The organism is Sphingobium sp. FW306-1B-F04DB (genome assembly GCF_058781925.1).
In genome coordinates, this window is the sequence record NZ_JBYSXE010000011.1 from 1 (window position 1) to 53,719 (window position 53,719).

Below are 53,719 nucleotides of genomic sequence, written 5' to 3' on the forward strand. Positions count from 1 at the left end.
GACCCGCCATCATGAATGCCCCTGCCTATCCAACAACGGCATATACAATGATACTTACTTCAGTTCCAGATGACTAGGCATATCGCAATTATCCGCTAGTTTCTCGCCAAATTTAGCGGGTTGGGGAGGATGCATGGCGGACGCTACGGAAAGCTTGGGGTGGCGTGGTCATCTTCCGGAAGGTCTGCGCGCCTATACCGAGGCGGCACCGATCGCGGCCTTCTTCCTGGGTGTTTCTTCCGGCTTTCCCTTCGCGATGATCGGCGCGACGCTGACGACTCGGCTGGCGCAGGACGGGATCGACAAGAAGGCGGTGACCGCGTTCACGCTCGCCTTCCTTGCCTACAATCTCAAATGGCTCTGGGCGTGGGTGGTCGACGGCGTCCGCATCCCGGTGCTCGGACGGCTGGGGCAGCGGGTGTCGTGGTTGATCCTCGCGGGCCTGTTCGTCTTCGCGGCGGTGGCGAACCTCGCGCTGGTCGATCCGCAGACCAGCCTGCTGCAGACGGCCTATGCGGCGATCCTCGTCGGCGTGGCGGGCGCGACCTTCGATATCGTGATCGACGGCTATCGGATTGAACTGCTCAAGCCCAACCAACTCGGCGCGGGTTCGGGCATGTCGCAATATGGCTGGCGGATCGGATCGGCAGGCGCGGGCGCGATCGCGCTGGTGATCGCGGCGCGCATGGGGTGGGAAGCCGCCTATCTGGCGTGCGCCGCGCTTGCGCTCCCCGCGATGCTGACGGGCCTGGTCATGGGCGAGCCCGAACGCCACCGCGAGGCGGCGCAGCGCAAAGGCCTTGCCGAGCTTGGAAACTCGATTGCGGGGCCATTCGTCGAGTTCTTCAAGCGGCAGGGTGCGCTGCTCGTGCTGCTCTTCATCCTGCTCCACAAGATTGGCGACACACTCGCCAACCTGACCTTCCGCCTGTTGTTCAACGATCTCGGCTTCACCAATGACGAGATCGCCTTCTACGACGTCGGGCTGGGCTTCATCGCCTATCTGGTCGGCATCTTCGTGGGCGGCTTCCTCTATGCGCAGCTGGGGATGAAGCGATCGGTGCTGCTGAGCCTGATCCTGATGGCGGTGTCCAACTTCAGCTTCGCGCTGCTTGCGGCAGCGGGGCACAGCAACGAGGGCATGGCGGCCGCGATCGGCTTCGAGAATTTCGCAAGCGGCATCGGCGGCGTAACGGTCGTCGCCTATTTTTCGGCGCTGACCGATCTGCGCTTCACCGCCTCGCAATATGCGCTGATCTCGGCGGCGGCGAGCATCGTCGGCCGCTTCCTGACAGGCACTTCTGCAGGGGCGCTGATCGAGGCGACGGGCTATGTGAACTTCTATCTGCTCACCACGCTCGCGGCGGTACCCGGGATCGTGCTGTTCTGGCTGATGATGCGCGCCGGTCTCATCGACGCCTCGATCGGCAGCGCGGGCAAGGTGGGCGAGGGTGATGCACGCCGCGATGGTGAGGCTGCACCGAAGGCGACCGCCTGATGGCGTGGCTGGCGCTTTCGATCTTCGTCCAGATCGCGTGCGCGATCCATGTGATCCGCAACGGCTGCAACGGCTTAGGCCCCGCTTGAGCTTCAGAGGTGTGCGCTCAATCTGATCCATATCGGTGCTCCGGGCTTGACCCGGAGCCCATGCTGGTCGCCCGGGCAGATGGGCTCCTGCTTTCGCAGGAGCACTGAACCCGATTTTCGGTGCGATACTTTAGTCGCAGCCGGGGCTGCCAGGAAATAGCGCGAGCGGCTTGCCGAGGTCGGCGAAGGCCTGGGCGACCGCCTGCGCGGTGGTGAGCGCGCCGAGGCAATCGGGCGTGCCCATCAGGTCGCCGAGCAGGGCATGGGCGCGACGCGGAGCGTCGGCGGCCTGTTCGACGGTCTTGAGCAATGCCGCTTCATCCGCGGTCATGCGCAGGCAGCAGCAGGGGGCAACCTTGACGGTCTGCTGCGACGCGCGCGCGATCTCTGCCATCATCGCGCGAATGAGGACGAGCGGGCGGCGATAGCTCATGCCGAAATGCGTGAAGATCGCGTGCGCCGCATGCGCATCGTCGAGCCCGGCGACGGCTATGCGGCGGATCGCGAACAGCAGCAGGCGCGCGGTACGCAGATCGGGAAGGGGCGGGGCTTCGGCATAGTTGAGATCAGCGGGCTGGGCCATGGGACATCCTCATATTGTCTCGCAGGCGATGTTTGCCGATCGGCTATTGCAAGTCAATATCAATAATCGATGGTGCTTCGGGTGAGGATCGACAGGGTGTTGCGAAAGCGCGCCGACCGCAGCTTTTCAAAGCCGGGCGCGAGGCGCAGATGAGCGTGGCTGCGCATGCGCAGCACCTTCAGGACGAATCGCTTGCCCACCTATCGCCTCGACATCCGCATGAACCCGACGGACCCCGATGAATCGGTGGCGCTCGATGCTGCCGGCGAGGTTGAAGCCGCCAGCGCCGCACGCGCCGCGATTGCCGAGGCGTTTGGCCGGCCGCATGAGCTCGTGCTGCTCGACGCGCAGACGGGGCGTTTCACGATCGGTGCGGGGCTATGGTCACGGCGTGGCGAATATCGGCTAAAGGCGACCGAGGACGTTGCGGGCCTGCCGCGATTCTGACGCGAAGACGGATTTGCGTTCGCCGGGGCTGGCCTATTCGGGTGACTGGTCGTTGAGGCGCAGCACGTCGCCCGCGAGATAGAGCGAGCCGAGGATAAGCACGACCCCGGGCTTGGCCGGATCGAGCGTTTTGCCCAGCATGGCGAGCGCCGCGGGCACGTCGGGTGCAGCGGCGCCGCGTGCGCCGATCCGCTCAGCCATTGCGGCGAGCGCGTCGGGTGCATGATGGTCGTGATCGGGGACGGGAACCGCGTGGATGCTCGTCGCCAGCCCCGCGAAATGCGCCAGCAGCCCCATCGGATCCTTGTTGTCGAGCATGCCGAGGACGATGTGAAGCTGGCGGCCCTTCAGATGGCTGCGGAACCAGCCCGCGATCATCTCGCCCGCAGCCGGGTTGTGGCCGCCGTCGAGCCAGAGTTCGGCGGCTTCGGGCAGGTCGGCGGTGAGCGGGCCTTGCTCGAGATGCTGGAGTCGCGCGGGCCACTGCGCCCAGCCGGTTGCCGCCTTGAGCGCTGTCTCGGGGATCGCGATCGCAGACTGGTGGCGCAGCATCGCAAAGGCGAGCGCGGCGTTCATCACCTGGTGATCGCCGGGAAGGCGGGGGCGGGGCGCGTCGAACTTGCCCTTGTCGTCGCGATAATGGAGCCGGTCGTTATAGAGCGTCGCTTCCCAGGTCGTCCCCTTGGCCAGCACTGGAGCACCTGCAGCCTCCGCGACCTGGGCGATACGGCGGCTGAGCGCGGGCGCATACTTCATCGTAACAAGCGGGACGAAGCGCTTGGCAATGCCTGCCTTTTCCCCTGCGATCTCGACCTCGGTCTCGCCCAGAAACGCCTGATGATCGATGCCGAGCTGGGCGATGCCGCAGATCGCGGGCGCGGGGATGATGTTGGTGGCGTCGAGCCGGCCCCCAAGCCCCACCTCGATGATGCATGCCTCGGCATCATGCCGCGTGAAGGCGAGGAAGGCTGCGGCGGTCGTTGCCTCGAAGAAGCTGGGATGGATGTCCTCCGAACAGTCGAGCACCTCGGCGAGCAGCGGCGCGAGTTCGGCATCGTCGATCAGCTTGCCCGCGATGCGGATGCGCTCGTTGAAGCGGACGAGATGCGGCGAGGAATAGACATGCGCACGCATTCCCGCCGCCTCGATCGCCGCGCGCAGGAAGGCGCAGGTCGATCCCTTGCCGTTGGTGCCCGCGACATGGAAGACGGGGGGCAGCTCATCCTGCGGGTTGCCGAGGCGTGCGAGCAAGGCAGAGATGCGCTCGAGCCCGAGCACGTCGCGCCCGGGCGAGAGCATCGTCAGTCGGTCGAGCTGGCGCTGGACCGCGGGGTCGTTGGAACGGGCGGAGTCCACTAAAGCCCCTCCCTTTCAAGGGAGGGGTGGGGGTGGGTGCGAGCGAAGCGAGCCTTTCGGTCTCGACATTCCCCCACCCCAACCCAGTATCGGGTGAACAGCGCCCCGCGCTGTTCAAGCCATGCTGGGGGCATGGCCTACCCGATGCTCCTGAAGGGGAGGGGCTTGCTCACGCTACCGCCGCCTTCTCCTCGCACAGATAGCCAATGAGCTGGCCAAGCGTTTCGCGCAGATCCTTGCGCTGGACGACCATGTCGAGCATGCCGTGGTCGAGCAGATATTCGGCGCGCTGGAAGCCTTCGGGAAGCTTTTCGCGGATCGTGTTCTCGATCACGCGCTGGCCGGCAAAGCCGATGAGCGCGCCCGGTTCGGAGATCTGGACGTCACCGAGCATCGCATAGGAGGCGGTGACGCCGCCCGTGGTCGGATCGGTCAGCACGACGATATAGGGCAGGCCCGCTTCCTTGAGCTCGGCGATCGCGACGGTCGATTTGGGCATCTGCATGAGCGAGAGGATTCCCTCCTGCATGCGCGCACCACCCGCGGCCGTGAAGATGATATAGGGAGCGCGTTCGGCGATCGCCTTGCGCGCACCCTCGACGAAAGCGGCGCCGACGCCGAGGCCCATCGAGCCGCCCATGAAGGCGAAGTCCTGCACGCCGACCACCGCCTTGTGGCCCATGATCCGGCCGCTGGCGTTGAGCAGCGCGTCCTGCTCGCCCGTCGAGGCACGTGCCGCCTTGATCCGGTCGGTATATTTCTTGGAGTCGCGGAATTTGAGCGGATCGTCGGCAACCTGGGGTGACGCGAACTGATACCAGCTGCCTTGGTCGAAAAGTTGCTCGAAGCGGGCCTTGGCGCCGATACGCCCGTGATGCCCGCATTTGGGGCAGACCGACAGATTCTCCTGATACTCCTTGATGAAGATCATCTGCGCGCAGCCCGGGCATTTGTGCCAGAGCGTGTCCTGCGTCTCGCGCTTGGCGATGAAGGGGATCGAGTTGCGGACGCGGTCGAGCCAGCTCATGCGGCCATTTCCTTTCGTGCGGTTGCGATCGCTGCGGAGAGCGATGCGACATAATCGATGATGGGACCGGCGGCATTGGCGCCGTGCGCGGCGACGAGATCGACGATCGCCGAACCGACGACGACACCATCGGCGACGCGCGCGATCGCGCCCGCCTGTTCGGGGGTGCGGACGCCGAAGCCGACCGCGACGGGCAGGGTGGTGCCCGCCTTGAGCCGGGCGACGGCGGCCTCGATCGTATCCTGTGCGGCCTGTTGCAGCCCGGTGATGCCCGCGACCGAGACATAATAGAGGAAGCCGCCCGCGCCTTCGAGCACCGCGGGAAGGCGTGCTGCGTCGGTGGTGGGCGTGGCAAGGCGGATCAGGTGGACGCTCGCATCGCGCAGCGCGGGACCGAGCGCATCGTCTTCCTCGCTTGGGATATCCACGCAGATCACGCCGTCGACGCCCGCGTCCCGCGCGGCCGCGGCGAACCATTCGGGGCCGCGACGGACCATTGGATTGGCATATCCCATCAGCACCAGCGGGGTTTCGGGATGGCGTGCGCGAAAGGCCCTGGCGATATCGAGGATATCAGCGGTGGTGGTGCCGGCACCCAGCGCGCGCAGATTGGCGCGCTGGATTGCGGGGCCGTCGGCCATCGGATCGGTGAAGGGCATGCCGAGCTCGATCACATCGGCACCGCCCGCGACGAGCGCGTCGATCACAGCCGCGGTATCGGCAGGCGTGGGATCACCGCCGGTGACGAAGGTGATGAGCGCGGCGCGGTTTTCGGATGCGGCGCGGGCGAAGGCACTGGCGAGACGATCGCTCACAGCTCCACCCCCAGCGCGTCGGCAACGGTGAAGATGTCCTTGTCGCCGCGGCCCGACAGGTTGACGATCACGATCTTGTCCTTGGCCATCGTGGGGACGATCCGTTCGGCCGCGGCGAGCGCGTGCGCGGATTCGAGCGCCGGGATGATACCTTCCAGCTTGCACAGCCGCTGGAAGCTGGCCAGCGCCTCTTCGTCCGTGACGGGCTCGTAGCGGACGCGGCCGATATCGTGGAGCCAGGCGTGCTCGGGCCCAATGCCGGGATAGTCCAGACCCGCCGAGATCGAATGCGCCTCGGTGATCTGGCCATCCTCGTCCTGCAGCAGATAGGTTTTGTTGCCGTGGAGAATGCCCGGCGAGCCGCCCGCTAGGCTGGCGGCGTGCTTCTTGTCGAGCCCTTCGCCTGCCGCCTCGACACCGACGATCTCCACGCCCGCGTCGTCAAGGAAGGGGTGGAAGAGCCCGATCGCATTGGATCCGCCACCTACCGGCGCGATCAGCATGTCGGGAAGCCGGCCCTCGGCCTCGAGGATCTGTTCGCGCGCCTCATTGCCGATCACCGACTGGAAGTCGCGGACGAGCTCGGGATAGGGGTGCGGACCCGCGACAGTGCCGATGATGTAGAAGGTGTCGTGGACGTTGGCGACCCAGTCGCGCAGCGCCTCGTTCATCGCGTCCTTGAGCGTCTGTGCGCCCGATTCCACCGCACGGACCTCGGCGCCGAGCAGCTTCATGCGGAACACATTGGGCTGCTGGCGCGCGACGTCGACCGCGCCCATGAAGATCGTGCAGGGGAGGCCGAAGAGTGCCGCGACCGTGGCGGTCGCGACGCCGTGCTGGCCCGCGCCCGTCTCCGCGATGATGCGCGTCTTGCCCATCCGCTTCGCCAGCAGGATCTGGCCGATGCAGTTGTTGATCTTGTGTGCGCCGGTGTGGTTGAGCTCCTCGCGCTTCAGATAGACCTTCGCGCCGCCGAGTTCCTCGGTCAGCCGCTCGGCGAAGTAGAGTGGGCTGGGGCGGCCGACATATTGCTTGAGCAGATAATCGAACTCGGCCTTGAACGCGGGATCCTGCTTCGCTGCGCGATATTCGCGCTCGAGATCGAGGATCAGCGGCATCAGCGTCTCGGCGACATAGCGGCCGCCGAACTGGCCGAAATGCCCGCGCTCGTCGGGCTGGGTGCGAAGCGAGTTGATGATGCTCATAGCTGGGCCGTCGCTTTAAGGAATGCGGTGATCTTGTCCACATCCTTGATACCCGGCGCGCTTTCGACGCCAGATGACACATCTACCAGCCGCGCGCCGGTGATGCCAATCGCCTCGGCGAGACTGGCGGCATCGAGCCCGCCCGACAGTGCCCAGGGAAGCGGGTGCGCGAAACCCTGCAGCAGCCGCCAGTCGAAGCGCAGCCCCATACCCCCCGGCAGCTGCGACCCTTCGGGTGTCTTGGCGTCATAGAGCAGCCGATCGGCGGCATCGCGAAAGCCGCCAGCACCCGCGAGATCGGCGCTGGTGCGGATGGGAAGCGCTTTCCAGACCTCGCGCCGCGTGCGCGACTTCACTGCGGCCGCGCGCTCGGCCGTCTCCTTGCCATGAAGCTGGATGACATCGAGCCCTCCTGCGGCGATCGCGGTGTCGAGCAGCGCATCGTCGGGATCGACGAATACGCCAGCCTTGAGCACATGGTCGGGCACGCGCTGCGCGAGTGCTGCCACCTGATCGAAGGTTACGTTGCGCGGGCTCTTCGGAAAGAAGACGAAGCCGACATGGCTCGCGCCGCCCGCCACCGCAGCATCGAGCGTTTCCGGCGTCGAAAGGCCGCAGATCTTGGCGCTGATTCGAGGCATGGCCTTGCCTTTAGTCCCATTCACCCTTCGGTGTCATTCCTGCGAAGGCGGGAATCCATCGGGTGTTGGTCATGGTCTGAGGGATGTCGGCATCGTCTGGATCCCCGCTTTCGCGGGGATGACAATTTGAAAATCAGAGCGTGGCGGCGATGTCGCGCGCTGCCTGATCGGGGTCTTCGGCCTGCGTGATCGGCCGGCCAATGACGAGGATCGAGGCGCCCGCATCGAGTGCCTTGCGCGGAGTCATCATCCGCTTCTGATCACCGGTTGCGGCGCCGGTCGGGCGGACGCCGGGAACGACGAAGAAGCCGTCGTGCCAGATCTTGCGCGCGGCGGCGACCTCGTGGCCCGAGCAGACCACGCCATCGACGCCCGACTTTTTCGCAAGCTCGGTCAGCCGGACGACCTGTTCATGCGTGTCGTCCTTGAGTCCGATCGCATTGAGGTCGTTGCCGTCGAGGCTGGTGAGCATCGTCACCGCCACGACCTTGGTGCCGTTGGGCGCGGCCGCCTTGGCATCTTCCATCATCGCCTGTCCACCCGCGGCGTGGACCGTCAGGATTGCGGGCTCGAGCGGGCGCAGCGCCTGGACCGCCTTGGCGACGGTGTTGGGGATGTCGTGGAACTTGAGATCCAGAAAGATCGGCAGGTCGAGCGCCGCCATCTCTTTCACGCCGGCGCGACCATTGGCCGAAAAGAATTCGAGGCCAAGCTTTATCCCGCCGACATGATTGCGGACCTTTGTGGCGATCGCCATTGCCCGTTCGAGGTCGGGCGTGTCGATCGCGACATAGACGGGGCTGCTCATGATACCCCCGGCGGGACGGCTGTGGGCACATAGGCCGGCGTCGCCTCGGGCTCGGCGGCGGTCGGCGTCGTCGCCGTGGCGGCGTAACCGCGGGCATCGGCGAGCGCGCGCTCGGTAGAATCGAGCTTGCGCTTCAGGCTCCAGCGCGTCGCTCGGTGCAGGATCAGCGTGGGCACGAGCCCGATCAGGAAGGCGCCAAACAGCAGCACGGGCAGCTTGGAATCGACCTGGACGTCACCCCACAGGTTGATAGTGACCGGGGTCCAGTTGCCGACCGCGAAGATCACCGCCGTGACGGCGAGTATCACCCAGAAGATCGTTCTCAGGAATTGCATGCGGTGACCCTGTTTTGTTGCGCGCGTACAACACTAAGCCTTATGGGCGGCTTTTGCCAAGGGATCGACCCCAATCTCCTGCCTGAGTTTCCGAAAGAGTTCGGGGATCGCGCCGAGGCGCGGCTCTTCCTCGTCGAGAATGGCGACGAAGGCGGCGTGCTTGATCTCCGCGACCTTGCCGGGGCCAAGCGTTTTTCCCGCGGGCAGGCTCGAGAGCAGGATGTCTATCAACCGGTCGGCGCCGTGGAGGCGGCCCCAGAGATAGTCGTTCTCGCGATAGGCGCGGCTGAAAAAGGCCCCGAAACTGTTGAACTGGACGCCCTTGAGCGTCGCTTCGGCGCCCCCCGCGCGGATCGTCGTCGCATCGTCGGGGGAAATCCGGTCGACCTTCACCGGATCGAATTCATCGAGCCCTTCGCCCTGCAGCAGCGGCAGTGTCGCGATGTCGTAATAGGGGAAGCCGAGATAGGTGAGCAGCATGACGCGGCGGCCGGCCTTGGGCAGTTCAGCCAGCGCCTCGGCGATGCGCTCATCGGTCACTTCGTCGATCGCGCGCAGGTTGCGTGCGGCGGCGAGCGCGTCCATCGCGGCCTGCGGCGCCTCGGCGGTTTCGGTCGCGATCTCGCGCAGCGCCAGGCTGTAGGAATCGGCTATCTCGCGATCGAGATAGAGCGCAAGGCACTCATAGACCGCCCGAGCCATCGCATCGAACGCGGCAACCGGCGCGCCATCGACCTCGGACAGTTGGGTAAGGCGGCGCGCGAGAAAACGCAGGCGGCGGATCCGAAAGCCCAGATCGTGCGCGCGAAAAAAGTCGATGACGGGCTCGGTCGCACCACTGCCGCGCCCGGTGATGCGATCAAGGCCCCTGGCACGCGCGGCGTCCCAGACCGCGCGCCGGGCGGCCTCACGCGCGGCGCTGCCGGTGCGCGGGGAGAGCGCGAACAGCATCGATGCGACCTCCTCGACGACACCCGAGAGCTTGAGATGACCATAAGCGGGGTAGGCGTGCCCCGCCGAACGCGCCGCCTTGTCCTGTGCCTTGGCGCGCCACGCCGCGAGCCGCGACGCGGTAGGGCGATCGAGGAAGAGCGTGATACCGAAGAGCGATTCGATCGATTCCTCGACCTCCGGCCGCAGCGCCTCGACGATGGTGCGCATCCGGCGGATCCGCGAGGATCGGCGCTCGATCGCCTCGAGATTGTCGCGGATCGGCTGGGTGCGCGGCAGGTCCGAAAGCGCGCCGAAAATCGTACCGAAAAAGCCGGGAAGCGAGCTCTCCCCGTTCCCCGTTCGCGTAATCTGAATGCTGCGCACGCCCGGCTTGGGATCGATATAGACGAAGCGGCGATCGACCTCGCGCCGCGCCGGGCGGTTCTTGAGCGCGCCGATCGCGGGCGTGAAGGGGGCGTTGGCGAGCACCGATCCGTCGATCAGCGCGGTGCTTTCGACGACCCCCGCCGCGCTTTGACGGGGCAGTGCGCGCCACAGGAAAGCATCGCGGCCGGGCCAGGCATGCGCGCGCTCGTCGAGCACTGCATCGAGTTCGCCCACGGTAAAGGGCGGAAAGGCGCCGGGGAAGCTCGCGGTGGCGCGCGCGGCGAACACGAGCTCGGCGGTGTCGCCGATTCCCGGAACGCCCGGCGCACGCGACGAAAAGCCGATGACGAGCCGGTGCTCGGTTTCGATAACCTCGGGCGGGCTGTTGAGCTTCAGGCGCTCGGGGTGGCCGCGGAAATCGGTCACCGTGACGAATAGGTCGAGCGGCTGGCCCGCGGGCAGCAGCACCGGTCCCGTTTCGCTGCGTGCCATCGCGTCGAAGGCATCGAGCAGAAGTCGCGTGAAGCCTGGGCCGCCAAAGGGCGGTTCGAACCAGCGCGCGCGGATGAAGCTCGACAGCTTGGCGCGCACTTCATCGCGCGTGCCGGGCTCTACGGTGCGTTCCACCGTGTCGCTCTTGCCGGCCGCGACCCATACAAGCGGCTGCGCCCAGAATTTGGAAAAGCGCGACAGCGGGCGCGCATCGGGATCGAGCAGCTGATCGACATCGGCGCATTCGAGCCAGAGATCCGTCAGCGGATCGAGTGACTGGCCGGTGGCGATCGCGTGCGCCAGGAAAATACCATTGATGCCGCCCGCTGAAGCACCCGCGATGATATCGGCGAGCACGCGCATCCTGGTGCCCGTCTCGGCCTCGATCGTCGCGAGCAAGCCGTGATAGACGCCCTGGCTGCCGGATGCGGGGGCATGCCCGTCATGGAAATACCGGCTGGCGCGCGCGAGGCGCCAGATTTCCTTCGTGATTCCATGCATGTAAACCGCAAGGCTGATGCCGCCATAGCAGACCAGCGCTAGCCGCAATTCTTTCTCCCGCATGTGCCGAGACTGGCAGCGGGGAGGGGCATTGTCGAGCAGAGAGCAATTGACGCTATAAATTGTCTCGCCGCGGCGGGGGCGTCCACCGTCGGGGCAAGGCAGAGGACCCAAAGCATCAACGAGGAGAAAGGCGATGCCCGAAGAGCAGCCGACCCGCGATCGCGTTCTTGTCGAAATGACGATCGCCGCACCCCCCGATGCGGTGTGGGATGCGATCCGTGATCCCGTGAAGATCTATAACTGGTTCGGCTGGGACGCGGAGACACTGAAGGAAGAGATCGACTTCATCTTCGCGAAACACGTCCGCGCCGACGACGCCGCGCGTGTTCTGTATTTCGGGGGCGTGCCCGATCGCTTCGAGGTCGAGCCGCGCGGCGACGGCTGCATTCTCCGTGTCGTACGCGCGATACCCGCCGATGCCGTCTGGGATGATGTCTATGAGGACATTGTCGAGGGATGGATCAGTTTCGTCCAGCAATTGCGGCTCGCGATCGAGCAGCACGGGCTTGGCGCTCGGCGGACGGTCTACCTCGAGGGCTCTGCGGTCCCCGGCGGACGGGCGCCGATCGCGGCGCTGGGCCTCGATTGTGTCGTGGATACGCGCCCCGGCGAAGCCGTGCATGTGACGCTGGCGGCCGGAGATGTCGTCGACGGCATTGCGTGGCACCGCACGTCATTCCAGTTCGGGCTGACCGTCCCGCAATGGGGCAATGGCCTGCTCATCGTTACCGACAAGTCGGCGACCGAAACATCGCCCGACGGGCGCGGCATGGTGGTCGTGACGACCTATGGGCTTTCGGGCGAGGCTTTCGATGCGCTGACATCGCGCTGGAAAACATGGTGGGACGAACACTTTGCGATGTCTTCCGAACCTGCGTGCGGCTGAACCAATAATCGGTTGAGCGCGTTGGGGCGATCGTAAACTCTGTGCGCGGACATTGCGGGCAGCTTGAGTACGCACAGTCCCGGTGCCAGCACATTCGTTCATGACCGCAACGATCGGGAGGATGACAATGGATATGGGCCGGGAGCTTCTGAACCAGAGCGACAATATCGACATGGGAGCGCTGGCGAGCCGCTTCGGTATTTCCGAGGAGGCGGCGGGGGCCGCGGTATCGGCGCTGCTTCCGGCTGTTCTCGGCGGGGTGAAGAAGACCGAGCAGGCGGGTGGGCTTGACCAGCTCGGCGCGCTTGCCGGCAATATCGGCGCACCCGCGCTCGATACCGAAGGCGGCAATGCGGTGCTCGGCCAGATCTTCGGCTCCAAGGATGTCAGCCGCGCAGTGGCGACCAATGCCTCGGCGCAGACGGGGATCAGCGACACGATCCTGAGGGCGATGCTGCCCGTGGTCGCGGGACTGGTCGCGCAACAGGTGGCGAAGCGGATGGGGGGCGGCATGCTGGGCGGGCTTGCTGGGGGTGTTCTGGGATCGCTGCTCGGCGGCAGTGCGACACAGGCTTCGGCGTCGAGCGCGGATGGCGGACTGGGCGGGCTGCTCGGTGGCATGTTGGGCGGCGCGGGCGGTCAGGCCCACGGGCTCGGCAATCTCGGCGGGCTTGCCTCGATGCTCGATGCCGATGGTGACGGCAATCCGCTCGACGATATCCTGGGCCAGATGTCGGGTCAGAGGCAGTAGCCGTTATCAGGCGCGCCTGAGGCGCGCCCAGACGGGCAGGTGATCCGAAGCATGCCGAGCGGTGGCGCTATGATGCGTTCCCGCCTCCGCGACGCGCAACTGATTCGAGACCATGATCCGGTCGAGCGTCGCGATCGGGCGGCGGGCATGGAAGCTCTTGCCGCAATGCGCAAAGCTGTAGTGATGCGCAAAATCGTGCAGGCAACCGTTCATCCGGCTCCATTCGTTGAGGTCACCCATCAGCACCGTCGGCAGCTTGTTCTCGCACGCGTCGAGATGCGCGATCACCGCGTGGGCCTGGCGTCGGCGCCACAGCCCCGAGAGGTCGAGATGCATGCCGACGACGCGCATCGTATGGCCGTTGAGTCTGATATCCGCCATCACCGCGCCACGCGGTTCCAGCGAAGGAAGGTGGATCACCTCGCGATGCAGGATCTCAGCCTGTTTGCGAACAAGGATCGCATTGCCGTGCCAGCCCATGCTGTGTGCGCGCACGTCGAAGGGTACCGCCTTATAGTCGCTATGTTCGTCCAGCAGGTGGGTCGGGATGACGCCCGCGCGCGTGCCGAAGCGCCGGTCGGCCTCCTGCAGCGCGATCACATCGGCATCGATCTCGCGGAGCACTTCAAGCGTACGTTCGGGGCGGCGGCGGCGGTCCGAGCCTATGGCTTTTCGGATATTGTAGCTGGCGACGACCGTCATCCCGTCTCCGGTGTGGGTGTTGAAGGAGTTTAACGCGTTATGGTGTGGCTTCTCTCCGGTTCAATGCTAATTGTCGCGCCATGGCGAAACCCCAGAAGCGTTTTGTGTGCCAGGCGTGCGGCTCGGTCGCCTCCAAATGGCAAGGCCAGTGCGTCGATTGCGGCGAATGGAACACGCTGGTCGAAGAGGTGGGCGCGGTCGTCACCCCCTTCGCTGCCAGGCATAATCTCCAGTCTGGGGGGCGCGCCTTCGAGCTGGTCGGCCTCGATGCCGATGTGAAACTGCCCGAGCGCGCTGCGACGGGGATCAAGGAACTCGATCGCGCGCTAGGTGGCGGCTTCGTTGAAGGATCGGCGACGCTGATCGGCGGCGATCCGGGCATCGGCAAGTCGACGCTGCTGCTGCAGGCCGCGGCAAAGCTGGCAGCGCGCGGCGTCAATGTAGCCTATGTCTCGGGCGAGGAGGCCGCCGACCAGGTGCGGCTGCGCGCGCGGCGGCTGGGACTGGGGCAGGCGCCGGTACAACTCGCCGCCGCGACTTCGGTGCGCGATATACTGACGACGCTCGGGCAGGGAACGCCCCCCGCACTGCTCGTCATCGATTCGATCCAGACGATGCACAGCGACCTGATCGAGGGTGCGCCGGGCACGGTCAGCCAGGTCCGCGCCTCGGCGCAGGAACTGATTCGCTTTGCCAAGGAACGCGGCACCGCGCTGGTGCTGGTCGGCCATGTCACCAAGGACGGGACGATCGCGGGACCGCGCGTACTAGAGCACATGGTCGATACGGTGCTCAGCTTCGAGGGGGAGCGGAGCCACCAGTACCGTATCCTGCGCGCGATCAAGAACCGCTTCGGCGGCACCGACGAGATCGGCGTCTTCTCAATGCAGGAGGCAGGTCTTGATGAGATTTCAAACCCTTCTGCGCTATTCCTGACACATCGTGACGAGACTGTGACGGGTTCGACGGTGTTTCCCGCGCTCGAGGGCACACGCCCGGTGCTCGTCGAGATCCAGGCGCTGACGGTGCGGCTTGCGAGCGGGGCGACGCCGCGGCGCGCGGTCGTCGGCTGGGATGCCGGGCGGCTCGCGATGATCCTCGCGGTGCTCGAGGCGCGCTGCGGGCTGAGCTTTTCGACGTGCGAGGTCTATCTGAACGTCGCCGGCGGCTATCGCCTGTCCGATCCCGCCGCCGATCTGGCGGTGGCGGCGGCGCTGATCTCGGCGCTGAGCGAGCAGCCCGTGCCCGCCGACGCGGTGGCCTTTGGCGAAGTTTCCCTGTCGGGCGAAATCCGGCCGGTGGCGCATGGCGCGCTCAGGCTCAAGGAATCGGCGAAGCTGGGCTTTGGCCGCGCGCTCGTGCCCGCGGCGGTGGCGAGCGAGAAGAGCGCACTTTCGCTCTCGGGATTTCGCACGCTGCGTCAATTCGTTGACCACGTGCTCAGGCGCGACTAGCTGGACGCAATGTCTGCCTTCACCGCGCTCGATATCGTCGTCCTGCTCCTCGTCGGCGGTGCCGCAATTCTCGGTTTCCTGAGGGGGTTCACGACCGAGATATTGTCGTTGCTCGCCTGGGTCGCGGCCGTGTTCGCCCTGAAGTTCCTTCACGCTCCCGCCGCGGCGGTGCTTACAGGCTGGGTCGGCACCGAAGGGGGCGCGACGGTGCTTGCGTTCGCGCTGGTCTTCGGCCTCACCTTCCTGGTCGGGCGGATCGCGGCGCGCGCGCTTGGGCAACGCACGCGCCAGTCGGTGCTCGGCGGGTTCGACCGGTTGCTGGGTGTCGGCTTCGGGGCTTTGAAGGGGCTGATCATCGCGACGGTGCTCTATCTCGCCGCCTCGCTGGTCTATGACGTGATCTATGGCGCAAAGGCCGAACGGCCCGACTGGATGCGTGAATCGCGCACCTATCCGCTGCTTCATGCGTCGGGCCGTGCGCTCGTCGACTTCGTCGAATATCAGCGCGGGGATGATGATGCTGACGGACGCGCACAGAACGCTATAAGCGGGACATGAACGCGCCGCTCTACAACAGCACGATCCTGCGGCTCGCCGCATCGATACCGTACCACCAGCGGCTCGAGCATCCTCAAGCGAGCGTTGAGAAGCGATCGCCCGTCTGTGGCAGTCGCGTGACCGTCGACGTCACGCTCGACGATGCCGACCGCATCGCCGAATTGGGGCAGGAGGTTCGCGCGTGCGCGCTCGGTCAGGCGTCGGCTTCATTGATGGCCGCCGCGGCCGTTGGCCGTGACGCCCAAGAGCTCGAAGCCGCGCGCGATGCGCTGACCGCGTTCCTCGCGGGCGAACGCGACAATCCGGGCGACTGGCCGGGTCTCGATATCTTCATTCCTGCCCTGCCGCACACCGCACGCCACGCCTCGATCCGGCTGGCATTCGAGGCGGTGGCCGAAGCCGCCCGGCGCGCGGCGGAGACATCGCGATGACGGAAGAGGTCGAAGGCGCCAAGCTGTTGCTGACCGAAGGGGTGGTGTTGCTCGGCGCCGCGCTCGCCTCGGTGATGTTGTTCCGGCGGCTGGGGCTGGGCGCGGTGCTCGGCTATCTCGTCGCGGGTGTCGTCATTGGACCGCATGTCCTCGGGCTGGTCGGCGGAGGCCAGTCCAAGCTCGATATCGCCGAGATCGGCATCGTGCTCCTGCTCTTCCTCGTCGGGCTCGAGCTCAATCTGGCGCGACTCTGGCGGCTGCGGCGCGAGATCTTCGGGCTGGGCCTGGCGCAGGTGGTGTTGTGCGGCCTTGCGATTGCCGCGATGATCTTCGTGGTGACAGGGTTCACGCTCGGTGCGGCGATCGCGCTTGGCTTGCCACTCGCATTGTCCTCGACCGCGCAGGTCCTGCCGTCGCTCAAGTCCTCGGGCCGGATCAACACGGCGTTTGGCGAGCGCGCCTTTTCGATCCTGTTGTTCCAGGACCTGTCGATCATCCCGCTGATCACGATCATCGCCGCGCTCTCGCGCGCGCCCGTCGACCCCGCCGCGCCGCCGGGCTGGCTGCTCGCGATCTACACCGTGGCGGCGATTGCGGGGCTGGTGCTGGCGGGGCGGTTCATCCTGAACCCGCTGCTCAAGCTCGTAGGACGGCTCGGCGAGCGCGAATTGTTCGTCGTGGTCGGACTGTTCACGGTGCTCGCCAGCGCGGCGCTGATGGAGGCGCTGCACCTTTCTGCGGCGCTCGGGGCGTTCGTCGCCGGCGTCATGCTGGCCGATTCGCCCTATCGCCACGAGATAGAGGCCGATGTCGAACCGTTCCGCTCCATCCTGCTCGGGCTGTTTTTTCTCGCTGTCGGGCTGGTGCTCGATGTGCCCGAGGTGCTCAGGCATCCGCTGTTCGTCATCGGGATGGCGGCGGCGCTGGTGGCGCTCAAGACGGGGGTGATCTTCCTGATCGCGCGGGTCTTCGGCTTCGGCACGCGGCAGGCGTTCAGTCTTGGCCTGTTGCTGAGCCAGGGCGGCGAATTCGGCTTCGTGCTGTTCGCGCAGGCGCAGGAGGCGTTGCTGATCGAGAAGGAGGCGGCGAGCCTGTTCAGCGCGATCGTCACGCTCTCGATGGCGACCACGCCCTTCCTGCTCGCGATCGCGCGCCGCTTCGAGCGTGCCAAGGACGAAGCGGCGGTCGAAGGGCTCGAGGGTCCCGAGGCGGCGGCGCAGGCGCGCGCGCTGATCATCGGCTATGGGCGGTTCGGGCAGACGGTTGCGCAGATGCTGATGGCGCGCAACGTCTCGGTGACGCTGATCGATCGCAAGCCGAGCCAGATCGAGCTTTCGAGTACCTTCGGGCTGAAGGTCTATTATGGCGACGGGCGGCGGATCGACCTGCTGCGCCGCGCCGGCGCCGAACAGGCGCAATTGATCATCTTCTGTCTCGACGATCGCACGCTTGATGGTGCGCACCTGCGTACCATCGTCCAAGCCTTTCCGCAGGCGCGCTTCCTGATGCGTGCCTATGACCGTCGACAGATGATTGAATATGCCAAGGTCGATGTCGCCGGAACGGTGCGCGAGATCTATGAATCGGCGGTGTTGATGGGGGTAAACGCGCTGCAGGAGCTTGGGGTGCCGGCGCACGAGATCACTGAGGTGGAGCAGGAATACCGCCGACGAGATCTCGCGCGGCTGGAAAAACAGGCCGAGGCGGGGGACCTCTACGCCGCCAAGGACATGATGTTCCGGCCCGGAACCCCGATGAAAAGCGGGGAGTGCGGTTGATGCTGACGGTGCTGATCGCGCTTTCGGGGGCGCTGGCGGTGGGTGCGGGCGCCTTCGCGGCGCATGGTGCGTCCGAACAGGCGGCCGAATGGCTCAAGACCGGGGCGTTCTACCAGCTGATCCACGCAGTTGCGGCGCTCGCCATTGTCGAGCGCATCGGTGCCAGGGGACCGGTGATGCTGTTCATCGCGGGCGGTGCGATCTTCGCGCTGATGCTCTACCTGATGGCCTTCGGCGCGCCGCGCTGGCTGGGCGCGGTGACCCCCATCGGCGGGACGTTGATGATCCTCGGCTGGCTCTGGCTGGCCTGGATCGCGTTTCGCGCCTGAACTCAGCGTTCCTCGTCGTCCAGAAAAGCGGCGACCTCGGCGAGCGCCACCGACTTGTCGACAAAGGACTGTCCGATCCCGCGCGAGAGAATGAAGGGCAGCGTGCCGCCCGCCATCTTCTTGTCGTGGAGCATGTGCGCGACAAGTGTTTCGCCACTCGCGGAGACACCTGCCGCCTTCAAGCCGTCAGGCAGGCCCGATGCCGCAAGGTGCGCCGCAGCGCGCACCGCATCCTGCGAGGGGCAGAGCCCGCGTGCGGCGGAGAAGCGGAAGGCGAGCGCCATGCCCGCAGCGACGGCCTCACCGTGGAGCAACCGGTCGGAGAAACCCGTTTCGGCTTCGAGCGCATGGCCGAAGGTGTGGCCGAGGTTGAGCAGCGCTCGCAGGTCGGCGGTCTCGCGCTCGTCCGCCGCGACGATGGCGGCCTTGGCCGCGACGCTGGTGGCGATGGCATATGTGCGCGCGGTGTTGTCTCCCGCGAGCAGCGCGGCGCCATTGGCCTCGCACCATTCGAAAAACGCGAAATCGTTGATGAGGCCGTATTTGGCGACCTCGGCATAGCCGGCGCGCTGTTCGCGCGGCGGCAGCGTGTCGAGCACGCTGGGATCGATCAGCACGAAGCTCGGCTGATGGAAGGCGCCGATCAGGTTCTTGCCCGCGCGCGCGTTGATCGCGGTCTTGCCGCCGACCGAGCTGTCGACCTGCGCGAGAAGCGTCGTCGGGATCTGGATGAAGCCGCAGCCGCGCTTCAGGATCGCCGCTGCGAAGCCGACGAGATCGCCGATCACGCCGCCGCCGAGCGCGAGCACATGATCGCCACGTTCGACCTCGAGAGCGAGCAGCCGGTCGGTCAGTGCCTCGAGCTGCGCCCAGCTCTTGGTGGCTTCGCCGGGGGCAAGCGTGATGACATGTTGTTCGACACCTGAAAGCGCGGTCTGGAGCCGCGGCAGCTGCCTCTCGGCGACGTTTGTGTCGGTCACGATCACGGCGCGGCCGCGCTTCAGCCAGGGCGCGAGCAGCGTCCCCGCGCGATCGAGCGCGCCATTCTCGATGTGGACGTCATAGCTGCGCGAACCGAGCGCAACGGGCACGATGGTCACTGGATAAGGGCCCTTTCGCGCAAGGCTGTAAGGATGCGTTCGACGGTGATGTCATGTGGCGAAGGCTGGCTGCGCACATGGATCGGCGCGAGCGCATAGATGGGGTTACGCACCGCCGCGAGCTCGCCGAGCACGGCCTCGGGGTCCTTGCCCCGGAGCAGCGGGCGCGTGTCGCGCCGCCCCACGCGCTGGGCCAGCACCGGAATGTCGGCATCGAGCCAGATGGCGAGTGCGCGGTCGAGGATGAGCCGGCGTGTCTCCTCCTGCATGAACGCGCCGCCGCCCGTGGCGATCACCTTGGGCGATCCGTCGATGAGCCGCGCGATGACGCGGCGTTCGCCATCGCGGAAATGCGCTTCGCCATAGCGTTCGAAGATTTCGCTGATCGTCAGGTCTGCCGCAACCTCGATCTCGTGATCGGCGTCGACGAACGGGATGTCGAGCCGGCTGGCAAGCCGCTTGCCAACCGTCGACTTGCCAACGCCCATCAGCCCGACGAGGACGATCGGCGGCAGGGGATCGGCAAGTAGACGGACGGGCTCGGCATGCATGGCCGCGGGGCTATACACACACCATCGCGATGGGGCAAAAGCGCACGAAATATCGCTACGCTCTTGCCGCCCGGACCCAGCCACAGCATAGGAAAGCCATGTCGCGTCTTATCCGGAACCTGATCATCCTGCTCGTCATCATCGGTGGCGCGCTCTATTTCCTCTCCACGCTCGCCAGCGAAAAGCCGCAGACGCGCGTCGAAAAGCCGGTCGCGAATGAAGTTCTGGGACAATAAGGTTTCGCGGATCGCGCTCGCACTCGCGGGCGCCGGATTGCTCGCTGCGATTCCCGCGATTGGACAGGAAGCGCCCGAATCGCTGCTGCCCGAAGGCTTTGGCGAGCCGGTGACGGCACCGCCGCCGCCGAGCCAGCGTCCTGCCGAAGCGCCGCGACCGGCGGAACCAGGGCTCAACACCACGATGCCCGTCGAAGAGGGCGAGGCGGACGAGGAAGACGCCGAGGATTCGGGAGACGCGCTGGCGAACGTCACGCTTTCTTCGGCGCCGCTGCGCTCGATCGATCATGTTGGCCCGCTGTACGATGTCGATGGCGGGCTGGGCGAGAGTGCCTTCGGCGAGGCCGATGGCGCCATTCTCTCGCAGATGATGCGGCGCCTGAGCGCGCCGCTGCCCTCGCGCTGGGCGTCGATCCTGCTCAGGCGCACGCTGCTGTCCAATGTGCCGACGCCGCGCGGCGTCTCGGCACCCGACTGGGTCGCCGAGCGTGCCTGGCTGCTACTGCGCATGGGCGAGGCCGATTCGGCGCGCCTGCTGGTGCAGAGCGTCGATGTCAGCCAATACTCGCCCAAGCTCTTCGACGTCGCGATGCAGACCTCGCTTGCGCTCGGCGATCCGGCGGGATTGTGTCCGCTGGTCGAACCCGCCTCCGCCGCCAGTCGCGACACCGGATGGATCCTCGCGCGCGGCATGTGCGCGGCGCTGGCGGGCGAACCCGGCACGGCGAGCGCAGCGCTCGAACACGCGCGGCGCACCAAGATGGCGGGGCGGCGCACGATCGATCTGCTGCTCGCCGAAAAGGTCGCAGGTGCAGGTGCCCATGGCCGGCGTTCGGTGACGATCGAGTGGGACGGCGTCGAACAGCTCACCGCGTGGCGCTATGGTCTGGCGACCGCGACCAATGTGGATATTCCTGCACGGCTTTTCCGCAGCGCAGGACCGCAGGTGCTTGGCTGGCGCGCGCGCGCCTCGATGCTGCCCGATGGTGACCGGATTGCCGTGGGCCGGCGCGCAGCTGTGCTGGGCGTGTTGTCCAGCGCGGCGCTCGTCGACCTCTATGGTGGCGTGCTTGACCGCATGGATCCGTCCGATACCGCGGGGACGCCGCCATTGGCGCTGCGCGAGGCCTATGCCGGCGAGGATGTCGATGCCCGGCTCAGCGCCCTGCGCGATATCTGGGGTGAAAGCGACGACGCGGCCGAGCGCTATGCCAATCTGATCCTGACCGCGCGCGCCGCGGCGCGTGTCCCCGTCGATCCCGACTATGTCACCGACACGCCGAGCCTACTGGGGGCCATGTTCACCGCGGGCTTCGACCGGGGGGCCCAGCGCTGGTCGTCCGCCGTCGAGGACGCGGAGGAGGGTGACGCCTGGGCGTTACTCGCGGTGGGATCGGAAACCCCGCGTGTCACGATCAATGCGTCGCGCGCGGGCAGCTATGCGGGCGATGTCGATGCGCTCAAGGGGCAGTTCCTGGTAGCCGGGCTCGCGGGGCTGGGCCGGCTCAGCGCCGGGGATGCGACCGGGCTGGCGGGTGACCTCGAATTCGACCTGATGAAGCGCAGCAAGTGGGGTGACCTGCTCGATCGCGCGGTCGAGGCGCGGCAGCCGGGCACCGTCGCGCTGCTGGCGGCGATCGGCATGCAGACCGTCGACTGGCGCTATGTGCCGCCCGCGCACCTCTATCGCATCATCTCGGCATTGCGGCGCGTGGGGCTCGAGCCCGAAGCGCGCATGATCGCCGCGGAAGCGCTGACGCGGGTCTGACCGTGGCGAGGGGACAGGATCCGGCGCTGATCGACCGCTTCCTGGAAATGCTCGCGGCTGAAGCCGGTGCGGCGCGCAACACGCTGATGGCCTATGCGACCGACCTGAAAGCCGCCTCGATGTTCCTTCACGGCGGATTGGGCGATGCCAATCCCGATGCGCTGGGCAGACTCGCCGAAAGCTGGATGCCGCTGGCGCCATCGACCGCCGCACGCAAGGCGGCGGCGCTGCGCCGCTTTTACGGCTTTCTGGCCGATGAGGGGCTGCGCCGGGACGATCCCTCGGGTGCGCTGCCGCGGCCAGCGACGCAGCGTCCGCTGCCCAAGGTGCTGACGCACGACGATGTCGAGCGGATCTTCAGCGAAATTGCGGCGGCGCGCGCGCGTGCCGACGCGGGGCCGCTCGACTATCGGCTCGCGGCGCTGATCGAACTTCTCTACGGATCGGGGCTGCGTGCGACCGAGCTTGTTTCCTTGCCGCGCAAGGCGATCGCACCCGACCGGCCATTCCTGATCCTGCGCGGCAAAGGCGGGCGCGAGCGTTTGGTCCCGATCTCCGATCGCGCAAGGCTTGCGGTGGCCGAATGGGCGGCGTTTGTGCCCGGCGATTCGGCGTGGCTGTTTCCTTCGGGCAAATCGCATCTCAGCCGGATCAGACTCTACCAGCTGATCCGCGCGCTCGGCGCACGCGCCGGCATCCCGCCCGAGCGCATCAGTCCGCATGTGCTGCGCCATGCCTTTGCCACGCATCTGCTCGAAGGCGGTGCCGATCTGCGCGCGCTTCAGGCGATGCTGGGGCATGCCGATATTGCGACGACGCAGATCTACACGCATGTCGACAGCCGGCGTCTGGTCGAGCTGGTCAACAGCCGCCATCCATTGGCCGATCATAAGCCACGCGTTGACGCGGACGACGCACGCGCTTAACCCGCCTGCCCATGGTCAGCTTCCTCGATTTCGAAAAACCCATCGCCGAACTCGAATCACGCATCGCGGACCTGCGGGAAACCGCGGAGAGCGGCGCGGTCGATATCGAGGGCGATGTCGCGCGGCTTCAGGTCAAGGCGGACAAGCTCCTCCACGAGACTTATGCCAAGCTGACTCCGTGGCAGAAAACGCAAGTGGCGCGCCATCCCGAGCGACCGCATTTCAAGCACTATGTCGCGGGACTCTTCAGCGATTTCATGCCGCTCGCGGGCGACCGCGCCTTTGCCGACGATCAGGCGATCATCGGCGGGCTGGGACGGCTCGGCGGCCGGCGCGTCATGGTGATCGGTCATGAAAAGGGCGACGATACCGCCAGCCGTCTCAAGCACAATTTCGGCATGGGCAAGCCCGAGGGCTATCGCAAGGCTATCCGCCTGATGGAACTGGCCGATCGCTTCGGTATCCCCGTCGTGTCATTGGTCGACACCTCCGGTGCCTTTCCGGGCGTGCAGGCCGAGGAGCGCGGCCAGGCCGAGGCGATCGCGCGCTCGACCGAGAAATGCCTCGAACTCGGCGTGCCGATGGTCGCGGCCGTGGTGGGCGAGGGTGGCTCGGGCGGCGCAGTGGCGCTGGCCGCGGCCAACCGCGTGCTGATGTTCGAGCACGCCGTCTATGCGGTGATCTCGCCCGAGGGCTGCGCATCGATTCTGTGGCGAACCGCCGAGAAGGCAAGCGACGCGGCCGACGCGATGCGGATCACCGCGTCCGATCTCCACCGGCTAGGCGTGATCGACCGCATCGTTCCCGAGCCAGTCGGCGGCGCGCACCGCGATCCCGCAGTCGCGATCGCCGCGCTGGGCAGCGCGATCGGGCAGGAGCTGGATTCGCTCTCAGCCCTCTCGCGCGACGAAGTTCGCCGCGCGCGTCGCGAAAAATTCCTGACGATCGGCAACATCTAACGGAAGTTACGGAACCGTCCCGATTCCCGTCCGTTGATTCGGGTAATCGGGAACCGATCAAGGGAGGTTGCGTGACGAAAAGGATGTTTCAGGCGGTCGCGCTCGCGGCGTGCGCGAGCCTCGCCATGCCGGGCGCAGCGCAGCAGTCGCAATCGATCTCTGCGCGCGACAAGCAGCAGGGCGCGCAGGCGCATCCCGAGCTGCTGGAGGAGTTCGGCGGCGCCTATTCGGGCAGCCAGGTCGGCTATGTGACGCGGGTGGGCCAGAAGATCGCGGTCCAGTCGGGGCTGTCCAACAGCCAGAGCGATTTCACGATCACGTTGCTCAACTCGCCGGTAAACAACGCCTTCGCGATCCCCGGCGGCTATGTCTATGTCACGCGCCAGCTGATGGCGCTGATGAACGACGAAGCCGAACTTGCCTCGGTGCTCGGCCATGAAGTCGGCCATGTCGCGGCGCGGCATTCGGCCAAGCGCCAGAGCGCCGCGACGCGCAACACGATCCTCGGCGTGCTGGGACAGGTGCTGGTGGGCGCCGTCGCCGGCAATTCGGGGCTGGGCCAGCTGCTCCAGCAGGGCGTGGGGCAGGCCGCGCAGCTGGCGACGCTGAGCTTTTCGCGCACGCAGGAATATCAGGCGGACGATCTCGGCATCCAGTATCTGGCGCGCGCCGGATACGACCCTGCGGCCTCCTCATCGATGCTCGCGTCGCTCGCGGCGCAGACCGCGCTCGAGGCGCGACAGCGCGGCGGGGCCGCGCGCACGCTTCCCGAATGGGCGAGCACCCACCCGGACCCGGGGAGCCGCGTCACGCGCGCGCTCAACCAGGCGCGCAAGACGGGGGTTACCAGCGGGTCGCGCAACCGCGACGCGTTTCTGACGGCGCTCAACGGGGTTCTCTACGATGATGATCCCAGGCAGGGCATCGTCGACAGCAACAGCTTCCGCCATCCCGACCTGCGGCTGATTTTCACGGTACCGCAGGGCTACAGCATGGCGAACGGTGCGCGCGCCGTGTCGGTGTCCGGCTCAAACGGGCAGGCGCAATTTTCAGGCGGACCGTTCAACGGCAGCCTCGAATCCTATATCGATTCGGTGTTTCGTTCGGTCGCCGGCCAGAGCGGCAATATCAGCTACGGCGATGTGCAGCGGACGCAGGTGAATGGGCTTGCGGCCGCCTATGCCAGCGCGCGCGCCAATACGCAGTCGGGACAGGTGGCGGTGACGGTGTTCGCCTATCAGTTCGACCCCCGGACCGCCTATCATTTCGTCGCGATCACGCCGGTGAACAATCCGGGCGTGTTCAACACGATGTACCGCAGCGTACGGCGGCTGAGCACGACCGAGGCGGCTGCGATCAAGCCGAGGAAGATCCAGGTGATGACGGTGCAAGCCGGGCAGACGCCGCAGACCTTCGCCGCACGCATGGCCTATCCCGATTACCAGCTGGATCGCTTCCTGGTACTCAACGCCCTTTCGGCGAATGCCCGGCTCAATCCCGGCCAGCGCGTCAAGATCGTGACGTACTGAGGGACAAAACAAAACGGGCGGAGACATCGTCCCCGCCCGCCTCGTTTTCGCTCGCCGGCGAACCGGCGCGCTGCGAAATCAGGTGGTCTTCATCTTGTCCGCAGCGTTGTTCATCGTGAGGCTGATCTGCGTACCGAGCGTCTGGAACGCAGCAACGCCTGCAACGGCGATCAGCGCAGCGATCAGGCCGTATTCGATCGCGGTCGCAGCCTTGCTGTCGCGGATCATCTTCATGAAGGATTTCATAGCCGGTCTCCTTAGGTTCCAACTTCACTTTCCCGGTCGACCCGGGATTTACTGGATCGACACTGCAGGTTTACGGTAGGAAACTTTCCAAAGCGTAAACAAAAAATCGAAAAATATTTCGTTTTACTGTGTGTCTCTGAAGCTACATTACCAATAGGGAAACATCGACGACGAACTGCCACATCGCGCTCGTGCGCGCGGTCAGTGCGTTCAGTGCGCCGATCATCGCGATCACGATCAGTGACGCGATCAACCCGTATTCGACCGCCGTGGCCGCCCCGCTATCTGCGGTTAGACTGGCGAATTTCTCCAGAATTCGCTTCATCTTTATGTTTCCTGTTCCCTGGAATTCCGGTTTATGCGGTTACAGGTGTTAACAAATCGCTAGTAACTTGAAGGACCGCCCCGCATGAACTTTCTGTTCGTCACCGCCGCTGCGCTCATCGATCGGGATGGGCGGGTGCTTGTGCAGCAGCGCAGCCAGCATCGCAGCATGGCGGGGCTGTGGGAGTTTCCGGGCGGCAAGGTCGAGCCCGATGAAACCCCCGAACACGCACTCATCCGCGAGCTGCGCGAGGAACTCGGGGTCGAGACGCAGGCCGCATGTCTTGCTCCCGCGGGTTTTGCGAGCGAGGCGCTTGGCGATCGCCATCTCATCCTGCTGCTCTATGTATGCCGCAAATGGCACGGCATCCCCGCGGCGCTGGATTCGGATGGACTCAAATGGGTGCGGCCCGTCGAACTCCACGCGCTCGACATGCCGCCCGCGGACAGGCCGCTGATCGGGCTGCTCGAGGCGCTGGTCTGAGGTCAGCCCTTCGGCTTCAGCGCCGCGGCGAGCGACGTGGTGGCGCTGCCGCGCCGCGCGGGCTTTGGCTGGTCGGGCGCGGGCGCCCAGCCGGTCATGCAGACGATTTCGAACTGCTCCGGGGTTTTGCCATCGGCATCCGCACGCGCGCTGAATGCCTCGTTGGCGGCCGCAAGCCAGCGCCGTGTGAGCGGCGTGCGTTCGCCACGCAGCACATTGGTCGCGCCCATGCCGCGCAAATCGCCAAACAGCCCGAAAATGTCGCGATAGCGCACGACGAGCCGCGCGGTGTCCGCCACGGGCAGCGCGAAGCCCGCGCGGGCGAGGAGATCACCGGCCGAGCGCACATCGATCTGCGGATGGATGCGTGCGTGGAGCGTCTCACCCACCGCCATGTCGGCCGCGAGCATCGCCGCCTTGAGCGCGGACAGGCTGCCATTTCCCGCAAACGCGCCGAGATAGAGCCCGTCGGGCACAAGCGCACGCCTTGCGAGCGCAAGCGCGCCGGGCACGTCGTTGATGCCCTCGATCCCGCCGGCCTGGACGATCAGGTCGAAGCTCGCATCGGCAAAGGGCAGGCGATCCTCATCGCACTGGACCCCGCCAACGCGCCGCGCGAAGGCGCTCCCGGCATCGGCCGAAACGACGGCGATGCCGCGCGCCTTCAGCGCTTCGCCCAGCCTGCCGTCGGCCGCTCCAAGGTCGAGCGCGCGCGTGAAACTGCGCTTCACGCTGTCGAGGCGGTCGAGAACCTCCTCGATCATGTGCGCGCGCAGGAAATCATGCGTGGCGAAATCGGGGCAGGCGCGGTCGCGGCGAAGCCGGCGAAGAGCACGGTCGAAGAGTTCGGGTGATTGCACGCCACGGCTTGTGCATCCTCGTGTTGCATTGGACAAGGGGCGTATGAGGGCGGGGCAGCTTCTATGGCGTGCAATGGCGGGTTTCGCGCTCCCGCCGCGCTGTCCCGGATGCGGCGTGGTGGTAGAAGGCGATCTGCACTTTTGTCTCGAGTGCTGGACGGCGCTCGATTTTCTGACCGGGGCCGGCTGTGCGGCATGCAATGTTCCGCTCGGCGAGGCAGGGGGCGAGGGGCAGTTGTGCGGCCGCTGCCTCGCGGAACGGCCCGCGCATGACGGGGTCCGCGCCGCCGTGGCCTATGGCGCAACCGCGCGGAGCCTGATCCTGCGGCTCAAATACGGATCGCGCCCCGCGATTGCCGAGATGGTGGCAAGCCAACTCGACCGGTATCTCGATCCGCATGGCGACGATATGCTCGTCCCGGTCCCGCTCCATCGCTGGCGGATGTGGGGGCGCGGGTACAACCAATCGGCGCTGATCGCTCGCGCATTGTCGCGGCGCAGCGGCATCCGCCTGTCGCTCGATATACTGATCCGGCGGCGGTCGACCCCGGTGCTGCGCGGCCTTGGCGCCGGCGCGCGTGCGAAGGCAGTACGCGGCGCCTTCGTGGTCGGGCCCCGCGCACGGCATGACCTGACAGGCAAGACGGTCTGGCTGGTCGATGACGTCTATACCAGTGGCGCGACGACCAATGCCTGCGCAGCGGTACTCAAACGCGCCGGGGCCGCACGCGTCATCGTGCTCTGCTGGGCGCGTGTCCTGAACGACGAATATTGACTTTGCCCGGTGCCGAACTCACTTCGGGGGAAAGGAAAGCACCGAAGAATGGCCAAGATCGAAATCTACACCAAATTGTTTTGCGGTTATTGCGCGCGCGCCAAGGCGCTGCTCGCATCCAAGGATGCCGCGTTCGAGGAATATGACATCACGATGGACGCGCCCAAGCGCGCCGAGATGATCCAGCGCGCCAACGGCCGCACCACCGTGCCGCAGATTTTCATCGATGGGCGCCATGTCGGCGGCTCCGACGAGCTTGCGGCGCTCGAGGGCGAGGGCAAGCTCGATCCGCTCCTGCAAGTCTGATCGGAAAGGTCCGATGCGCATAGCCGTTTTGCAGATGACGAGCGGGATCGATCCCGCGCGCAATGCGGCGACGATCGTCACGGCGATCAGGGATGCGCGCGCTGGCGGTGCGGACATGCTGTTCACGCCCGAAATGTCGGGCCTACTCGATCGTGACCGTGAGCGTGCGGCGGGCAGTCTCAGGGAAGGCGATGCGGATGTCGTGCTCGCCTCCGTGCGCGCGGCCGCGGCCGAAACGGGGCTGTGGGTGCATATCGGGTCGCTCGCGCTGAAGGGCGAACGCGAGGACGGGCGCCTGGTCAATCGCGGGTTCGTGATCGACGGCACCGGCGCCGTGCGCGCGCATTACGACAAGATGCACCTGTTCGACGTTGATTTGCCGACGGGCGAAAGCTGGCGCGAATCGGCCGCCTATGCGCCCGGCGAACGCGCGGTGGTCGTGAACACGCCCTGGGCGCCGATCGGACTGTCGGTCTGCTACGATCTGCGCTTTTCCGAACTCTACCGCCGGCTTTCGGATGCGGGCGCGAAGATACTGACGGTGCCCGCGGCCTTTACCGTGCCGACGGGGCGCGCGCACTGGCACACGCTGCTGCGCGCACGCGCGATCGAGTCGGCGTGTTTCGTCGTCGCGGCTGCGCAGACGGGCACCCATGAGGACGGACGCGAGACCTATGGCCATTCGCTCGTCATTGATCCGTGGGGCGAGGTGCTGCTCGACATGGATGAGGGGCCCGGGCTTGGCTTTGCCGATATCGACCTCGCCCGGCTCGACGATGTCCGCGCGCGGATCCCGGTGCTCGCGCACCGGCGCGCGATTCCCGCGCCTGAGGGGCTGCTATGATCGTCTTCGACCTGCGCTGCGCTTCGGCCGGGCACGTCTTCGAGGCATGGTTCGGGTCGAGCGCGGACTATGAGGACCAGCGTGGACGTCGACTGATCGCCTGCCCGATGTGCGGCGACAGCGAGGTGATCAAAGCCGTCATGGCACCCAATGTCGCGGCCAAGGGGAATCGCGGCGGCGATCGCGAAACCGTGCAACTCGCCGCGCATCCGCCCGAGCAGGTGAAGGCGGTGATGGAGGCGCTGGCGCGCGCGCAGTCGACAGCGCTCGAGAACTCGCAGTGGGTTGGCCGGGATTTCACGGATCAGGCGCGCGCAATGCACCTGGGCGAAACCGAGCAACGCAGCATTCACGGGCAGGCCACCGTCGAGCAGGCGCGCGCGCTCGTCGAAGAGGGCGTCGACATCGCGCCATTGCCATTTCCGGTCGTTCCTCCCGAAGCGCGCAATTGACCGCGCGAGGCTGTCGTCCTAACCAGCTTGGCGGCGCGCCCGTAGCTCAGCAGGATAGAGCATCAGATTCCTAATCTGGGGGCCACAGGTTCGAATCCTGTCGGGCGCACCATCACATCCGCAGAAATCAGCCATTTTTTAATGGCACAGTGTGCCAGTTTCGGCACGGTTTGTATCGACATACTGGACAGTTCCATTAGTGGGACTGTCAATCTCAGCGGATCGTATTTGTGGCGCACCACCATTCGTGTTGAGGACAGCGAGGCCTGCGCTCAGGTCCTCGGGATCGAGGTGGGCGTAGCGCTCGGCGGTGATCTTGATGTCCGAGTGGCCCAGCCATTCCTTAAGCCGGTAGATGCCGATGCCGGGGATGCCGTGCTCGGGCTTGCCCTTGATCAGGCGGGTGGCACAGGTGTGGCGTAGCGTGTGCAGGGTGATGTCATCGATCTGCCCGCCGAGGTCGTCCCTGATCTGGTTCCACATGTACCAAGCCATCGCAGGCCGGAGCGGGAAGAACTTGTTCTTCACTGCCTGCTCACGAAGGGCAGGGAGGTCAGCTTGGATAGCATCGGACAGCGGGACCATCCGGGGCTTCTCGCTCTTCGTGGTGAAGTGCTCCAGCATGACGAAGGGGACGACCCGGTCGCCCATCCGCATGGGTACGAGGTTGAGCTCACCGATGCCCAGCGCCTCGTTCAGACGGAAGCCGGTGTCGATCAGGAAGCGGACGAGCTTGGCGAAGCGCCACCACTGGCGCGTGGGCTCCTTCTGACGTCGCGCTTCGATAGCGGCGAAGACCTTGCGCTCCTCGGCGTCGAGCAGCACACGGTTGCGGAAGTTCCGGACGGAGAGCTTGGGGAACTCGGGACGCCCCTTGATCCACTTCTCGCCCGTCTCCGGGTTCTTCCACTTCGCGGCCATCACGAGCACCTTCGACACGCTTTCGAGAAGCCGCTTGATCGTGCCCTCAGCCTTACCCAGCGTCCGGTAGTACGAGACGAGCTCCTCCAGCCACTCGAGGTCGATCTGGTCGACCGCAGTGTCCCCGAAGGCGTCCTTCAGCTGCTTGGCGCGGGACTTCATCGAGTCGTAGGTCTTCACCTTGGCCCAGACGGTGTCGAGGCACAGGTCCAGCCCCTGCCCGAGCGTGAGCATCTGACCAGCCTTGGGCTTCGCCTCGGCGCGGGTAGACTGTACCGGAAGCAGCTGCTTAGGGTGAACCCCAAGTTTCCACAAACGGAACTGTTCAGCGGCCTCGGAGGGCTCGCGGGTATCCAGCGAGATGCGAGGGCCGGAGCCCTTCGCGTCCCGAAGGTCGATGAAGTAGACGCCCGAAGGCTTCTTCTTGAGCTTCATGTCATGCCTTTCCTGTTGCGGCTTGGAGGACTTCGTAGAGGACCCGCTCGCCCTCTTCGGTCAGCGAGAGGGGACGGAGGCGCTTGTTGGTGGGGTCGACACCCTGCTTCAGCCAGCCCAGCCCCTTCGGGAACTGATGCGAGGGCTCCAGCAGGATGCCGTAGGTCGAGTGGAACGTCTTGCCGATTTCCGGATCAGCCGAGTCCCTGATCTCCGAAAACAGGACCTGCTGGCCCATCGCCTCCCGGAAGCCAGCTTCGAGGAAGAACAGAACCTGGCCGAGGGTGGCCCGAGCGGGCATCTTCTCAGCGAGATGCGAGACAGCGCTCGATAAGTTCGCGACGTCGCCTGCGCGTTGCTGCAGCCGCTTCAGAGAGCCCTGCGTCGTCTTCGCGGTCGAGCCACTCTTCGGCGGTGTGGGTGTATCTTTCATGGGCTGGTCCTTCTCGTTGGTCAGGACAGGCTCGAAGGGGAAGCGCATTTCGCTGATATCCAGCATTGTCGTTGTCTCCCTGTTCGTTCCGCTGTCCGCACAGTCCCTCTAGCGGGAAATTGGTGGAAACGGAAAGGTCAATTTTATCAATCAGTATCATTTGAAGAATCCTCGGCGTCTGCCCCTCCGATTAGCCGGAGGACGCCTTTAGAACAAAACAGGAACGTGTAGGAAAGCTCGGATCGACGGTCGTGGTCATTCACGCCGCTCCACGGTCTAATCTTGCCTATCGTCGTGGTGTTCTGAGGTAGCCTGCCAGCCTCAGCTGGGCAGGAGCGCGACTCGGTGGCGATTTCGCTCTTAGCGGGGCGCAGCGACCCTCAGGGCTGGGGTCAGCGTGCCATTCGCTGGTTTGAATATTTGATCAACGTATTCCTCCCTCGCGGAAAGTGGTTGCGGTGATCCGCGAGGTGGTCTGGACGCCCCTCGTTCTCTATTGCCCCATATACCCGTCCCACCGGGTCGCCGGGAGCTGAAAACATGCAAGCTTACATGCCGGTTTATTCCCGCCCGAAGGCAGTCTTCTATTACGCCGACTCCCGACCCAAGGTCGGTCGGGCTCACGCCCTAGCTTGCGGTGTTTTCAGCACCTGTGTTGCCCTTGGCTCGTAGGGCCAAACGAGTCAACAATTGGTTAACAAACTACCAACAGTTCATCGCAAACGCCTTCATACGGGCAACGGCGTTCGGGGCCAGTTTACCGGGATCGGTCCCAAAAATCTCCTCTATCTGCGCCCGGTCGAGCCAAAAGGCTGTCCCGTGGTCCTCCGGCGGGTCAGCCATGAGGATATCGCAGTGCTTCCCACGGCACCTTATCCAGTAGGCAGGCGCGGCGTCCCAGATGAAGCCGTGCTTGGCCGGGTCGGCGATGTAGTTAGCCGCGAGATAGTCGGAGGTGTATCGCCCGCCCTCGCAAGTGGTGGCGAGGAACTGCCGTTGCAGCTGTTCGAAGTGATATGCCTGTATGGCCGCTTGCTGTGCCGCTCGGGCTCGCTTGGGGCCCTGAAGGACGACGAAGGCTCCGGGAAACACGGTAGTTCTCCTTTCATCATTGTTCGGCTATCGCGGGGCCCCTGAAGGAGACCGACGGAATGCTTGAGTGGATTGATGGGGTGTTGCCTTGGGCGCTCGGGGCGCTGCTGGTCTGGGCAGCTTACCGGGCGGGCTTCGCTCGCGGGATGATCACGCTGGCCGAGATGCCCAAGGACGAGGCGCTACGAAAGGTCAGAGACCTGAAGCGCGGGGAAGAGGGCTGGTAGGTCAATCGGCTCGAACGCAGGGGCGTTCGGGTACTGGCCGGTGATCCGGCCGACGTTGGCGTCTCCCGCGCCGTAGGCCTCGGCGAACTGCTGACGCTTCACGGTGTAAGCGCAGGACTGACACATCGACCTACCGGGCTTCGCGGGATTGCCGCAGGAGCACCGCGTCATGCCGCAAGCGCCATGTCAGCCACACCGCCCCACTGCAGGGCCATTGCGTCGGCAATCCCGTCGAAGAACCGGCTGCGCTCTTTGTCCCGGTCTGCTCCTGGCCCCATCTTGTGTACCCGATCCTTCGGCTTCGCGTCGGCGGGTAGGCCGAGACCGGCGCGGGCCTCGTCGAGCGTGCGGTAGGTGGGCTGCAGGGGCTCGAGCCCCTTGAGCCACAGGCAGGTGCGCTTGGTCTCCCAATCGCCATACTCCCAAGGCTGCACCGACTGCGCGAACTCCTCATAGCCCCGGATGCGGGCCTTGGCATATTGGTGCATGACCGGGTTCTCAACCGCGATGCGGGCGACAGGCGCGTTCCAGAGGTCCGAGAACAGGTCAGCGCCATCGCTGAGGGCCCGCCACATGTAGGCCAGCCGCTCGTCACGATCCCAGCCCTTGTAGGCCTCGACGTCGGCGTCAGGGTAGTGCGCCGGGTTCAGCTTGGTAGGCGGCTCCATGAGCCAGCGCACGCCGCTGTTGCACAGGCGGGTGCAGGGCGGGTGGGCCACGATGAGCATGTCCCAGCCCCATGTGAGGACGTCGCGGACGTCCCCGGTTATGTGGCGGTTGCTCCGATCCTCAGCGGGGCGGAGATCGCAGGACCACGCATCATGGCCGAGGCGGTCGAAGGCGCGGCGCACGATGCCTGAGAACTCGCAGGCGACGAGGATTTTCATAGGTGCGGTCATGGGTCAGGCCTCCTTTTCGGCGAGCAGCTGCGTCAGGTAATCTTCGTCAATCGCCGCTCCGGTGCGCTCACGGACGATCTGGATGATCTCCGCGCGGGGCCGGTGGGACACTTTGCGGACGACGTTTCGCATCTCGATGTCGAGATTGGCTTTGGAGAGCGCGATGCGTTTCTTGTAGGACATGGGTCAGGCCTCCAGCTGCTTGAGGGCGGCGGCGGCGAGGCCGTAGGGATCGTCCCGGCCAGCGAGGCCGAGCGTTTCGAGGGCGTTGGCCAATGCCTCGCCCCGTCCAAAGCCGCCCTTCTGAAACTGGCGGGCGACCTGAACGATGACGGTGACGGTGTGGAGGCTCTTTGCGACAGGCTTGGACATAATCAGGCTCCTTTCAGCGCCCGCAGGATCGCGGCGCGGTTCTTTCGGATTTCGACGGTGATGAAGAGGAGGCACCCCGAGGTTATCGTCAGGGTGCCGAGGGTTGCGAGGTAGTGGCCGAGGGTCACTTCGGGTCACCGTACGTGTCGAGGTATTCAGCGGCGCACGCCGCCCCGGCGACCGCAAAGAACGTCTCCCGCGCCTTGCGGTGATAGGTGAGCATCTGGCTGTAGAGCCGGTGCCGCGCATCCCGCTTCTCAGGACCGCGACGGTGGGCCGGATGGATGACCGAAAGGGTCTGGCGGATCACCTCGCGGGGCGTGGCGGAGACGTGGAGGTTCAAGCGGAGATAGGTGCCGTACATGGTCAGGGTTCCTTTCAAGCGAGGGCAGCGGCGAGGCGGACCCAATCGTCCTTGCGGTTGTTCCAAGGGTGCATCTGCAGGGCGGCGGCTTGGGCCCGTCGGACATTCGAAGGGTGGCGAAGGGTGCGGGTGATCTCCGCTTCGATCTCTTCGCGGCTCGCTCCGGCGTCGAGGGCGTGCTGGTAGGCGGTCTTGTAGGACATGGGTCAGGCTCCGAGGTCAGACAGGGGAACAAAGGGACCGCCAAAAGACGCGCCGAGGTCGGGCCGGTCGGCGTAGGCCCAGACGGGCCAGACACCCCATCGAATAGGCAAGCCGTTCTCGCCCCAAGCGTGCTCACGTACTTCGTAGCGGACGACGACGCGGTCGCGCTGGAGATTGGAGGGCCGGAAACCAGCGAGGTGCGTCGCTTTGGCGCGCAGAGCATCAACGGCGTTGCGATCTGTCAGGCTGTACATGGCTTAGGACCCCTTCACCCGGCGGATGGTGACGATTGCGTGCGGCTGTTTCTCCGAGACGTCCTCAGCCAGCGCCTCGGCGACGATCTCCGGCAGGCGGCTCCCGAAGGAGCGGCCATCGACATAAACTTGGAACATGGAACAGTCTCCTTACTGGAACTATCAGGCGGCGTTGCGGGCGAAATTCGCCTTACCGGCGGAGCCGTGGGCGGCGATCTGGACGGACGCGCGGGCCTTGCCCGACGTCCCCATGCAAGCGCGGCACGAGGCGCAATCGGTCTTCTTTCCAGCTTCCTCCGAAGCAGGGCAGATCACCTCAAGGCCCTTGACGTTCTCGCCTGCCTCAGCGGTAACCCGAAAGGTGCGGTAACCGGAACTGTGGGCCTCAGCCATATCGGCAAGGCTATCAGCCGACGCCATGACCAGCCCCGACCACTGGCGGTCAATCGAGCGCCACTGATGAGTATAGCCCGTCCATCCTGCGGCGCGCTTAGTGACGACTTTCCAGAGGGCATAGGGAGCGGCGGCAGGGTCCCCGTAGGTCCCGAGGCGCACCATACGGCCCTCGAACAGGGCAGCGGCGGTGAACGCGTCAACCTTGGGATACACGCCGCGCTGAAACGCTTTCCAGACCGTGCTAGGCCCGTGGATCAAAGTGACGTAGCAGGACCGACCCTTGCCCGTCCCATCGCCGCGATGCGGGCAGGTTCCGCAGATGCTGGCGTCATCCCCCGAGCGCACTGCCTCGATAGGGTTCATGTCGGCGCGAAGGATATACGTCTGGACCATTGCGCCGGTCTTGGCGTTGCGGCTTGCCTTGGCCAGCCCTGAGGCGATGACGACAATCGGCTTGCCGTCCAGCTTGCTAGGGCCCTCATACAGGATGACGCCCGGTGCGCGGCGGAGGGCTGCGAGATCGACGGCAGCGGTGTTTTCGGTGAACGTCTGGAACATGGCGGTTATCCTTTCAATCAATCAAACGGAACAATCAGAAATTCCAAGGCTTGGCGTTGTAGTGCGCAGCCAACTTGCGGGCTTCCCGCTTGCCGCTGACAGGGTATTCGTCGCGGCGCGTCCGCTGCCCGTTCTCAAGCCAGTAGGTGACTAGGATCGGGCCAGCCTTGCCGCCGGTGTAGTATTCTGCGGTGAGCATGATGGTTCTCCTTCAGTTTCCGAAAGCGCCCCGATGGACGCCTTAGGAAACCGGCGGGTGCTATCATCCCGCTTGTGGTTTCGTGCCGCCGGGATCGAACCATTGGCCGGGATGCGGGATCAGTCCGCACCAATCACGACCCCCGAATACTCCGCCAGTCTCGTCTGAAGCGGAGCGCCGGAGCGCCGCCTGTCCCTCTATGCTTGGCCGGGTCAGGGTGGCCGTGCCGGTCAGTGTCTCGCTGCCGGTGATTGGCTTAGACAGCATTCCAATCGTTCTGTAAACCCCACAATTCCAAAAAACGCACAATCAGGGCAAACTTTTTTCAAAAGGCTAGGACTTCTGCCGCCTTGCGGGATGAAAAAAAATGCAGGGCGCAATCCTCCGGTCCTCAGTCGATAGCCAGGAGATAACAGACACCCGCGCGCGAGGCTGCGCCGATGGTGTGCCGCCAGTGTGCCGCCAGTGTGCCGATGGATGATCGAAGGATGACCGGCGGATGAAACAAAGCAGGGCATAGCGGAAGGACGCGCGAACCAATCAGGACAGGCGAGGCCCTGCGGCTCTCCTCCGGCCCTCCTGCCGTGACATGGTGTGCCCTGCACCATCACAAGCGAGGCAATCAGCGGCTTTGCGTGCAAGTGTGCCAACCAATCGTGCCAGATCAGGGCGATAGGGCTCGAGCCCATACGCCCCCTTGCGGCCCATAGGAGGTGCCCTGCGGGGGTAGGCGGCTTGTGGCAGGGTGCCCCCAAGGGGGGAGCCCGCGTGCGGTCGTGGGTGCGTATGGTGCTTCGGAATTTTGTAGCAAAATCAATCGGGACCCAACGGGTGCCAATTAACCCTCACTCTCGGAGGGCCCCTATCCCCCGGTCACATATCTATAGTGTACCTATAGTGTCCCTCAGGAATCCCGATTGAGGTCCTCAGGTAGGTCGTAGGAGAGGGGAGGGAGTGTTCTCCTTCTCCCCCTCTCCATCAACGCCTCACAGGTCTCCCTCGGCCTCTCCTTTGGCTCACCGAAGACTGCCGCTGGGACTGACCGACGAAGTGGGAAGAGAAGAACGATGCCTCCCACTCCCGCTCCTTCTTCTTGATGATGTCCCTTTCGGCCTTGCGGGCGTCGAGGCTCATGTACTCGACCCAGTGCTTCACAGCCATCGCGAGCACGTCGACACGGTCATCGTGCTTCAGAGCGCCACGGGCGGTGGTCATGTGGGTCAGCTGATAGAGCCCCGAGCGTACCGCTTCGGACTTGAGGTCTGCTCGGACGACCGTGGTGTCGATGACCAGCCGGTGCTGGGCAAGGACGGGTGCCAGGGTGTCGATGATCCTCATCTCCTTCTGGCCGACCGACCGCTCGTCTTCGATGACGACGGGACGGCCCACCTTGGAGAGGTAGGGCTCGAGGAGCTTGCCGAACATGCCGTCGCCGAAGTTGGCCTCGGTGACGATCAGGTTGACCTCTTCCTCCTTGCTGATCTCCGCCAGCCTCTGGAGGGTTGCCTCGCCGTACCCGTCACGGAACCCGCCCCACCGCCTCACATAGATGAAGCCGTGGAGGAACTTGGTCACGACGTAGGTGGTCTCGTCCTTGCCTCGACCCGAGGGGTCGATGTGCATGACCGAGCCGCCATACGGCAGGTACTCCGAGGAGACCGTCATAGGCCGGTAGAGGCGGTCGCCGTCGAAGCCGATGTTGTCGATGTCCTTCCACGCCAGATCGGGCGAGGAGGTCCAGACGACACGGGCGGGGGCGATCTTTGCGTCCACGTCCATGCAGATCAGGTTGCGGAGCTTCAGCGGGTATCTCTCGGCATCCGACAGGGTCGTGTCGAGCATGAACTGGAGCATGTAGCCAGCGGCCCGATACTCCACCTCGCGCTCCATCAGGTCGATCTCGTTGAACCGAGCGTCGTCCGTCGGGGCTCCGCCGAGGGTGCTGCCCTGCGCTTTTTGTAGTTCGGGCTTGGCGAGGATGTCGGCCAGGAGCATGGGAGCGAGGAAGCCCCCGTAGTTGGCCAGCTTCTCCACCAGAGGATACCGAGCAGGCCAGATGCGGACCTCGTAGCCCTTCTCAGGGAGGTCGCGGTACACCGACTGTTCGCTCTGGGGGGTCCCGAGGAAGATGATCTCGGAGTCACCCGGCTTCAGGAGCGCGGCGTACTCACCGATCTGGCGCTTGAGCTTCTCGCGCATTCCCTCCGTCTCGGAGTTCTTCACCACCTCGACGTCGTCGGAGATGATGATGTCGGCGCGCGAGCCGGTCAGCTGGCCGGTGATACCGACCGCTTTCACCGACGGGGACTTGTCGGCCTTGGCCGGTCCCACGTCGAAGGCGAGCACGGACTGTCGCTGGCCCTGCTTGGGGCGGAGCTCGTCCCACAGGCCGTCTCCCGCCTCGTGCTCGATGATCTGTTTGATGAAGGTCGCGATCTCGGTCGCGAAGGCCTCGTTGGCCGACACGATGAGCACGCGCTTGTTGGGGTCGCGCCACAGTCGCCATACGACATAGGCGGCGGTGAGGAACGTCTTGCCGACGCCCCGGAACGCCTGAATGAAGCGGCGCTTGCCGCCCTCCGACAGGAACCTCGCGATATCCAGCTGAACCCTTGTGGGCTGTGGCAGGAACAGGACGCGGGTCCAGACGTACCAGATGAACTTCAGGAACGAGCCCTGAAGGATTTCTTTGGAGGACACAGGGTCTCCTCGGGAATGGGGTCAGAATGGCAGCAGGAGCCCCGTCAGAGCATTGTGAGGCTTCTGGAGCACTCAGGTTACCGGAAGTGTTCCGGGGGGCTCTGACGGGGCTGTGAGGGCTGCTCTAGTGGCGGAGCTCGAGAGCGGTCTGGTCTAGGTCCAGATCGCGGAGCTCGTTAGCCAGGGTGTCGACGCGGGCGGACGCCGCCGGGGCGTCGATGCCGTTGTCCTTGAGGAACTTCAGGGCCTGCGAAATCAGCTGGGGACTGATGCCCTCGTCGCTCTCCTTGGCCTTCTTGATCTCGTCGGTGAGCGTCTGGGCCACGAGGCCGTGCAGTGCGTCGACCAGATCGGCTGATGCGCGGCTCATGGGTGGGCCTCCTGTCGTGCTTCGACACGCGCGAGGGTCTCGCGGGTGACCGCCAGTTCCTTCGTCAGTGTGTCCATGCTCTCGTCGAGCTTCTCGATGCGAACGATGCGCTCGTCATGGCGAGCGATATCCACCTTGTTCGCCAGCGTCGTGCCCCCGATACCGAGAACGGCAGCGGAGGCAGCGGCGAGGATGAGGTGGTCCTTCAGGGCGCTGAAGTTCACTTGACGCGAACGCCGAGCGCCACAGCAGCAGCTGCGTCAACATTCATTGGGGGTTCCCTAGGTTATAAGGGTTGGCTGTAGTCGTGGTGGATGGTTTCGACCAAGCAGTTGGGGCCGTAGATGACAGCCCCGGTGTTGTCGGTGATCTTGCACCGATAGGTGCCGTAGGCGGTGATATGCCGCCCCTCGTTGGGCAGGCCACGCGAGAAGGCGGTGCTGGCAGCGTTGGGGTTAGTCGGACTGGCGGGCGAGCCGGACACGTACTCCCACACATAGGTGTAGGGGGCTGTGCCTCCGGTGACGGTGCCTGCTACGGCATGGGTAGTCACGACCGTGACAAAGCCACTGCCGTACATGCCGTCCTCGCCCCAAACGGAGGTCGAGCCGCCGCTGACCGCTAACGCACCCGCGACGACCTTCCAGACACCGTTGTGGTTGGTCCACACCTCGGCCTTCTTCCACGTCCCGTTATGGTTCGTCCACGCTTCGGCCTCCCTCCAAACACCGTTGTGATTAGTGTGGAGGGTCATGTGATCTTGAGCCAGATGTCTCCGTTGGTGCCGCCCGAGGGGGCAGCGGTGGAGACGGTGATGGCCGCGCTCTGCTTGGCGGGGTCCATATGGAAGGCGTGACCGCCTAAACCGTAACGGGTGATAGTGCCATTCACCTGCACATGCGTGTTGAAGTAATGGGCAGGACGATCGGTCTGGTAGTGACAGAACCCGGAGTTTAAGGGGCCTATGTCCAAGAAGCCGTACAGCGAGGTAATCCGGGTGGCCCCTTCCGCCGTGCCGCCGAGTGTGGACGTACCGCCAAGGAGCGCCGTATATAGCCGCGTCCGTGCACCGGGGAGGTGGTACTCCGAACCATCGAAGTACAGGTATCGGTTTTGAGCTTGCGGCCCGAGGTAGATAACCCCGGTGTTGTTCCCACGATTGGCGATGAAATCGCGCGCGTAGAAGTCGCCAGTGTTTTGTAGGGTGGCGAGGACAGTGCCGTCCGTCTTTCGGAAGTACAGCAGCCCGCCGACATCGACGTAGCCGTTCGCAGCGTTGTGGTGTAACCGTAGGCCGCTTGTGCTGCCTATGTAGAGGTCGCCCACCGCCGTGCCGTTGTTCAGGACGACATTTGTTGCGCCGATGGTCAGAGGACCATAAGCCGACGAGTTGCGGTTGTAGGAGACAAGGTAGCTAAGTCCACCGCTCTGCCCGATCTCTGCGCCGAGCTTGTAGGCGTCTCCCGAGGCCGTCTCACCATACCATCCGGTCGCCCGGATGCCCCCGTGGAAGCGCCCATGGCCCCCGGTGGTGATCCCGCCGAGAACTAGGTCGCCAGAGACGACCCCACCCGCCAGTGGGAGGTAATTCGCGGGGTTGAAGATACCGTCATGCCATACTTTGCGCCACGGTCCCCAAGCGGTCCCCGAAGTGGCCTGCCGGATGGCCATACCGTCCCCGAAGGAAACCTGCGAGGGCCAGCCGCCGGAGCCTCCCGCAGTGTCCCACCCGGCCACCGTGAGGATGTGCGAGTAGGAGCCATTGGCGGAGACTGGTGGACTGCCGACACTCGTGGCGAGCTTGAAGTCGAACGACAGGCGGTTTCCTGCTTTGCCTTGAGGCTGGTCGTTCGTGTTGCGGTCGTCAACCGACTGGAGACGCGTGGCGTAGTCAGCCGAGACGGCGTTACCGCCGATAGGGAGATAGGCGTGGGTGTGCCCGACGTTCGACTTGCCGTCGAGCGCGGTCTGCAGCCCGCTGACGTCTGCAACCACATGGATGTGCGACAGCGGAGCTTTACCGGCCAGTTGGGTCGTCATGGTGGTCGCGAAGTTCGGGTCGTTCCCGAGGGCCGTTGCGATTTCCCTCAGGGTGTCGAGGGTGCCGGGAGCAGCATCGACGAGCGCGTTAAGCTGGGCCGCGAGCTCCGCCTTGGTGGCGAGTAGGGCCGGGTTGATCGACGATGCATAGCCCTGCGCCTGATCGCGGGCGACCAAGGTGGCCGCTTTGGCAACCAAGGTGTCGTCGCGGGCCACGGTGGTTTCGTCGCGAGCGGCGACGGTGATGTCGCGGGCCGCGAGGACCGTTGCGGTATTCGTACCGACGTTCCCCTGCATCGTCGAGACCTGAGCCCAGTACCACGCGGTCTGGTTCTGGTAGGACAGGGCGAGGTCTCGCGCCTGCTGCGCCTCAGTCTTGAACTGGGCTGCGAGGGACTTGCTGGCCTCCGCCCGGTTCGCTTCGGAGAGCGCAGACGCCGCCTTGGCGACAGCCTCGTCCCGCGCAGCAGCCGCAACCGCAGCTGGGCCACTCACGGTCGACGAGAGAAGGGCGACGGACGGGTAGAGCCCCGAGCCACCCTTCGAGTCGCTCAGGGGATACTGGCCGTCCTCGTTGGGGCCTCCGGTGGCGGTTCCGCCGAGCCAATCGCGGAACTGATCCTCGCGGGTCTTCCACTGATCCAGCAGCGCGTTGATGCGCGCCACCAGCTGGGCGTTGGTTTGATAGAGCTCCGCCAAGGAGGCCTCCTGTTATGCTTCGGGGTTCTGGTTCACTTCCGGGGGAGCCGGAGGATTGGCTTCGGCGTACTGCAGGATCGCGCCGATCTGCCCGAGGGCCTGCTCGATCTGCTTGTTCTCGTCGGCCAGGAGCGCCTTGCGGGCGAGCAGCTGGACCTGTTGGGTCTTGAGGTCTTCGAGGTTCATGGATGTCCTTACAGGTAGTTGTTGGGGTTGTAGCCGATACCACCGCCGCCACCCCCGCCGGTCGGGCCGGTGCCCGCCGCCGCGCTGATGGAGAACTGCTGGAAGGCCACTCGAGAGAGCTCCTCGACGAAGCCGAGGCGATGGGTGAACGAGACGAGCTCGGAGTTGACCGACTTGCGGGTCTGCAGCGTGAAGGACTGAGCCACACCCGCCTGCGAACCCGACAGGGCGCGGAGACAGATGGGCGAGCCCTCGTCGTTGATGCGGACCTCTGTGCCCCCGGAGCCGCCATAGATCGACGTACCGTCGGCGCGCACGATCCGCAGGAAGAGCCGAGTGGATTCCGCCGAGCATCTTGCGAAGCAGCTGAAGTCGACCTTCAGGGGCTTGCCGTGCTGTGGCGTAATCGAGACCGTGGCCACGTTGACCCAGACGGAGGTCGAGTTCGAGTTGATCGCGCCGTCTGCGAAGAAGGCCGAAGCCTGCCCAACCGCGCCGTCGCCAAGCTGTCCCGGCCCGAGCCCGCCCCAGACCAGACGGTCTGCGGTGATGGTCCCGGCGGTGATCCGCGAGGCGTGGAGGTCGGTGATGTAGGCCGAGTTGATCTTCACGACCCCGCCCTCGACGAGGAAGGGGTAGACGTAGTTGCCGTTCACCGCGTTGATGATGCGGAACTTGTCGACCATGACCGTGAAGTCCGACGAGCTCCCGTCGTTGTTCATCACGATGCCCGAGATATAGCCGTTGGCGTTCAGCTGGATGCCCCAACGGGACAGTAGGCCGTTCGTCGAGGACTGCAGCGTCGAGATCGAGGCCGTGTGGCCGTTGACCGTCGAGCTCACCACGCTGATCTGCGAGGCGTTGGCGCTGTCGCCGTTCGCCCGTGCCGTGGCCTCGTTGACGATGGCCGCGTTGGTGTTGCCGATGGTGGCGTCCAGACCCGACAGGCGGGTGACGAGGGACTGGCCGTTCGTCAGGATCACCTTGCTGTCATCGAGGAGCCAAGCGGTGCCCGAGGGGTTCCTTGCGCCCATGAGGGTGAAGTTCGTCGCGAACACGCTGTCCTGCGTCGACCGGGCGGATGCCTCGGTGGTGATCGCCGCGTTGAACTCGCCGCGCAGCGTGGTGCCCAGCTGGGTCCGTGCGGTCGCCTCGGCAGAGATCGCCGTGGCCCTCGCGCTTTGCTCGAGTGTGATGGCAGCGGCAGTCTCAGCACGCAGCGTGGCTGCGAGTGAGGTCCGTGCGGTCGCCTCGGCAGAGATCGCGTTTGTCCTGGCAAGGATCTCGGCTTGGATCGCGGCAGCATTCTCGCCGTCCTTGGCGGACAGGGCACTCATGCGCTGTGCGAAGCTCTCGGTCGGGCTGACCTTGACGCGGTTCATGTCTACGATGAAGGCGGAGTTGTCCCCGCTCTTCGCGCCGATGACCGCTAGGGTGGCGGCTAGTGCCGTGTCACCCGCGACGCGCTGGTCGGCCTCGTTCTGGATGATCGTCGCGAGCCCGGTTCCGTCCTCAAGGTTGGCGAGGGCGTCGACCAGACCGACGAGGGCCTCGTGGTCGCCACGGAGGTCGTTGAGCGCGCTATCGAGCGCCGCCGTCTGTCCCGCTTGTTCCAGCAGGGTCCCGCCGTGGCTGTCGATGGTGATGCCGTGGACCGCGATCTGTGCCGCGTTGCTGTCGATGTCCTCAATGCGCTGATGGAAGTCGGCGAGGACCTGATCAGCCGCGACGAGCGAAGCGATCTGGTTGGCGGCGTCCTCGGGGGTGATGACGATGCCACCAGCTTCCCCGATGCGGACCCGCGCCTTGTAAATGGTTCCGTCGTAGAGAGCCTGAAGCTCCTGCTGCCGGAACAACAGCTGCCGGACGGCGATGTTCAAGTCCTCGCTGGTGAGGACCGCGCCGTTCTGAAACTCGACCAGCGGACCCTCGATAGGGGTCGCGCGGTAAACAACGACAATGGCCCCGGAGGATGCAGGCGACGTCAGCCGGAGCCGAGCGTCGTTGATCCACTCGTGAACAACGTGAGGGATACCATTGATGACCACCTTGACGTGGGTCCGGTTGATGAACGGGAAGGGGACGTCATAGTCCCGCTGGCCCGCCTCAGCCGTGTATTCAATCAGGGGGTAAGTCAAAGGTATCCCTCGCTAGTTATTCGATGTCGATGTACTCCCCGAACTCTTCGTAGGCGTCCTTCTCGGCGCTTTCCGTTGCTTCGGTGACACTCTGGCCTTCTTTGATGTATGCTTCGAAGGAGGCGTAACCGGCACGCTTGGCAGCGTAGGTCGGGTCTTCCTCATCGAGCAGTTCACGGGCCGGTTTGTTGAAGTCTCGGACGACCTCCGCGACCATCGACTGCTTGCCCTCTTTGGAGCCCATCAGTTCGAAGTCCTCGGACATGAAGAGGTCCCGAAGGGCCTCCCTCAGGTTGCGTCCCTCACTGTCCATCGCCTCGTGGCCCCGCAGTTCCCGCAGCCTGTTCAGCTGCGTGCCGGTCAGCCGGAACCCCGCAGGGTCCGTCCGCTTGAAGTCGGTGAGGTCGATGCCAAGGTCCTTGAGGGTCTGCCCGACGTCGTCCAGCGTGTCGTTCGACAGGCCGACGGTGACGCCGAGATCACGCCCCTCAATCTCATCCCCGAGGATGTTGCGCTTGTCCGGCAGGAGGTAGCCAAGGCCCACGACGTTTCGCTGGACCTGATCCATGATGGACGATGCCTCCGGCGCGTTCTCGCGTAGGGTGTCGTTGACGAGCTTCTGCGTCCCGCCAAGGGGGACCAAGCGCGCGGACACGGAGCCCGCGATCTTCTCCATGACGGAGGGACCGCCGGTGCCACCCGAGACGACCTCAATGAGTTCGCTCAGGCTCTTCAGGTAGCTCTTGGACAACACTGCGTCCTTGAAGCCCCACCCGAGGGCGGCTGTGGCCTCCCCAAGCGCCTGATCGTAGTCGCGGTATTGCTCGTAATCGTGGAAGCCTTCCCGCGCCGCCTGGCCAAAGGTCGCGCCGACAGCGAGTACCGTCGAGAACGGATCGAGACGACCGAACTCGGCATGGAAGTCGCCGATCTGGATGCGGTTGGGCGGATCACTGTCGATGTTCTTGGTGTTGGTCCAGCCACCGTTAGTGACCTTCACGACGCCCGCAGCGCCGAGCATGAGGCCGATGGCCTGCAGGGTGGTCCCCAATTCCATCTGGGCTTGGAACATCGCGGCCTCAGGACCTCCCCGTCGGAGGATGTCCTTCCCTTCCTTGGTGAACTTGCCGAGCATCGTGTAGTTACCGAGACCCACCTCGAGCAGGCGGATAGGCGTCTTAACGTAGGGGAAGATCACGCCGAGCTTGTCGAGCCCGAGCAGCTGGGCGCTGGCCTTACCGACCTTCGTCTGAGGTCCGTCGAGGAACAGCAGCTTGTTTGCTTCGGTCTCCGCCAGTGCCTTACGGCTCATCCAATCGGAGACCTCAGGGGTCATGTCGCTGTTGCGAAGGATCGACTCCTCCGCTCGTGCCCACATCTCCTCGTCGGGGAGCTCCGCCTTCTCGCGGCCACGCCGCTTGACGAACTCGCCCAGATCATCGGGACTAAGCCCGAGGTCGAGACCTTCGCGTGCGGCAGAGCGTGCAGCCAGCGCGTACTTCTCCTTGAACAGGACGAAGTTCCGGCCCCAATCGTCGACCGCTCCCGTGAAGAGCTTGCCAGACGCGGTGCCGAGGGCGTCCACGGTGTTGACCGCGACCGCGCCCGTGCGCTGAAGCCCAGCCCAGAGCGGCGCAAAGCCCCCCTGCGATGCGAGTTCGTCCATGCGCGCGTTGAAGCCGTCGAGGTCGTTGACCCGAAGGCGACGCCCCGGATTCATCGAGCTCACGTCCCGGATTTCAGTCTTGATCGTGCCCTTGGCCGCAATCGCCCGCTTGGATGCCGAAGCCTTCGCACGGACCTTACCGGACCCGAAGCCTGCCCCGGCGACACTCTCGACGCTGTCGAACCACTCGTACTTGACGCGGTCGAGCATGACCTTGAGGCCGTGGAGGTGGGCCTGCCAGTAGACCGACTGCGATGCTTCCAGTTCCGCCCGAAGCGCAATGGCTTCGAGCTCGTGGCCATCGCGGGCCATCTTCGCGGCCATCCAGCGACGGCTGAGGTTGTTCCGGAAGGCGTCGTTGAGCACGACACCGGCGCTGTTGAACACAGCGGTGACCGGCGTCAGGCCGTTGGATTTCAGGAAGGCTTCGAAGGTCCCCGCCGTGCGGGTGAACATTCCGACCGCCTTGCTCCGACCCTCGTTGGACAGGACATCCATCACCTCGCTCAGGTCGTCCCCGGTGCGGAGGCGGTTGAGCAGGTTCTTCAGTCCGTCAGGGCCGAGGTTGTTGAAGGTCTCTTCGAGCTTACCGGTCAGCTGGACCTGATCGAGCTCCCATGCCGCGTCGGCGGCGTCGTCGAGTAGGCTGTTGGCCTCCTGTCCGATCTGCAGCTGGCGACCCTGATTGGATCGAACGGCAGCACCCGCGTTATAGACGTAGAGCGCTCGGCCCAGCTTCTGCTTCAGGGTCTCAAGCGCTCCCTCGGTGCCCCCGCTGAGGGCCTCGAGATATTCATCACGGGCACGGACGGCTTCGATGCCAGCGCGCGACTGCATGATCATGGCGACCCGCGCGTCGCGGATGCCCTGACCGCTGCGCTCCATAATCCCGGCGATCTGGTCGTCCTCGAACACTTCGTGGATGTTCTGGCGGACGTCCGCGTCAACCTTGCGGGTGCTCACGGTGCGACTTGCGACACGGTCGGCGAGGGACTCGTGGATTTCCTCAAGAGCGTTGATGGCGCGCAGGAGCTTGTCCGGCGCGGTCTCGACGTCCGAGAGGTCGACATTGAGGATCGAGCGGTAGTGCGGATCGTCCAGCAGGTCGCCGGTCTCTTCCGCCTGCTCGATGCGTGACATCATGGCCGCAGCCTCGTCGTCGGTCATCGTGGTGATGCGCCTCTGCGCCGCCTCGATTGCAGCCTCCGGGGCGTCCTTCAGGGCCCTGCTGGTGACCAGCGCGCCTTCCTCGGGAACCTCGTCCAGCACCCGAGCGGGTCCTGCGGGGGTCGAAGGGGTTTCGTGGGCGACCTGGGCGGGTGCTTCGGGAGCTTCCGGCTTGGGGGCCTTGGACTTCAGCCGGACGGCTGCGACCTTGCTGACGCCCTTGGCAATGACCCCGCCGGTGGTACCGAACGCGATGCCCCAAGGGATCATGCGGACGCCGTCGCCGAGCATCCCACGGATGTCGGTCTTGTCCGAATAGCCGATGCCGCCGATGAACCCTTCGACCCCGCCGAGTGCGGCGAGACCCTTGACCGAGCGTACGCCTGCGCCGAAGGGCACCGCCATGCCGCCCGCGATCTCCGCCGGGGCAATGTCGCCGAAGCGGGTCTCGATGCCGTTGCGCTTGCGCGCTGCTGCAGTCTCGGCCTGGACGGCCCGTTGGTTCTCGGCGTAGGTCCCGCGACCACGGTTGGTGCGCTGGACGGCCTCCAGCTTGTCCGAAAGCCCGAAGGTCGCGCCGGTGACGGCTAGACGCTTGTTCTCGCGGATGCGCTGCGCGGTCTCCGGGGAGAACACGTCGACCAAACCGATACCTATATCGAGACCAAGCTCGACGCCGTGTATCCCCCCCGACATCGTGCGTGAGGCGTCGTCAACGAACCGGCTCCATGCGGTGCTCTGGCGGAGCTCGCGTGCGCGGGCCTGAACGTGAGGGCGCGGAGCAGCCCGTGGCTGGACCCGACGAGGGGCTTGCACCGTCTTGGTCTTCGCCTCATCGGCGTCGACCTCTCCGGCGGCTTGCGCCCAATACTTGTCGTACTGATCTGCCACGGGGGCTCCTTCTTACTTCTTGAGGTTGTACCTGCGGATGAGCGCGCGGTTGGCTGCAGGGATAAGCTGAGTGAGGTCGCGACGTGATGGTGTCAGCGTGTTGCGACGCATGGCCGCAGCTGCTGCTGTCGTTTCCTCCACAGCCGCACGTTTCTGAGCGGCAGGGATGCGGGACCGTTTGATGCGGTCCTTGGTGCTGGCCTCCCAGCCCTTGATCTCTTCGAAGGCCTCCTTGCGGGGGCCTGCGTCGAGCCCCTTGAACAGGTTGAGGTTCGTCCGGAACTTGGCGAGCTTCTTGAGGCCACCGGGGCCAGAGCCGAAGCCGCCTTGCCGGTACAGGTCGTTGCCTGCGACGGCGGCGTTCTCGGGGCTGATGCGCCCTTCGGAGACCATGAAGATGAGCTCGTCGCCTGCGCCCATGTCGTCGCTGTCATTGTTCCTGCGAGCAGCTGCCGCCGCCTCTCGCGCATCCGCCTCGGCCTCAGCCTGCAGACGGTTGACCACGCTGTTGGCGAAGCTGGCACTGATCTCGCCACGGCCTCGCGCCGCACGAATGTCCGCGATGGAGGGATCGCGGCCCTGCGTGAAGCGGTCCAACAGCGCGTTCTCGTGCTTGTCGTGGAGCTCCCGCTCGGCCTCTTCGGTCTTCGCGTCGATCCTGCGTTCTGCCTGACGGCGTGCCGTTCGGATCGCATCGAGCTCCTTGCCGGAGAACGACGGGGTCTTCCCATCGGCTCGCTTGGAGTTCAGGAGGCCGTCGTAAATCTTCAGCGTCTCGGTGCTCGTGGGGCTGGCGTCCTCGGCCTCGTCTGCGGCGTTGAACGCCGTCTGGATCACGAGAGCCTTGGCCTCATTGAGATCGGTGCCCGGCAGGAACTTGCCGAGGGTCTCCTCGACGTTCATCCGCCCCGCCACGACGTCGGCCTTGATGTTGTTCACGATGCGCCCGTTGTGTTCGTCGCGGGTCCGCTCGGTGATCTTGGTGCGGGCCTGCTCGAGCAGCTTCTGGCTGTCCGCACGGTAGCGGTTGGCAATCGCTGCATAGGCTTCAGGAGACCCGAGGTTCTTGCGGGTGCCGTCGGGGTTGAAGAGAAATTCCTTCATCCCGGCCCCGACGATCTCGTCGATGTCCTCGATATCCGCTGGGTTCTCAGGATCGTTCAAAGCGGCGTCGGCACGCTCACGCACGGCGGCGAAGGTGGTGTTGTAGCCCTCCTCGGCCTTGGCGACGTCCATCGCACGCCGGTAGCCCTGATACTTCCTCTCAAGCTCGGGATTGACGGTACCAGTGGCGGCGTCCAGCGCGCCCTGCGCCTCGGCTTCTCCGTCCAGACGGTCGTGCCGCTTGTCGACGAAGCCCTGAACATCCTGTGCGGCCTTGTTCACGCCGCCGAAGATTTCCTCCAGCTGACGCGCGGCTGCATCGCTGCGCGAGGCGTTCCGCATGTCGGCGGCGACAACCCGCGTGGGCGTGTCGGTGATCCGACGGTTGGGCAGGAGACCGTCACGGTTGTTCGTGATGCGGTCCTGCTGGGACTTGCGGCCCTTAACTTGCGAGAGGTCCTGAGCCATTACCTAGCCTTTGCGTTTGCGATGCCTGAGGCACTCGAGGCAGCAGCGGATGCCAATTGAATGCCAGCACCGAGCGCCGTCGGCTTGGAAATCCGGGAGCGCATCGAGTTCGCCTCGGCGTCCCCGGCGGCGATCCGGCTCTCCATGTTGGCGAGCGAGCGGTCGTTCGAGAGTTCGTTCTGCATGGCGCTGTCCATGAGCAGCTGATCGACGGCACCGGAGTTGAGCGCGAGGCCTGCCTCACCGGCAGCGGTCCTGATGCGGCCCTGCTCACGGCGGGCGGCGCGGTCGCGCTCGAACATTTCGGCGGAGGCCGCGAGGCGGTTCTCCTCGGCCATGACCTTCTGCTGCGCGTCGATGGCCTTGGTCTGGGCCTTGTAGGTCTGGACCTGACCGACGATGCTCGCCGCCGTCGAGGCGACGGTCGTCACGGCAACAGCGATTGCCGCCGTCACTGGATCACACATATCTGGTCCTTGCGAAGATATGGAACGGTCGACGCTCGGGACCGAACTCGGGGATGTGCCCGATGGTCTCGTAACCCGCCCAGCGCAGCCAGCGTTGGGATAGCTCGTTGCGGGCGTCGATGTAGTTCCAGAGGATTGGGTAGGCCGCGTTGAGCTCGTCCGTGACCGGACGGGTCTTCTTGGCGATGGAAATGCCGTAGCGGCGAATGTCTTCGGTCCCGAGCATCCAGACGATGCCGACGCCCTCAAGGGGACCGGGGGCGGCTCCATAGATCGCGGCAGGAACCCCGTCGGGCCTCGTCACGACCCAGGCGTGGGTCGAGAGTGCCAGTGAGGTGGCGAGGGCCGTCAGGGGGTCGAGACCGGACATGGCGGCAACCTCGTCGAGGTCGCTCTGCCGGAGATTGTCGGACAGGTGCGCGAGCCACTCCACGACCCGCTGGTCGTTTTCAGGCAACCGAAGGTCGTGGAGATGGATCACTGCTTGAAGGTCCTGTTCGTGTAGAAGCCCTCCCACTCCGCCGAGACGAAAGTGGACCCGACATGGGTGTCGTTGCTGAGGGCAATGCGGGCCTGTGCTGCGTCCCCGTAAATCTGGAAGCTGTAGCTCCCGGTGTGATAGATGGGACGGTTTAGCTGGAGGCTCGCCGCGCCCACCACCTTGCCCGTGAACTCGGCCAGCTTGGCCGGTACGATGGACTCGATGTTGGGATCGAGTGCGCTGCCGTAGGGCTGCACCTCGGTCTTGAAGTACGCGGTGTCGGTGTAGTTGATCGTGAAGGTCCGCAGCTGAAGCCTGCCGGTGGTCATAGGGACCGCCTGCGGGGTCAGCGGGAACTGCCGAGAGAACACGAACCGCTTGTTGTAGACCTCACCGCACGTCGCCGTGCCGGTCTCGTTGCCGGGGACCTCAACGATCCCACCGGGCATGATGACGTACCGCGAAGGGTCCATAAGTGAACCGGGAGCGGTCGGGTGGGTCTTGCCCCGGATGAGGCGCAGGTTGTCCGCGTTGGGCTCGTAGGGGAGCTCGAAGCGCGTGCGGTCGGTCACCGGGTTGTAGACGCCCGTCACAGGGGCGCGGCGGTCGAGGTAGGTCTGCTGCAGCTGTTCGGTAGGCTTCGCGTTGTCGCCCATGTTGATCCGCTCGAGGTACATCGTACCGGCGCGGCGGATCATGAGGTAAACGGAACTGTCGAGCATCGTGCCGCCGATCACATCACCGTCGAAGCGCCACGGACGCCAAGCGGACATGATCTTTTCGTCGCCGTTCCAGTACAGCTGGTAGCAATAGACGTCGGGCCCGCCGGTCAGCGAAAGGAGGCCTTTGGGGAGCCCAATGAGCCCCGCGAGATTCGCTGGGAGCAGATCGGGGACGTGCGCCGTGATCTCAGCCGCGCTGGTCGCGTCGGTGTCGCTCTGACGGGTATACTCCCAGACCACGGACTTGCCGTTCTCGTCGCCCGCGAAGTAGACCTCCGTACCGACGACAATCGGCTTGCACCGCTGGTTGTACCGATAGTGCGTAACAGGCCGGACAGCGACCGACGAAGCGGTCACGCCATCCTCGCCGTTGGTCATCGAGAACTGGTTCTGATCCGAGAAGAGCAGCACGCCATCGTTGAAGATGACAGCGTCCTTCAGGATCGAGACCTGCGCCGAGGTGACGGCGACATCCACGACGTCCGAGGCGATGCTGTCGAGCACCGTGGTCCGCCAGAAGTTACCGAAGTCGCCCGCGCAGGAGAGGATGGTGTTCTCGTCCACCAGCAGCGCGAGGCGGTTCTGGTAGAAGTACACATCGCTCACGCAGCGGCCCACGAAGGTCGGCTGAGGGTTCGTGTCGGGATCGCCCACGCGGCGTGGAGCCCAGCTGAAGGGCGCGAAGGTGAACGTGCCGTCTGCCTCGCGGACCAAGCAGTGCGGCAGCGTCGTCGCGTCGAGCGCGTTGACCTGACCCGGCTGCATCGTCTCATCCCATACCGCGCCGTTGCGCTGGACATAGTAGGAGCGGAACATCGAACTGGAGGAGCCCGTGACTTTGTAGACGGAGCCGTTGGGGGCCGTCTCGGGGAGCTTCTCCATCGTGGCCACTTCGCCCGCGTAGGTGCCGGGGGCCGGGTTCGGGGCGTACTGGACTTCCTTACCCGCGATGAGCGAGAACCAGAGGTCAGGCGAGCCGACGCCAAAGCCGTTGGCCTGGGTGGTCTGCTTACTGAGCCAGCGGAAGTAGTCAGGGTCGACCACCTGATCCGCGTTGGGCGTCTGGTCCATCTTGCACACCTTGGTGCGGTTCACGATGAACGTGTAGTCGGCCACGGTGACGGCAGCGAAGTCCGTTCCGCTCAGATAGCCGAGCCCGCCGGGGGCATTGACGATCTTCGAGTTTCCTTCGAGGTCCATGACCGCGATCTCGCCGTCGGCGATGACCACCATGTACTGCTCGCTGGTGTCCCGGTCGATGTAATGAATGAAAGCGTCCGCGCTGAACGACGAGGGCAGCTGGGCTACGAACTCCGTCGGGGGACGCTTCTCCACGCCATTCGCCAGTGAGGCCCAAGTGTTGAGCTCGTCCTCAGTCTGATCGCTGGAGCGGAGGATGGCGGGCTGGCGCGAGACCCCGTTGTACAGGGCGGGCAGCGTCCGCGTCGTCAGGCTGATGTCAGTATCTCCGCGAAAGAAAGCGGCTCATGCCGGGGTTGTTTCGGAACAGGTTGTTGTCGCGGCTGCGGAGCTCGGTCTTCACGAGCTCGGCCCACGCGGTGAGTTCATCGTCCTCCTCAAAGCGGTCGAGGATCAGCGAGCCGATGACGTTCTTCTGGAACTTGCGGCCAGCAGCGGCGACGATGTAGTCGCGCGCGACCTCCGGCATGTCCTCGAAGGCGAAGCCCCAAGTGACCTTGCAGGATACCGTTGCGGTATGCGTCCAGCGGCGGTTGTCCTTGTCCCAGAGCGCCAGAGCGTTCTTCTCGGGATGCCGACGGATGACGAAGTTCTGCGTGGGGTCCATCGGGTCGATGTCGAGGACACCGGCGGGGACCAGAATGACACCGTCAGCGTCCGGCGAGAGGTCGTAATTCTCGTCGGTGTTCCAGTTCCACTTCTTGACCTGCACCTTTCGGCAGACCTGAGTGAGTTTGGAGCGGGCGTGGTTTACGTCCACGATCCCCGAGACTTCGAGGGTGGACACCGGGGCCTGACCAATACTCATGAGCATCTGGTTGACGGCCTCGAGCTCCGTCGTGAGGTTGAGCATGGGCATTGATGAAGCTCCGATAGGAGTGGCGAGGGTGGCCGGGATCGAACCGGCGGCTCACGGTTTTGGAGACCGGAGCGCCCTCCACGGGCTCACCGACACGAAAAAATGGGGACAGGTCCGAAGACCCATCCCCATTCATTTGGCTTACGCCGGGACCGCACCCGTGCGGAGCTCGACGGCACACTTGGTGCGGAGCTTGCGGGTACCGACCATCATGCGCGAGATCAGCAGGGTGCCCTGCTTCTCGGGCTGATCGACGATCTGGAAGCCGACGTCCTGCACGATGGCCGAAGCCGCCGCGTAGGGGGTCCAGACTGCACCGACGGTCGTGCCGAACTTGGCGCGGTACTCGACCGGGATGGCCGTGTTCGCGCTGTCGTCGTTGCCGAAGGGCGTCAGGTTCGACTTGTGGACCATGATCTCGTCGATGGTCTTCAGCGTCATGTTCTGGATGGTTGCGACACCACCGTTGAAGTCGCGGTTCAGGTTCTTGTCGCTGCGAGCAACGAGGTACCACTGAGCGGGCTTCAGGAGGCCGTGAACCGGCTGCGAGTCGACGGGGACGTCCTTCTCGTCCAGCGCCTGCTTGGCAGCAGAGAAGCCGTCGATGAGGTCGGTCGCCGAGGTCGCGAAGTTCGCGTTCTGCAGGCCCGTGCCGCCCTGATCGCCCGAGAAGAGCGCAGCGCCGCGAGCCGCGAGCACGATGGTCCGCATCACGTTGGCGTCGTAGTGACGTGCCAGGAACTCACCGAGCTCCTTCGTGTACGGGCCGCGAACCTCG

At 65.2% G+C, this 53,719-nt stretch carries 62 protein-coding genes and 1 tRNA gene (1 of these 63 cut by a window edge); 21 read left to right on the forward strand and 42 right to left on the reverse strand.

The genetic code is table 11. The features are described 5' to 3' along the window. Window positions 1-133 precede the first annotated feature (133 nt). On the forward strand, window positions 134-1,498 hold the full coding sequence (locus AC3WJD_RS07535) for an AmpG family muropeptide MFS transporter (RefSeq protein ID WP_492745975.1): 1,365 nt from the start codon (window positions 134-136) through the stop codon (window positions 1,496-1,498). Between the two features lie 219 nt (window positions 1,499-1,717). Here AC3WJD_RS07535 and AC3WJD_RS07540 read toward each other — a convergent pair whose 3' ends face one another. After that, window positions 1,718-2,170 carry a DUF6628 family protein gene (locus tag AC3WJD_RS07540; RefSeq protein ID WP_492745977.1) on the reverse strand — a complete coding sequence of 151 codons (453 nt, stop codon included), beginning with the start codon at window positions 2,168-2,170 and terminating at the stop codon, window positions 1,718-1,720. Between the two features lie 59 nt (window positions 2,171-2,229). Beyond that, complete coding sequence (locus tag AC3WJD_RS07545; RefSeq protein WP_492745979.1) at window positions 2,230-2,370, reverse strand: hypothetical protein; 141 nt, start codon at window positions 2,368-2,370, stop codon at window positions 2,230-2,232. On the opposite strand from AC3WJD_RS07545, the gene AC3WJD_RS07550 reads away from it, so the two are divergent. Continuing rightward, a complete protein-coding gene (locus AC3WJD_RS07550; RefSeq protein ID WP_492745981.1) occupies window positions 2,363-2,617 on the forward strand; it encodes a hypothetical protein in 255 nt (84 codons plus the stop codon). The genes AC3WJD_RS07545 and AC3WJD_RS07550 overlap by 8 nt on opposite strands. Window positions 2,618-2,650: 33 nt before the next feature. Here the strand turns inward: AC3WJD_RS07550 and AC3WJD_RS07555 are convergent, their stop codons facing one another. From AC3WJD_RS07555 to AC3WJD_RS07590, 8 genes are all read right to left on the reverse strand, one after another. Beyond that, window positions 2,651-3,916, reverse strand: a complete 1,266-nt coding sequence (locus AC3WJD_RS07555) for a bifunctional folylpolyglutamate synthase/dihydrofolate synthase (protein WP_492746080.1) — start codon at window positions 3,914-3,916, stop codon at window positions 2,651-2,653. A 226-nt stretch (window positions 3,917-4,142) separates the two neighbouring features. Beyond that, complete coding sequence (gene accD / locus AC3WJD_RS07560) at window positions 4,143-5,000, reverse strand: acetyl-CoA carboxylase, carboxyltransferase subunit beta (RefSeq protein WP_492745983.1); 858 nt, start codon at window positions 4,998-5,000, stop codon at window positions 4,143-4,145. After that, a complete protein-coding gene (gene trpA, locus AC3WJD_RS07565) occupies window positions 4,997-5,815 on the reverse strand; it encodes a tryptophan synthase subunit alpha (RefSeq protein ID WP_492745985.1) in 819 nt (272 codons plus the stop codon). The genes accD and trpA overlap by 4 nt, the downstream gene beginning before the upstream one ends. Then, window positions 5,812-7,020, reverse strand: coding sequence for a tryptophan synthase subunit beta (gene trpB / locus AC3WJD_RS07570; protein ID WP_492745987.1), 1,209 nt, complete (start codon window positions 7,018-7,020; stop codon window positions 5,812-5,814). Before trpB ends, trpA begins: the two co-directional genes overlap by 4 nt. Beyond that, entirely contained in the window at window positions 7,017-7,661 is a 645-nt protein-coding gene (locus AC3WJD_RS07575; RefSeq protein ID WP_492745988.1) for a phosphoribosylanthranilate isomerase, read from the reverse strand. The genes trpB and AC3WJD_RS07575 overlap by 4 nt, the downstream gene beginning before the upstream one ends. Window positions 7,662-7,794: 133 nt before the next feature. Continuing rightward, complete coding sequence (gene pyrF / locus AC3WJD_RS07580) at window positions 7,795-8,469, reverse strand: orotidine-5'-phosphate decarboxylase (protein WP_492745989.1); 675 nt, start codon at window positions 8,467-8,469, stop codon at window positions 7,795-7,797. Then, window positions 8,466-8,804, reverse strand: coding sequence for a lipopolysaccharide assembly protein LapA domain-containing protein (locus AC3WJD_RS07585; RefSeq protein WP_492745990.1), 339 nt, complete (start codon window positions 8,802-8,804; stop codon window positions 8,466-8,468). The genes pyrF and AC3WJD_RS07585 overlap by 4 nt, the downstream gene beginning before the upstream one ends. A gap of 33 nt (window positions 8,805-8,837) precedes the next feature. Then, entirely contained in the window at window positions 8,838-11,180 is a 2,343-nt protein-coding gene (locus tag AC3WJD_RS07590; protein ID WP_492745991.1) for a patatin-like protein, read from the reverse strand. 133 nt (window positions 11,181-11,313) lie between these two features. On the opposite strand from AC3WJD_RS07590, the gene AC3WJD_RS07595 reads away from it, so the two are divergent. Continuing rightward, window positions 11,314-12,066, forward strand: coding sequence for an SRPBCC family protein (locus tag AC3WJD_RS07595; RefSeq protein ID WP_492745992.1), 753 nt, complete (start codon window positions 11,314-11,316; stop codon window positions 12,064-12,066). Between the two features lie 127 nt (window positions 12,067-12,193). Then, window positions 12,194-12,817: a DUF937 domain-containing protein gene (locus AC3WJD_RS07600; RefSeq protein ID WP_492745993.1), complete on the forward strand. Its 624-nt coding sequence runs from the start codon at window positions 12,194-12,196 to the stop codon at window positions 12,815-12,817. A 6-nt stretch (window positions 12,818-12,823) separates the two neighbouring features. Here the strand turns inward: AC3WJD_RS07600 and AC3WJD_RS07605 are convergent, their stop codons facing one another. Further along, entirely contained in the window at window positions 12,824-13,519 is a 696-nt protein-coding gene (locus AC3WJD_RS07605) for an endonuclease/exonuclease/phosphatase family protein (RefSeq protein WP_492745994.1), read from the reverse strand. 80 nt (window positions 13,520-13,599) lie between these two features. Between AC3WJD_RS07605 and radA the strand changes: the two genes are divergently transcribed. From radA to AC3WJD_RS07630, 5 genes are read left to right on the forward strand one after another with little or no spacing between them, the layout of a single operon-like run. Then, window positions 13,600-14,973, forward strand: a complete 1,374-nt coding sequence (gene radA, locus AC3WJD_RS07610; protein ID WP_492745995.1) for a DNA repair protein RadA — start codon at window positions 13,600-13,602, stop codon at window positions 14,971-14,973. 9 nt (window positions 14,974-14,982) lie between these two features. Continuing rightward, window positions 14,983-15,531 carry a CvpA family protein gene (locus AC3WJD_RS07615; protein ID WP_492745996.1) on the forward strand — a complete coding sequence of 183 codons (549 nt, stop codon included), beginning with the start codon at window positions 14,983-14,985 and terminating at the stop codon, window positions 15,529-15,531. Then, complete coding sequence (locus AC3WJD_RS07620; RefSeq protein WP_492745997.1) at window positions 15,528-15,962, forward strand: iron-sulfur cluster assembly scaffold protein; 435 nt, start codon at window positions 15,528-15,530, stop codon at window positions 15,960-15,962. The genes AC3WJD_RS07615 and AC3WJD_RS07620 overlap by 4 nt, the downstream gene beginning before the upstream one ends. Continuing rightward, window positions 15,959-17,740: a cation:proton antiporter domain-containing protein gene (locus tag AC3WJD_RS07625; RefSeq protein ID WP_492745998.1), complete on the forward strand. Its 1,782-nt coding sequence runs from the start codon at window positions 15,959-15,961 to the stop codon at window positions 17,738-17,740. Before AC3WJD_RS07620 ends, AC3WJD_RS07625 begins: the two co-directional genes overlap by 4 nt. Further along, the gene (locus AC3WJD_RS07630) at window positions 17,740-18,069 is read left to right on the forward strand and encodes a DUF423 domain-containing protein (protein ID WP_492745999.1); all 330 of its coding nucleotides are present in this window, start codon (window positions 17,740-17,742) and stop codon (window positions 18,067-18,069) included. The genes AC3WJD_RS07625 and AC3WJD_RS07630 overlap by 1 nt, the downstream gene beginning before the upstream one ends. Before the next feature lie 2 nt (window positions 18,070-18,071). Here AC3WJD_RS07630 and aroB read toward each other — a convergent pair whose 3' ends face one another. Together aroB and AC3WJD_RS07640 are read right to left on the reverse strand one after the other, a co-directional pair. Beyond that, window positions 18,072-19,169 carry a 3-dehydroquinate synthase gene (gene aroB / locus AC3WJD_RS07635; protein WP_492746000.1) on the reverse strand — a complete coding sequence of 366 codons (1,098 nt, stop codon included), beginning with the start codon at window positions 19,167-19,169 and terminating at the stop codon, window positions 18,072-18,074. Then, complete coding sequence (locus AC3WJD_RS07640) at window positions 19,166-19,720, reverse strand: shikimate kinase (protein ID WP_492746081.1); 555 nt, start codon at window positions 19,718-19,720, stop codon at window positions 19,166-19,168. The genes aroB and AC3WJD_RS07640 overlap by 4 nt, the downstream gene beginning before the upstream one ends. 98 nt (window positions 19,721-19,818) lie before the next feature. On the opposite strand from AC3WJD_RS07640, the gene AC3WJD_RS07645 reads away from it, so the two are divergent. The 5 genes from AC3WJD_RS07645 (at window position 19,819) to AC3WJD_RS07665 (ending at window position 25,138) form a co-directional block, all read left to right on the forward strand. Beyond that, window positions 19,819-19,956 (forward strand): hypothetical protein, encoded by a 138-nt coding sequence (locus AC3WJD_RS07645; protein ID WP_492746001.1) that lies wholly within the window; start codon window positions 19,819-19,821, stop codon window positions 19,954-19,956. Further along, on the forward strand, window positions 19,937-21,724 hold the full coding sequence (locus tag AC3WJD_RS07650) for a hypothetical protein (RefSeq protein WP_492746002.1): 1,788 nt from the start codon (window positions 19,937-19,939) through the stop codon (window positions 21,722-21,724). Before AC3WJD_RS07645 ends, AC3WJD_RS07650 begins: the two co-directional genes overlap by 20 nt. Before the next feature lie 2 nt (window positions 21,725-21,726). Continuing rightward, a complete protein-coding gene (locus tag AC3WJD_RS07655; RefSeq protein WP_492746003.1) occupies window positions 21,727-22,650 on the forward strand; it encodes a tyrosine-type recombinase/integrase in 924 nt (307 codons plus the stop codon). A gap of 11 nt (window positions 22,651-22,661) precedes the next feature. Next, window positions 22,662-23,609 (forward strand): acetyl-CoA carboxylase carboxyltransferase subunit alpha, encoded by a 948-nt coding sequence (locus tag AC3WJD_RS07660; RefSeq protein ID WP_492746004.1) that lies wholly within the window; start codon window positions 22,662-22,664, stop codon window positions 23,607-23,609. Window positions 23,610-23,692: 83 nt separating this feature from the next. Further along, on the forward strand, window positions 23,693-25,138 hold the full coding sequence (locus AC3WJD_RS07665) for a M48 family metalloprotease (RefSeq protein WP_492746082.1): 1,446 nt from the start codon (window positions 23,693-23,695) through the stop codon (window positions 25,136-25,138). A gap of 78 nt (window positions 25,139-25,216) precedes the next feature. On the opposite strand, the gene AC3WJD_RS07670 is transcribed toward AC3WJD_RS07665, so the two are convergent. Further along, on the reverse strand, window positions 25,217-25,384 hold the full coding sequence (locus AC3WJD_RS07670) for a Flp family type IVb pilin (RefSeq protein ID WP_492746005.1): 168 nt from the start codon (window positions 25,382-25,384) through the stop codon (window positions 25,217-25,219). Window positions 25,385-25,526: 142 nt separating this feature from the next. Next, window positions 25,527-25,709: a Flp family type IVb pilin gene (locus AC3WJD_RS07675; RefSeq protein ID WP_492746006.1), complete on the reverse strand. Its 183-nt coding sequence runs from the start codon at window positions 25,707-25,709 to the stop codon at window positions 25,527-25,529. 84 nt (window positions 25,710-25,793) lie between these two features. Between AC3WJD_RS07675 and AC3WJD_RS07680 the strand changes: the two genes are divergently transcribed. Beyond that, window positions 25,794-26,192, forward strand: a complete 399-nt coding sequence (locus AC3WJD_RS07680; protein WP_492746007.1) for a (deoxy)nucleoside triphosphate pyrophosphohydrolase — start codon at window positions 25,794-25,796, stop codon at window positions 26,190-26,192. A gap of 2 nt (window positions 26,193-26,194) precedes the next feature. Here AC3WJD_RS07680 and AC3WJD_RS07685 read toward each other — a convergent pair whose 3' ends face one another. Further along, window positions 26,195-27,052 carry a methyltransferase domain-containing protein gene (locus AC3WJD_RS07685; protein WP_492746008.1) on the reverse strand — a complete coding sequence of 286 codons (858 nt, stop codon included), beginning with the start codon at window positions 27,050-27,052 and terminating at the stop codon, window positions 26,195-26,197. Window positions 27,053-27,167: 115 nt separating this feature from the next. Between AC3WJD_RS07685 and AC3WJD_RS07690 the strand changes: the two genes are divergently transcribed. The 5 genes from AC3WJD_RS07690 to AC3WJD_RS07710 all read left to right on the forward strand — a co-directional run bounded on the left by AC3WJD_RS07690 (window position 27,168) and on the right by AC3WJD_RS07710 (window position 29,541). Continuing rightward, window positions 27,168-27,827, forward strand: coding sequence for a ComF family protein (locus AC3WJD_RS07690; RefSeq protein WP_492746009.1), 660 nt, complete (start codon window positions 27,168-27,170; stop codon window positions 27,825-27,827). Window positions 27,828-27,875: 48 nt separating this feature from the next. Next, entirely contained in the window at window positions 27,876-28,133 is a 258-nt protein-coding gene (grxC, locus tag AC3WJD_RS07695) for a glutaredoxin 3 (protein ID WP_492746010.1), read from the forward strand. A gap of 13 nt (window positions 28,134-28,146) precedes the next feature. Continuing rightward, window positions 28,147-28,977 carry a carbon-nitrogen hydrolase family protein gene (locus AC3WJD_RS07700; protein WP_492746011.1) on the forward strand — a complete coding sequence of 277 codons (831 nt, stop codon included), beginning with the start codon at window positions 28,147-28,149 and terminating at the stop codon, window positions 28,975-28,977. Beyond that, window positions 28,974-29,429 carry a DUF1178 family protein gene (locus AC3WJD_RS07705; RefSeq protein WP_492746012.1) on the forward strand — a complete coding sequence of 152 codons (456 nt, stop codon included), beginning with the start codon at window positions 28,974-28,976 and terminating at the stop codon, window positions 29,427-29,429. Before AC3WJD_RS07700 ends, AC3WJD_RS07705 begins: the two co-directional genes overlap by 4 nt. A gap of 35 nt (window positions 29,430-29,464) precedes the next feature. Continuing rightward, a tRNA-Arg gene (locus tag AC3WJD_RS07710) sits at window positions 29,465-29,541 on the forward strand. A 26-nt stretch (window positions 29,542-29,567) separates the two neighbouring features. Here AC3WJD_RS07710 and AC3WJD_RS07715 read toward each other — a convergent pair. The 3 genes from AC3WJD_RS07715 to AC3WJD_RS07725 form a co-directional block, all read right to left on the reverse strand. After that, window positions 29,568-30,785 carry a tyrosine-type recombinase/integrase gene (locus AC3WJD_RS07715; protein ID WP_492746013.1) on the reverse strand — a complete coding sequence of 406 codons (1,218 nt, stop codon included), beginning with the start codon at window positions 30,783-30,785 and terminating at the stop codon, window positions 29,568-29,570. Between the two features lies 1 nt (window position 30,786). Then, on the reverse strand, window positions 30,787-31,284 hold the full coding sequence (locus tag AC3WJD_RS07720) for a hypothetical protein (protein WP_492746014.1): 498 nt from the start codon (window positions 31,282-31,284) through the stop codon (window positions 30,787-30,789). 636 nt (window positions 31,285-31,920) lie between these two features. Beyond that, window positions 31,921-32,310, reverse strand: a complete 390-nt coding sequence (locus AC3WJD_RS07725; RefSeq protein ID WP_492746015.1) for a hypothetical protein — start codon at window positions 32,308-32,310, stop codon at window positions 31,921-31,923. 59 nt (window positions 32,311-32,369) lie between these two features. Between AC3WJD_RS07725 and AC3WJD_RS07730 the strand changes: the two genes are divergently transcribed. Further along, complete coding sequence (locus AC3WJD_RS07730; RefSeq protein WP_492746016.1) at window positions 32,370-32,537, forward strand: hypothetical protein; 168 nt, start codon at window positions 32,370-32,372, stop codon at window positions 32,535-32,537. A gap of 167 nt (window positions 32,538-32,704) precedes the next feature. Here AC3WJD_RS07730 and AC3WJD_RS07735 read toward each other — a convergent pair whose 3' ends face one another. The 23 genes from AC3WJD_RS07735 to AC3WJD_RS07845 form a co-directional block, all read right to left on the reverse strand. Next, window positions 32,705-33,436, reverse strand: a complete 732-nt coding sequence (locus AC3WJD_RS07735) for a hypothetical protein (RefSeq protein ID WP_492746017.1) — start codon at window positions 33,434-33,436, stop codon at window positions 32,705-32,707. Between the two features lie 3 nt (window positions 33,437-33,439). Further along, complete coding sequence (locus AC3WJD_RS07740; protein WP_492746018.1) at window positions 33,440-33,619, reverse strand: hypothetical protein; 180 nt, start codon at window positions 33,617-33,619, stop codon at window positions 33,440-33,442. Between the two features lie 3 nt (window positions 33,620-33,622). After that, complete coding sequence (locus AC3WJD_RS07745; protein ID WP_492746019.1) at window positions 33,623-33,808, reverse strand: hypothetical protein; 186 nt, start codon at window positions 33,806-33,808, stop codon at window positions 33,623-33,625. Between the two features lie 124 nt (window positions 33,809-33,932). Next, window positions 33,933-34,172 (reverse strand): hypothetical protein, encoded by a 240-nt coding sequence (locus AC3WJD_RS07750; protein ID WP_492746020.1) that lies wholly within the window; start codon window positions 34,170-34,172, stop codon window positions 33,933-33,935. A 14-nt stretch (window positions 34,173-34,186) separates the two neighbouring features. Further along, window positions 34,187-34,375 (reverse strand): hypothetical protein, encoded by a 189-nt coding sequence (locus AC3WJD_RS07755; protein ID WP_492746021.1) that lies wholly within the window; start codon window positions 34,373-34,375, stop codon window positions 34,187-34,189. A gap of 3 nt (window positions 34,376-34,378) precedes the next feature. Further along, window positions 34,379-34,630: a hypothetical protein gene (locus tag AC3WJD_RS07760; protein ID WP_492746022.1), complete on the reverse strand. Its 252-nt coding sequence runs from the start codon at window positions 34,628-34,630 to the stop codon at window positions 34,379-34,381. A gap of 3 nt (window positions 34,631-34,633) precedes the next feature. After that, the gene (locus tag AC3WJD_RS07765; RefSeq protein ID WP_492746023.1) at window positions 34,634-34,768 is read right to left on the reverse strand and encodes a hypothetical protein; all 135 of its coding nucleotides are present in this window, start codon (window positions 34,766-34,768) and stop codon (window positions 34,634-34,636) included. A 24-nt stretch (window positions 34,769-34,792) separates the two neighbouring features. Further along, window positions 34,793-35,584, reverse strand: coding sequence for a hypothetical protein (locus AC3WJD_RS07770; RefSeq protein ID WP_492746024.1), 792 nt, complete (start codon window positions 35,582-35,584; stop codon window positions 34,793-34,795). A gap of 34 nt (window positions 35,585-35,618) precedes the next feature. Further along, a complete protein-coding gene (locus AC3WJD_RS07775) occupies window positions 35,619-35,783 on the reverse strand; it encodes a hypothetical protein (protein WP_492746025.1) in 165 nt (54 codons plus the stop codon). Between the two features lie 978 nt (window positions 35,784-36,761). Further along, window positions 36,762-38,483 carry a phage terminase large subunit gene (gene terL, locus AC3WJD_RS07780; protein ID WP_492746026.1) on the reverse strand — a complete coding sequence of 574 codons (1,722 nt, stop codon included), beginning with the start codon at window positions 38,481-38,483 and terminating at the stop codon, window positions 36,762-36,764. A gap of 124 nt (window positions 38,484-38,607) precedes the next feature. Continuing rightward, window positions 38,608-38,853 carry a hypothetical protein gene (locus AC3WJD_RS07785; RefSeq protein ID WP_492746027.1) on the reverse strand — a complete coding sequence of 82 codons (246 nt, stop codon included), beginning with the start codon at window positions 38,851-38,853 and terminating at the stop codon, window positions 38,608-38,610. Then, window positions 38,850-39,077: a hypothetical protein gene (locus AC3WJD_RS07790; RefSeq protein ID WP_492746028.1), complete on the reverse strand. Its 228-nt coding sequence runs from the start codon at window positions 39,075-39,077 to the stop codon at window positions 38,850-38,852. The genes AC3WJD_RS07785 and AC3WJD_RS07790 overlap by 4 nt, the downstream gene beginning before the upstream one ends. Window positions 39,078-39,139: 62 nt before the next feature. Continuing rightward, window positions 39,140-39,607, reverse strand: a complete 468-nt coding sequence (locus tag AC3WJD_RS07795; protein WP_492746029.1) for a hypothetical protein — start codon at window positions 39,605-39,607, stop codon at window positions 39,140-39,142. Continuing rightward, complete coding sequence (locus tag AC3WJD_RS07800) at window positions 39,604-41,592, reverse strand: phage tail fiber repeat family protein (protein ID WP_492746030.1); 1,989 nt, start codon at window positions 41,590-41,592, stop codon at window positions 39,604-39,606. Before AC3WJD_RS07800 ends, AC3WJD_RS07795 begins: the two co-directional genes overlap by 4 nt. Before the next feature lie 12 nt (window positions 41,593-41,604). Further along, window positions 41,605-41,778 carry a hypothetical protein gene (locus AC3WJD_RS07805; RefSeq protein ID WP_492746031.1) on the reverse strand — a complete coding sequence of 58 codons (174 nt, stop codon included), beginning with the start codon at window positions 41,776-41,778 and terminating at the stop codon, window positions 41,605-41,607. A gap of 8 nt (window positions 41,779-41,786) precedes the next feature. Further along, complete coding sequence (locus AC3WJD_RS07810) at window positions 41,787-43,916, reverse strand: phage tail fiber domain-containing protein (protein ID WP_492746032.1); 2,130 nt, start codon at window positions 43,914-43,916, stop codon at window positions 41,787-41,789. 16 nt (window positions 43,917-43,932) lie between these two features. Continuing rightward, window positions 43,933-47,640 carry a hypothetical protein gene (locus AC3WJD_RS07815; RefSeq protein WP_492746033.1) on the reverse strand — a complete coding sequence of 1,236 codons (3,708 nt, stop codon included), beginning with the start codon at window positions 47,638-47,640 and terminating at the stop codon, window positions 43,933-43,935. 12 nt (window positions 47,641-47,652) lie between these two features. Continuing rightward, a complete protein-coding gene (locus tag AC3WJD_RS07820; protein WP_492746034.1) occupies window positions 47,653-49,212 on the reverse strand; it encodes a hypothetical protein in 1,560 nt (519 codons plus the stop codon). Next, entirely contained in the window at window positions 49,212-49,667 is a 456-nt protein-coding gene (locus AC3WJD_RS07825) for a virion core protein, T7 gp14 family (RefSeq protein WP_492746035.1), read from the reverse strand. Before AC3WJD_RS07825 ends, AC3WJD_RS07820 begins: the two co-directional genes overlap by 1 nt. Before the next feature lie 4 nt (window positions 49,668-49,671). Continuing rightward, window positions 49,672-50,160, reverse strand: a complete 489-nt coding sequence (locus AC3WJD_RS07830; RefSeq protein WP_492746036.1) for a hypothetical protein — start codon at window positions 50,158-50,160, stop codon at window positions 49,672-49,674. Further along, window positions 50,157-52,340, reverse strand: coding sequence for a phage nozzle protein (locus AC3WJD_RS07835; RefSeq protein ID WP_492746083.1), 2,184 nt, complete (start codon window positions 52,338-52,340; stop codon window positions 50,157-50,159). The genes AC3WJD_RS07830 and AC3WJD_RS07835 overlap by 4 nt, the downstream gene beginning before the upstream one ends. 1 nt (window position 52,341) lies before the next feature. Then, window positions 52,342-52,941: a hypothetical protein gene (locus tag AC3WJD_RS07840; protein WP_492746037.1), complete on the reverse strand. Its 600-nt coding sequence runs from the start codon at window positions 52,939-52,941 to the stop codon at window positions 52,342-52,344. Window positions 52,942-53,082: 141 nt separating this feature from the next. Continuing rightward, a protein-coding gene (locus tag AC3WJD_RS07845; RefSeq protein ID WP_492746038.1) for a major capsid protein crosses the window boundary here: on the reverse strand, window positions 53,083-53,719 show its 3' portion. 257 nt of this gene lie beyond the right edge of the window; 637 of the gene's 894 nt are visible here — the last part of the coding sequence; its start codon lies beyond the right edge, outside the window; the stop codon is at window positions 53,083-53,085.

What these genes read in the sequence shown, in the direction of transcription:
- radA (WP_492745995.1), top strand. Translation starts at nt 13,600, where the DNA reads ATGGCGAAACCCCAGAAGCGTTTTGTGTGCCAGGCGTGCGGCTCGGTC.
- AC3WJD_RS07615 (WP_492745996.1), top strand. Translation starts at nt 14,983, where the DNA reads ATGTCTGCCTTCACCGCGCTCGATATCGTCGTCCTGCTCCTCGTCGGC.
- AC3WJD_RS07625 (WP_492745998.1), top strand. Translation starts at nt 15,959, where the DNA reads ATGACGGAAGAGGTCGAAGGCGCCAAGCTGTTGCTGACCGAAGGGGTG.
- AC3WJD_RS07770 (WP_492746024.1), bottom strand. Translation starts at nt 35,584, where the DNA reads ATGTTCCAGACGTTCACCGAAAACACCGCTGCCGTCGATCTCGCAGCC.
- accD (WP_492745983.1), bottom strand. Translation starts at nt 5,000, where the DNA reads ATGAGCTGGCTCGACCGCGTCCGCAACTCGATCCCCTTCATCGCCAAG.
- AC3WJD_RS07675 (WP_492746006.1), bottom strand. Translation starts at nt 25,709, where the DNA reads ATGAAGCGAATTCTGGAGAAATTCGCCAGTCTAACCGCAGATAGCGGG.
- AC3WJD_RS07630 (WP_492745999.1), top strand. Translation starts at nt 17,740, where the DNA reads ATGCTGACGGTGCTGATCGCGCTTTCGGGGGCGCTGGCGGTGGGTGCG.
- AC3WJD_RS07760 (WP_492746022.1), bottom strand. Translation starts at nt 34,630, where the DNA reads ATGTACAGCCTGACAGATCGCAACGCCGTTGATGCTCTGCGCGCCAAA.
- AC3WJD_RS07535 (WP_492745975.1), top strand. Translation starts at nt 134, where the DNA reads ATGGCGGACGCTACGGAAAGCTTGGGGTGGCGTGGTCATCTTCCGGAA.
- trpB (WP_492745987.1), bottom strand. Translation starts at nt 7,020, where the DNA reads ATGAGCATCATCAACTCGCTTCGCACCCAGCCCGACGAGCGCGGGCAT.
- AC3WJD_RS07645 (WP_492746001.1), top strand. Translation starts at nt 19,819, where the DNA reads ATGTCGCGTCTTATCCGGAACCTGATCATCCTGCTCGTCATCATCGGT.
- AC3WJD_RS07680 (WP_492746007.1), top strand. Translation starts at nt 25,794, where the DNA reads ATGAACTTTCTGTTCGTCACCGCCGCTGCGCTCATCGATCGGGATGGG.
- AC3WJD_RS07595 (WP_492745992.1), top strand. Translation starts at nt 11,314, where the DNA reads ATGCCCGAAGAGCAGCCGACCCGCGATCGCGTTCTTGTCGAAATGACG.
- AC3WJD_RS07745 (WP_492746019.1), bottom strand. Translation starts at nt 33,808, where the DNA reads ATGTCCAAGCCTGTCGCAAAGAGCCTCCACACCGTCACCGTCATCGTT.
- AC3WJD_RS07670 (WP_492746005.1), bottom strand. Translation starts at nt 25,384, where the DNA reads ATGAAATCCTTCATGAAGATGATCCGCGACAGCAAGGCTGCGACCGCG.
- AC3WJD_RS07820 (WP_492746034.1), bottom strand. Translation starts at nt 49,212, where the DNA reads ATGGCTCAGGACCTCTCGCAAGTTAAGGGCCGCAAGTCCCAGCAGGAC.
- AC3WJD_RS07765 (WP_492746023.1), bottom strand. Translation starts at nt 34,768, where the DNA reads ATGTTCCAAGTTTATGTCGATGGCCGCTCCTTCGGGAGCCGCCTGCCG.
- AC3WJD_RS07705 (WP_492746012.1), top strand. Translation starts at nt 28,974, where the DNA reads ATGATCGTCTTCGACCTGCGCTGCGCTTCGGCCGGGCACGTCTTCGAG.
- AC3WJD_RS07555 (WP_492746080.1), bottom strand. Translation starts at nt 3,916, where the DNA reads ATGCTCTCGCCCGGGCGCGACGTGCTCGGGCTCGAGCGCATCTCTGCC.
- AC3WJD_RS07720 (WP_492746014.1), bottom strand. Translation starts at nt 31,284, where the DNA reads ATGCTGGATATCAGCGAAATGCGCTTCCCCTTCGAGCCTGTCCTGACC.
- AC3WJD_RS07795 (WP_492746029.1), bottom strand. Translation starts at nt 39,607, where the DNA reads ATGACCCTCCACACTAATCACAACGGTGTTTGGAGGGAGGCCGAAGCG.
- AC3WJD_RS07590 (WP_492745991.1), bottom strand. Translation starts at nt 11,180, where the DNA reads ATGCGGGAGAAAGAATTGCGGCTAGCGCTGGTCTGCTATGGCGGCATC.
- AC3WJD_RS07755 (WP_492746021.1), bottom strand. Translation starts at nt 34,375, where the DNA reads ATGTCCTACAAGACCGCCTACCAGCACGCCCTCGACGCCGGAGCGAGC.
- AC3WJD_RS07665 (WP_492746082.1), top strand. Translation starts at nt 23,693, where the DNA reads ATGTTTCAGGCGGTCGCGCTCGCGGCGTGCGCGAGCCTCGCCATGCCG.
- grxC (WP_492746010.1), top strand. Translation starts at nt 27,876, where the DNA reads ATGGCCAAGATCGAAATCTACACCAAATTGTTTTGCGGTTATTGCGCG.
- AC3WJD_RS07540 (WP_492745977.1), bottom strand. Translation starts at nt 2,170, where the DNA reads ATGGCCCAGCCCGCTGATCTCAACTATGCCGAAGCCCCGCCCCTTCCC.
- AC3WJD_RS07575 (WP_492745988.1), bottom strand. Translation starts at nt 7,661, where the DNA reads ATGCCTCGAATCAGCGCCAAGATCTGCGGCCTTTCGACGCCGGAAACG.
- AC3WJD_RS07700 (WP_492746011.1), top strand. Translation starts at nt 28,147, where the DNA reads ATGCGCATAGCCGTTTTGCAGATGACGAGCGGGATCGATCCCGCGCGC.
- AC3WJD_RS07650 (WP_492746002.1), top strand. Translation starts at nt 19,937, where the DNA reads ATGAAGTTCTGGGACAATAAGGTTTCGCGGATCGCGCTCGCACTCGCG.
- pyrF (WP_492745989.1), bottom strand. Translation starts at nt 8,469, where the DNA reads ATGAGCAGCCCCGTCTATGTCGCGATCGACACGCCCGACCTCGAACGG.
- AC3WJD_RS07785 (WP_492746027.1), bottom strand. Translation starts at nt 38,853, where the DNA reads ATGAGCCGCGCATCAGCCGATCTGGTCGACGCACTGCACGGCCTCGTG.
- AC3WJD_RS07735 (WP_492746017.1), bottom strand. Translation starts at nt 33,436, where the DNA reads ATGACCGCACCTATGAAAATCCTCGTCGCCTGCGAGTTCTCAGGCATC.
- AC3WJD_RS07775 (WP_492746025.1), bottom strand. Translation starts at nt 35,783, where the DNA reads ATGCTCACCGCAGAATACTACACCGGCGGCAAGGCTGGCCCGATCCTA.
- AC3WJD_RS07605 (WP_492745994.1), bottom strand. Translation starts at nt 13,519, where the DNA reads ATGACGGTCGTCGCCAGCTACAATATCCGAAAAGCCATAGGCTCGGAC.
- AC3WJD_RS07750 (WP_492746020.1), bottom strand. Translation starts at nt 34,172, where the DNA reads ATGTACGGCACCTATCTCCGCTTGAACCTCCACGTCTCCGCCACGCCC.
- AC3WJD_RS07585 (WP_492745990.1), bottom strand. Translation starts at nt 8,804, where the DNA reads ATGCAATTCCTGAGAACGATCTTCTGGGTGATACTCGCCGTCACGGCG.
- AC3WJD_RS07715 (WP_492746013.1), bottom strand. Translation starts at nt 30,785, where the DNA reads ATGAAGCTCAAGAAGAAGCCTTCGGGCGTCTACTTCATCGACCTTCGG.
- AC3WJD_RS07600 (WP_492745993.1), top strand. Translation starts at nt 12,194, where the DNA reads ATGGATATGGGCCGGGAGCTTCTGAACCAGAGCGACAATATCGACATG.
- AC3WJD_RS07840 (WP_492746037.1), bottom strand. Translation starts at nt 52,941, where the DNA reads ATGCCCATGCTCAACCTCACGACGGAGCTCGAGGCCGTCAACCAGATG.
- AC3WJD_RS07740 (WP_492746018.1), bottom strand. Translation starts at nt 33,619, where the DNA reads ATGTCCTACAAGAAACGCATCGCGCTCTCCAAAGCCAATCTCGACATC.
- AC3WJD_RS07730 (WP_492746016.1), top strand. Translation starts at nt 32,370, where the DNA reads ATGCTTGAGTGGATTGATGGGGTGTTGCCTTGGGCGCTCGGGGCGCTG.
- AC3WJD_RS07640 (WP_492746081.1), bottom strand. Translation starts at nt 19,720, where the DNA reads ATGCATGCCGAGCCCGTCCGTCTACTTGCCGATCCCCTGCCGCCGATC.
- AC3WJD_RS07620 (WP_492745997.1), top strand. Translation starts at nt 15,528, where the DNA reads ATGAACGCGCCGCTCTACAACAGCACGATCCTGCGGCTCGCCGCATCG.
- AC3WJD_RS07805 (WP_492746031.1), bottom strand. Translation starts at nt 41,778, where the DNA reads ATGAACCTCGAAGACCTCAAGACCCAACAGGTCCAGCTGCTCGCCCGC.
- AC3WJD_RS07660 (WP_492746004.1), top strand. Translation starts at nt 22,662, where the DNA reads ATGGTCAGCTTCCTCGATTTCGAAAAACCCATCGCCGAACTCGAATCA.